Origin of the sequence: Rhodococcus sp. IEGM 1318 (assembly GCF_033142465.1) — a bacterium.
GTDB classification, from domain to species: domain Bacteria; phylum Actinomycetota; class Actinomycetes; order Mycobacteriales; family Mycobacteriaceae; genus Rhodococcus_F; species Rhodococcus_F qingshengii_B.
Genome location: NZ_JAWLSC010000001.1, coordinates 691,383 through 749,053, shown reverse-complemented (window position 1 = coordinate 749,053; position 57,671 = coordinate 691,383). Strand labels below are relative to the sequence as shown.

At 63.0% G+C, this 57,671-nt stretch carries 56 protein-coding genes and 1 pseudogene (2 of these 57 cut by a window edge); 13 read left to right on the top strand and 44 right to left on the bottom strand.

Annotation, left to right across the window (positions count from 1 at the left end; all coding sequences use genetic code 11):
- A protein-coding gene (gene rsgA, locus R4P65_RS03515) for a ribosome small subunit-dependent GTPase A (RefSeq protein ID WP_230812605.1) crosses the window boundary here: on the top strand, positions 1 to 779 show its 3' portion. It extends 259 nt beyond the left edge of the window; only the last 779 of its 1,038 coding nucleotides appear in the window; its start codon lies off the left edge, out of view; it ends in the stop codon at positions 777 to 779.
- Positions 780 to 884: 105 nt separating this feature from the next.
- Here rsgA and R4P65_RS03510 read toward each other — a convergent pair whose 3' ends face one another.
- From R4P65_RS03510 to R4P65_RS03485, 6 genes are all read right to left on the bottom strand, one after another.
- Positions 885 to 2,126 carry a fatty acid desaturase gene (locus R4P65_RS03510; RefSeq protein WP_317825453.1) on the bottom strand — a complete coding sequence of 414 codons (1,242 nt, stop codon included), beginning with the start codon at positions 2,124 to 2,126 and terminating at the stop codon, positions 885 to 887.
- A gap of 138 nt (positions 2,127 to 2,264) precedes the next feature.
- The gene (locus R4P65_RS03505) at positions 2,265 to 3,527 is read right to left on the bottom strand and encodes an acyl-CoA desaturase (RefSeq protein ID WP_317825452.1); all 1,263 of its coding nucleotides are present in this window, start codon (positions 3,525 to 3,527) and stop codon (positions 2,265 to 2,267) included.
- A gap of 24 nt (positions 3,528 to 3,551) precedes the next feature.
- Positions 3,552 to 4,670 carry a ferredoxin reductase gene (locus tag R4P65_RS03500; protein ID WP_230812599.1) on the bottom strand — a complete coding sequence of 373 codons (1,119 nt, stop codon included), beginning with the start codon at positions 4,668 to 4,670 and terminating at the stop codon, positions 3,552 to 3,554.
- 92 nt (positions 4,671 to 4,762) lie between these two features.
- Positions 4,763 to 5,263, bottom strand: a complete 501-nt coding sequence (locus R4P65_RS03495; RefSeq protein ID WP_317825451.1) for a DUF6912 family protein — start codon at positions 5,261 to 5,263, stop codon at positions 4,763 to 4,765.
- Between the two features lie 23 nt (positions 5,264 to 5,286).
- Positions 5,287 to 6,696, bottom strand: a complete 1,410-nt coding sequence (locus R4P65_RS03490) for a WS/DGAT/MGAT family O-acyltransferase (protein ID WP_230812598.1) — start codon at positions 6,694 to 6,696, stop codon at positions 5,287 to 5,289.
- Positions 6,690 to 7,115 (bottom strand): HAD-IA family hydrolase, encoded by a 426-nt coding sequence (locus R4P65_RS03485; RefSeq protein ID WP_317825450.1) that lies wholly within the window; start codon positions 7,113 to 7,115, stop codon positions 6,690 to 6,692. The genes R4P65_RS03490 and R4P65_RS03485 overlap by 7 nt, the downstream gene beginning before the upstream one ends.
- Positions 7,116 to 7,246: 131 nt before the next feature.
- Between R4P65_RS03485 and R4P65_RS03480 the strand changes: the two genes are divergently transcribed.
- On the top strand, positions 7,247 to 7,768 hold the full coding sequence (locus R4P65_RS03480) for an Rv3235 family protein (protein ID WP_317825449.1): 522 nt from the start codon (positions 7,247 to 7,249) through the stop codon (positions 7,766 to 7,768).
- A 50-nt stretch (positions 7,769 to 7,818) separates the two neighbouring features.
- Here R4P65_RS03480 and secA read toward each other — a convergent pair whose 3' ends face one another.
- The 18 genes from secA to R4P65_RS03390 all read right to left on the bottom strand — a co-directional run bounded on the left by secA (position 7,819) and on the right by R4P65_RS03390 (position 28,310).
- Positions 7,819 to 10,662: a preprotein translocase subunit SecA gene (gene secA, locus R4P65_RS03475; RefSeq protein ID WP_317825448.1), complete on the bottom strand. Its 2,844-nt coding sequence runs from the start codon at positions 10,660 to 10,662 to the stop codon at positions 7,819 to 7,821.
- Between the two features lie 131 nt (positions 10,663 to 10,793).
- Positions 10,794 to 11,474 carry a ribosome hibernation-promoting factor, HPF/YfiA family gene (hpf, locus tag R4P65_RS03470; protein WP_003940893.1) on the bottom strand — a complete coding sequence of 227 codons (681 nt, stop codon included), beginning with the start codon at positions 11,472 to 11,474 and terminating at the stop codon, positions 10,794 to 10,796.
- 175 nt (positions 11,475 to 11,649) lie between these two features.
- A complete protein-coding gene (locus tag R4P65_RS03465) occupies positions 11,650 to 12,363 on the bottom strand; it encodes a ComF family protein (RefSeq protein ID WP_317825447.1) in 714 nt (237 codons plus the stop codon).
- 30 nt (positions 12,364 to 12,393) lie between these two features.
- Complete coding sequence (lpqB, locus tag R4P65_RS03460) at positions 12,394 to 14,172, bottom strand: MtrAB system accessory lipoprotein LpqB (protein ID WP_317825446.1); 1,779 nt, start codon at positions 14,170 to 14,172, stop codon at positions 12,394 to 12,396.
- Positions 14,169 to 15,908: an MtrAB system histidine kinase MtrB gene (gene mtrB / locus R4P65_RS03455; protein WP_269590691.1), complete on the bottom strand. Its 1,740-nt coding sequence runs from the start codon at positions 15,906 to 15,908 to the stop codon at positions 14,169 to 14,171. Before mtrB ends, lpqB begins: the two co-directional genes overlap by 4 nt.
- On the bottom strand, positions 15,905 to 16,582 hold the full coding sequence (mtrA, locus tag R4P65_RS03450; protein ID WP_003941013.1) for an MtrAB system response regulator MtrA: 678 nt from the start codon (positions 16,580 to 16,582) through the stop codon (positions 15,905 to 15,907). The genes mtrB and mtrA overlap by 4 nt, the downstream gene beginning before the upstream one ends.
- 116 nt (positions 16,583 to 16,698) lie before the next feature.
- Positions 16,699 to 17,340 (bottom strand): dTMP kinase, encoded by a 642-nt coding sequence (locus tag R4P65_RS03445; RefSeq protein ID WP_230812581.1) that lies wholly within the window; start codon positions 17,338 to 17,340, stop codon positions 16,699 to 16,701.
- An 80-nt stretch (positions 17,341 to 17,420) separates the two neighbouring features.
- On the bottom strand, positions 17,421 to 18,899 hold the full coding sequence (gene ahcY / locus R4P65_RS03440) for an adenosylhomocysteinase (protein WP_021332564.1): 1,479 nt from the start codon (positions 18,897 to 18,899) through the stop codon (positions 17,421 to 17,423).
- A gap of 60 nt (positions 18,900 to 18,959) precedes the next feature.
- Positions 18,960 to 19,601 (bottom strand): TetR family transcriptional regulator, encoded by a 642-nt coding sequence (locus R4P65_RS03435; protein WP_317825445.1) that lies wholly within the window; start codon positions 19,599 to 19,601, stop codon positions 18,960 to 18,962.
- A gap of 48 nt (positions 19,602 to 19,649) precedes the next feature.
- Complete coding sequence (locus R4P65_RS03430; RefSeq protein ID WP_317825444.1) at positions 19,650 to 19,832, bottom strand: rubredoxin; 183 nt, start codon at positions 19,830 to 19,832, stop codon at positions 19,650 to 19,652.
- A complete protein-coding gene (locus tag R4P65_RS03425; RefSeq protein WP_317825443.1) occupies positions 19,829 to 20,014 on the bottom strand; it encodes a rubredoxin in 186 nt (61 codons plus the stop codon). Before R4P65_RS03425 ends, R4P65_RS03430 begins: the two co-directional genes overlap by 4 nt.
- A complete protein-coding gene (locus R4P65_RS03420; RefSeq protein WP_317825442.1) occupies positions 20,014 to 21,240 on the bottom strand; it encodes an alkane 1-monooxygenase in 1,227 nt (408 codons plus the stop codon). Before R4P65_RS03420 ends, R4P65_RS03425 begins: the two co-directional genes overlap by 1 nt.
- 111 nt (positions 21,241 to 21,351) lie before the next feature.
- Complete coding sequence (locus tag R4P65_RS03415) at positions 21,352 to 22,848, bottom strand: amino acid permease (protein WP_317825441.1); 1,497 nt, start codon at positions 22,846 to 22,848, stop codon at positions 21,352 to 21,354.
- A gap of 86 nt (positions 22,849 to 22,934) precedes the next feature.
- A complete protein-coding gene (locus tag R4P65_RS03410; RefSeq protein ID WP_317825440.1) occupies positions 22,935 to 23,891 on the bottom strand; it encodes a cation diffusion facilitator family transporter in 957 nt (318 codons plus the stop codon).
- A 19-nt stretch (positions 23,892 to 23,910) separates the two neighbouring features.
- Entirely contained in the window at positions 23,911 to 25,164 is a 1,254-nt protein-coding gene (gene manA, locus R4P65_RS03405) for a mannose-6-phosphate isomerase, class I (RefSeq protein ID WP_317825439.1), read from the bottom strand.
- Positions 25,165 to 26,259 (bottom strand): tobH protein, encoded by a 1,095-nt coding sequence (locus tag R4P65_RS03400; protein ID WP_317825438.1) that lies wholly within the window; start codon positions 26,257 to 26,259, stop codon positions 25,165 to 25,167.
- Between the two features lie 163 nt (positions 26,260 to 26,422).
- The gene (locus R4P65_RS03395; protein ID WP_317825437.1) at positions 26,423 to 27,796 is read right to left on the bottom strand and encodes a phosphomannomutase/phosphoglucomutase; all 1,374 of its coding nucleotides are present in this window, start codon (positions 27,794 to 27,796) and stop codon (positions 26,423 to 26,425) included.
- A gap of 127 nt (positions 27,797 to 27,923) precedes the next feature.
- Positions 27,924 to 28,310, bottom strand: coding sequence for a DUF3499 domain-containing protein (locus tag R4P65_RS03390; RefSeq protein WP_007731177.1), 387 nt, complete (start codon positions 28,308 to 28,310; stop codon positions 27,924 to 27,926).
- Positions 28,311 to 28,390: 80 nt separating this feature from the next.
- Between R4P65_RS03390 and R4P65_RS03385 the strand changes: the two genes are divergently transcribed.
- Positions 28,391 to 28,879 carry a metallopeptidase family protein gene (locus tag R4P65_RS03385; protein WP_003940797.1) on the top strand — a complete coding sequence of 163 codons (489 nt, stop codon included), beginning with the start codon at positions 28,391 to 28,393 and terminating at the stop codon, positions 28,877 to 28,879.
- Between the two features lie 155 nt (positions 28,880 to 29,034).
- Here the strand turns inward: R4P65_RS03385 and R4P65_RS03380 are convergent, their stop codons facing one another.
- Positions 29,035 to 29,313, bottom strand: a complete 279-nt coding sequence (locus R4P65_RS03380; protein ID WP_020907098.1) for a WhiB family transcriptional regulator — start codon at positions 29,311 to 29,313, stop codon at positions 29,035 to 29,037.
- Between the two features lie 380 nt (positions 29,314 to 29,693).
- On the opposite strand from R4P65_RS03380, the gene cofD reads away from it, so the two are divergent.
- From cofD to R4P65_RS03365, 3 genes are read left to right on the top strand one after another with little or no spacing between them, the layout of a single operon-like run.
- On the top strand, positions 29,694 to 30,686 hold the full coding sequence (cofD, locus tag R4P65_RS03375; RefSeq protein WP_230812559.1) for a 2-phospho-L-lactate transferase: 993 nt from the start codon (positions 29,694 to 29,696) through the stop codon (positions 30,684 to 30,686).
- The gene (locus tag R4P65_RS03370) at positions 30,683 to 32,068 is read left to right on the top strand and encodes a coenzyme F420-0:L-glutamate ligase (protein WP_317825436.1); all 1,386 of its coding nucleotides are present in this window, start codon (positions 30,683 to 30,685) and stop codon (positions 32,066 to 32,068) included. The genes cofD and R4P65_RS03370 overlap by 4 nt, the downstream gene beginning before the upstream one ends.
- Positions 32,069 to 32,071: 3 nt before the next feature.
- The gene (locus tag R4P65_RS03365) at positions 32,072 to 32,632 is read left to right on the top strand and encodes an NUDIX hydrolase (RefSeq protein ID WP_317825435.1); all 561 of its coding nucleotides are present in this window, start codon (positions 32,072 to 32,074) and stop codon (positions 32,630 to 32,632) included.
- 12 nt (positions 32,633 to 32,644) lie between these two features.
- On the opposite strand, the gene R4P65_RS03360 is transcribed toward R4P65_RS03365, so the two are convergent.
- From R4P65_RS03360 to rfbD, 4 genes are read right to left on the bottom strand one after another with little or no spacing between them, the layout of a single operon-like run.
- Complete coding sequence (locus R4P65_RS03360) at positions 32,645 to 33,418, bottom strand: SGNH/GDSL hydrolase family protein (protein WP_317825434.1); 774 nt, start codon at positions 33,416 to 33,418, stop codon at positions 32,645 to 32,647.
- 32 nt (positions 33,419 to 33,450) lie between these two features.
- Entirely contained in the window at positions 33,451 to 34,533 is a 1,083-nt protein-coding gene (locus R4P65_RS03355) for a sugar phosphate nucleotidyltransferase (protein ID WP_019747766.1), read from the bottom strand.
- Positions 34,530 to 35,444: a glycosyltransferase family 2 protein gene (locus tag R4P65_RS03350; RefSeq protein ID WP_317825433.1), complete on the bottom strand. Its 915-nt coding sequence runs from the start codon at positions 35,442 to 35,444 to the stop codon at positions 34,530 to 34,532. The genes R4P65_RS03355 and R4P65_RS03350 overlap by 4 nt, the downstream gene beginning before the upstream one ends.
- A gap of 43 nt (positions 35,445 to 35,487) precedes the next feature.
- The gene (gene rfbD / locus R4P65_RS03345; RefSeq protein ID WP_317825432.1) at positions 35,488 to 36,327 is read right to left on the bottom strand and encodes a dTDP-4-dehydrorhamnose reductase; all 840 of its coding nucleotides are present in this window, start codon (positions 36,325 to 36,327) and stop codon (positions 35,488 to 35,490) included.
- A 114-nt stretch (positions 36,328 to 36,441) separates the two neighbouring features.
- On the opposite strand from rfbD, the gene R4P65_RS03340 reads away from it, so the two are divergent.
- Positions 36,442 to 37,926: an LCP family protein gene (locus R4P65_RS03340; protein ID WP_317825548.1), complete on the top strand. Its 1,485-nt coding sequence runs from the start codon at positions 36,442 to 36,444 to the stop codon at positions 37,924 to 37,926.
- A 38-nt stretch (positions 37,927 to 37,964) separates the two neighbouring features.
- A complete protein-coding gene (locus R4P65_RS03335) occupies positions 37,965 to 38,678 on the top strand; it encodes a TIGR03089 family protein (protein ID WP_230812551.1) in 714 nt (237 codons plus the stop codon).
- Between the two features lie 3 nt (positions 38,679 to 38,681).
- On the opposite strand, the gene R4P65_RS03330 is transcribed toward R4P65_RS03335, so the two are convergent.
- The 7 genes from R4P65_RS03330 to R4P65_RS03300 form a co-directional block, all read right to left on the bottom strand.
- Complete coding sequence (locus tag R4P65_RS03330) at positions 38,682 to 41,132, bottom strand: ABC transporter permease (RefSeq protein ID WP_317825431.1); 2,451 nt, start codon at positions 41,130 to 41,132, stop codon at positions 38,682 to 38,684.
- Positions 41,129 to 41,926 (bottom strand): ABC transporter ATP-binding protein, encoded by a 798-nt coding sequence (locus tag R4P65_RS03325; RefSeq protein WP_230812548.1) that lies wholly within the window; start codon positions 41,924 to 41,926, stop codon positions 41,129 to 41,131. The genes R4P65_RS03330 and R4P65_RS03325 overlap by 4 nt, the downstream gene beginning before the upstream one ends.
- Before the next feature lie 135 nt (positions 41,927 to 42,061).
- Positions 42,062 to 42,754, bottom strand: coding sequence for a response regulator (locus R4P65_RS03320; protein WP_230812545.1), 693 nt, complete (start codon positions 42,752 to 42,754; stop codon positions 42,062 to 42,064).
- A 36-nt stretch (positions 42,755 to 42,790) separates the two neighbouring features.
- Positions 42,791 to 43,978: a sensor histidine kinase gene (locus R4P65_RS03315; protein ID WP_317825430.1), complete on the bottom strand. Its 1,188-nt coding sequence runs from the start codon at positions 43,976 to 43,978 to the stop codon at positions 42,791 to 42,793.
- Between the two features lie 42 nt (positions 43,979 to 44,020).
- Entirely contained in the window at positions 44,021 to 44,398 is a 378-nt protein-coding gene (locus tag R4P65_RS03310) for a hypothetical protein (protein WP_230812540.1), read from the bottom strand.
- Positions 44,399 to 44,405: 7 nt separating this feature from the next.
- Positions 44,406 to 44,918: a 5-(carboxyamino)imidazole ribonucleotide mutase gene (gene purE, locus R4P65_RS03305; protein ID WP_317825429.1), complete on the bottom strand. Its 513-nt coding sequence runs from the start codon at positions 44,916 to 44,918 to the stop codon at positions 44,406 to 44,408.
- Positions 44,902 to 46,170 (bottom strand): 5-(carboxyamino)imidazole ribonucleotide synthase, encoded by a 1,269-nt coding sequence (locus R4P65_RS03300; RefSeq protein WP_317825428.1) that lies wholly within the window; start codon positions 46,168 to 46,170, stop codon positions 44,902 to 44,904. The genes purE and R4P65_RS03300 overlap by 17 nt, the downstream gene beginning before the upstream one ends.
- A gap of 122 nt (positions 46,171 to 46,292) precedes the next feature.
- Between R4P65_RS03300 and R4P65_RS03295 the strand changes: the two genes are divergently transcribed.
- Positions 46,293 to 46,910: a GtrA family protein gene (locus tag R4P65_RS03295; protein WP_317825427.1), complete on the top strand. Its 618-nt coding sequence runs from the start codon at positions 46,293 to 46,295 to the stop codon at positions 46,908 to 46,910.
- A 26-nt stretch (positions 46,911 to 46,936) separates the two neighbouring features.
- On the opposite strand, the gene R4P65_RS03290 is transcribed toward R4P65_RS03295, so the two are convergent.
- From R4P65_RS03290 to R4P65_RS03270, 5 genes are all read right to left on the bottom strand, one after another.
- Entirely contained in the window at positions 46,937 to 48,259 is a 1,323-nt protein-coding gene (locus R4P65_RS03290; protein WP_317825426.1) for a HAMP domain-containing sensor histidine kinase, read from the bottom strand.
- Between the two features lie 26 nt (positions 48,260 to 48,285).
- Positions 48,286 to 48,966: a response regulator transcription factor gene (locus R4P65_RS03285; protein ID WP_003940916.1), complete on the bottom strand. Its 681-nt coding sequence runs from the start codon at positions 48,964 to 48,966 to the stop codon at positions 48,286 to 48,288.
- 37 nt (positions 48,967 to 49,003) lie between these two features.
- Entirely contained in the window at positions 49,004 to 49,570 is a 567-nt protein-coding gene (locus R4P65_RS03280; RefSeq protein ID WP_317825425.1) for a PH domain-containing protein, read from the bottom strand.
- A gap of 58 nt (positions 49,571 to 49,628) precedes the next feature.
- A complete protein-coding gene (locus R4P65_RS03275; RefSeq protein WP_230812521.1) occupies positions 49,629 to 50,204 on the bottom strand; it encodes an HdeD family acid-resistance protein in 576 nt (191 codons plus the stop codon).
- 117 nt (positions 50,205 to 50,321) lie between these two features.
- Positions 50,322 to 51,176 carry a biotin--[acetyl-CoA-carboxylase] ligase gene (locus R4P65_RS03270; protein WP_317825424.1) on the bottom strand — a complete coding sequence of 285 codons (855 nt, stop codon included), beginning with the start codon at positions 51,174 to 51,176 and terminating at the stop codon, positions 50,322 to 50,324.
- Between the two features lie 115 nt (positions 51,177 to 51,291).
- Here R4P65_RS03270 and R4P65_RS03265 point away from each other — a divergent pair, with 115 nt between their 5' ends.
- Genes R4P65_RS03265 through R4P65_RS03255 form a run of 3 tightly spaced genes read left to right on the top strand, consistent with a single transcriptional unit; the run spans position 51,292 to position 53,930 of the window.
- Positions 51,292 to 52,932 (top strand): acyl-CoA carboxylase subunit beta, encoded by a 1,641-nt coding sequence (locus R4P65_RS03265; RefSeq protein ID WP_003940853.1) that lies wholly within the window; start codon positions 51,292 to 51,294, stop codon positions 52,930 to 52,932.
- Complete coding sequence (locus R4P65_RS03260) at positions 52,929 to 53,270, top strand: acyl-CoA carboxylase subunit epsilon (protein ID WP_230812517.1); 342 nt, start codon at positions 52,929 to 52,931, stop codon at positions 53,268 to 53,270. The genes R4P65_RS03265 and R4P65_RS03260 overlap by 4 nt, the downstream gene beginning before the upstream one ends.
- An 18-nt stretch (positions 53,271 to 53,288) precedes the next feature.
- Entirely contained in the window at positions 53,289 to 53,930 is a 642-nt protein-coding gene (locus R4P65_RS03255; RefSeq protein ID WP_317825423.1) for a nucleoside triphosphate pyrophosphatase, read from the top strand.
- 93 nt (positions 53,931 to 54,023) lie between these two features.
- Here R4P65_RS03255 and R4P65_RS03250 read toward each other — a convergent pair.
- Positions 54,024 to 54,749: pseudogene (locus R4P65_RS03250) on the bottom strand (DUF222 domain-containing protein); the annotation flags it as partial.
- Positions 54,750 to 54,785: 36 nt separating this feature from the next.
- Between R4P65_RS03250 and R4P65_RS03245 the strand changes: the two are divergent.
- A complete protein-coding gene (locus R4P65_RS03245) occupies positions 54,786 to 56,219 on the top strand; it encodes a recombinase family protein (protein WP_317825422.1) in 1,434 nt (477 codons plus the stop codon).
- A 25-nt stretch (positions 56,220 to 56,244) separates the two neighbouring features.
- Here R4P65_RS03245 and R4P65_RS03240 read toward each other — a convergent pair whose 3' ends face one another.
- Entirely contained in the window at positions 56,245 to 56,838 is a 594-nt protein-coding gene (locus tag R4P65_RS03240) for a hypothetical protein (RefSeq protein ID WP_317825421.1), read from the bottom strand.
- 23 nt (positions 56,839 to 56,861) lie between these two features.
- Positions 56,862 to 57,671 carry the 3' portion of a hypothetical protein gene (locus R4P65_RS03235; protein WP_317825420.1) on the bottom strand. The gene runs 684 nt beyond the window's last position, so only the last 810 of its 1,494 coding nucleotides appear in the window; its start codon lies off the right edge, out of view — the gene reads right to left on this strand; its stop codon occupies positions 56,862 to 56,864.

Below are 57,671 nucleotides of genomic sequence, written 5' to 3'. Positions count from 1 at the left end.
TCGTCGGCGATCAGGTGGACATTGTCGGCGACCTGTCGGGCAAAACCGACACCCTCGCTCGCATTATCCGGGTCTCCGAGCGTTCGACGGTTCTGCGCCGAACAGCCGACGACACCGATCCCTTCGAACGCATCGTCGTCGCGAACGCCGAGCAGTTGCTCATCGTCGTGGCACTCGCGGACCCCCCACCGCGCACGGGCTTTGTCGAGCGCGCACTCGTCGCCGCCTACGTCGGCGGCCTGACGCCGATTGTCTGCCTGACCAAGAGCGACCTCGAACCACCCGAGGAATTCGCGAGCACTTTCGCCGACCTCGACATCCAAGTGGTGGTCGCCGGCCGCGACGATCCCTTGGACGAACTGACGCAGATCCTCGAGCACAAGTTGACCGCCCTGATCGGGCACTCCGGCGTCGGAAAGTCGACGTTGGTCAATCGCCTTGTCCCCGATGCCAATCGGGCGGTCGGCATCGTGTCCGGCGTGGGCAAGGGGCGGCACACATCGACACAATCGGTGGCACTCCCCCTCGCCGGTGGCGGCTGGGTGATCGACACCCCGGGCATCCGTTCGTTCGGTCTGGCGCACATCTCGCCCGAGAACGTGGTGGCGGCATTCTCGGACCTGGCTGCGGCCATCGAGGATTGCCCGCGCGGATGCACGCACCTGGGGCCGCCCGCAGATCCCGAATGCAAGCTCGACCTGCTGGAGGGCAAATCCGCTCGACGCGTCGTCGCTGTGCGGCAACTGTTGGAAGCGATCAAGTCCAACGATCAGTACTGAACCAGAACACCGAGCAAGAACCCTGAGCAGGACCCCTGAGCAACAACAGAGAAGCGGCCCGACACCATCGAATGGTGTCGGGCCGCTTGTCAGTGCAAGTGGGGATCAGCGCAGTCCGAGGAGGCTGCGCAGCTTTCCACTCTTACGCTTTCGTGCGATGGCGCTCTTGAGACCGCTACGACGCCCGGTCACGGGATCGACAGTCGACGTCGGATCGCCGTCGAACATCCGCTCCGACGCCGTCTCGGGCGCATTGTCGACAGTGTCCTTGAGGTACTTGTTGGGCAGCGACAGCTTGGCGATGGTGCGCCACGACTTGGCGTACTGCACGGCGAGCGGGCCCGTCGTGTACGGCAGGTCGTACTTGTCCGCGAGCTGACGCACCGTGACCGCGATGTCCTTGTATCGGTTGCTCGGCAGATCGGGGAACAGGTGATGCTCGATCTGGTAGCTCAGGTTGCCCGTCATGAAGTCCATGAGCGCGCTGCCCTCGATGTTGGCGCTGCCGAGCATCTGGCGCAGGTACCACTGAGCCTGCGTTTCCTTGTCGATGTCTTCCTTGGTGAACTTCTCGGCGCCGTCCGGGAAGTGGCCGCAGAAGATGACCGCGTTGGTCCACACGTTCCGCAGAGTGTTGGCGGTGAAGTTGGCCGACAACGTGCTCTTCCACGCCGGGCCGGTGATGGCCGGGTAGATGACGTAGTCGCGCAAGACCTGCTTGCCGATCTTCTCGCCGACCTCACGGAGCTTGCGCTGCGTCTCTTCCTTGTCGGCGCGGCCCTTGGCAACCTTGCCCAGCTCGAGGTGCTGAGCAGCGATGCCGTACTCGAAGAACAGGGCAAGCAAGGTGTTGTAGACCAGGTTGCCGGCATTGAAGGGCTTCCACCGCTGATCGCGGGTGACGCGGAGGAGCCCGTATCCGACGTCGTCGTCCATTCCGAGGACGTTTGTGTACTTGTGATGCAGGTAGTTGTGGGTCTGCTTCCAGTGCGCAGACGGGCCGGTGACGTCCCACTCCCACGAGGTGGAGTGGATCTCCGGGTCGTTCATCCAGTCCCACTGCCCGTGCATCACGTTGTGCCCGAGTTCCATGTTCTCGATGATCTTCGAGAGCGTCAGCAGTCCAACTCCGGCGAGCCACGCCGGACGGCGACGGCTGGCGAAAAGCACTGCGCGGCCACTGATTTCGAGTGAACGCTGCAGGCGAATGACGTTGCGCACGTAGCGCGCGTCCTTCTCGCCGCGCGACTCCTCGATGTCGCGACGAATCGCGTCGAGTTCGCGGCCGAGCGCCTCGATGTCAACGTCCGTGAGATGTGCGTATTCCTTGACATCTGCAATCGCCATGGAAAGCCTCCTAGCAGTGAGTTAGGCGCAAAGTAGTAAGTGCAGAACGATCATGATTTCGAATCGTTCAGATCAACTGCACCTACTGTAGCGTAACTTACGGCACCGTAGGTTAGGTTTTTCCCGATGTAACCTATATCACTTCCGGCGCTTCGGCATGCGGGAACGAGCCTGCGACTTGAGTGCAGTCAACAATCCCAGACGCTTACCGGTGACCGGATCGGTACGCAGGTCCTCGACCATCGCCATGGCTGCGTCCCGGAACCCTGAATCACGGAACCGTAGTTCCGAGGACGTTTCCGGAGCATTGTCCGACGTCGCAGTCAGCCACTTGTCCGGCAACGCCAGCTTGTGGATCGTGCGTAGTGCCAAAAGATACTGCTTGAAGAGCGAACCGGTGGTGTACGGAAGATCGAACTTCTCGCACAGCGCACGCATCTTCACGGCAATTTCGGGGTAGCGGTTGCTCGGCAGATCAGGGAACACGTGGTGCTCGATCTGGTAGCTCAGGTTGCCACTCATCAGACCCATGAGCTTGCCCGAATTGAAGTTCGCACTTCCGAGCATCTGGCGTAGGTACCACTCGTGACGAGTCTCCTGCTCGAATTCGGCAACTGTGAACTTCTCTGCGCCGTCCGGGAAGTGGCCACAGAAGATGACGACGTACGCCCACAGATTGCGCACGAGATTCGCGGTGGCATTGGCCGTCATGGTCGACTTCCACGCCGGCCCCGTCAGCGCCGGGAACAAGATGAAGTCCTTGCCGACCTGACGAAAGATCTTGCGCGCGAAGTCTTTGTTCGCCTGCGAGTTCAGTTGCCCCTTTTCCGCGCCCTCCAACTCGGATGCCGCCGTGAGGTCGTGCAGCGCGATACCCCACTCGAATGTGGCCGCCAAGATCACGTTGGCGATCGGCTGGAAGAGGTTGATCGGCTTCCACGGCTCGTCACGCGTCATACGCAGAATCCCGAAGCCGAGATCCTCGTCCATCCCTACGACGTTGGTGTAAGTGTGGTGTTGGTAGTTGTGTGCGCGCTTCCAGTGCTCGGAAGGACCGGTCTGATCCCACTCCCACGAGACCGAGTGAATCTCGGGATCGTTCATCCAGTCCCATTGCCCGTGCATCACGTTATGCCCGAGTTCCATGTTCTCGATGATCTTCGACAGGCTCAGCAGGGTTGTACCAACCAGCCACGCCGGTCGATACCGGCTGCCGAACAGCGCGATACGCCCGCCGAGCTCCAACGCGCGTTGCACGCGAATGACGCGACGAATGTAGCGGGCGTCCCGGACTCCGCGAGAGTCTTCGATGTCGAGTCGAATCTGATCGAGTTCACGTCCGAGAGCTTCGACATCGGCCTCGGTGAGGTGCGAAAACTCTTTGATATCGGTGATGGCCACCGTGGTCCTCCGTGTGCCTAGAAGCTATGCGTCCAGCGTACAGTCGCCCGCGGCGGCGGAGATGCACGTCTGGATGCGCTCGCCCTCCGCGTGCTGTTTCCCCGAGCGTAGATCGATCGCGTGGCCGGCAACGAGAGGTACGACACACGTCTGGCAGATGCCCATGCGGCAACCGAACGGCATCAAGGCACCGGACTGCTCGCCGGCCTCCAGAAGCGTCGTCGCGCCGTCGACAGTGATCGTCTTACCCGACTTCTCGAAGGTGACCGTGCCGCCGTCCGCGGAAGCGTCGATGCGCGATACCGCGAATCGCTCCATGTGGAGTCGATCCTCGATACCTTCCGCCTTCCAGACGTCTTCGAGTTCGTCGAGCAACGGAAGCGGTCCGCACGCCCAGGTGTGGCGCTCGCGCCAATCGGGGCAGACCGTGTCGAGAGAGCTGAGTTTGAACTTTCCGTCACGCCGTGTGAGTTGGACGTGGCTGACGAAGTCCTCGTGCTCGACGTGCAGCGCCGTGAGTTCGTCGGCGAACATGACGTCGGATTCCGTCGGAGCCGAGTGGATGTGCATGACGTCGGGCAATTGACCGCGCCGGTTCATCGTCCGCAACATGCCCATGACCGGGGTGATGCCACTGCCCGCAGTGATGAACAGGATCTTCTCCGGCGGCGGATCCGGCAAGGCGAAGTTGCCGGACGGTGTGGCCAGTCGAACGATGGTTCCCGAAGGAACCGCGCCACTGACGAGGTGACTCGAGAGGAAGCCCTCGGGCATCGCCTTGACCGCGATGGAGATGCGCTTGTTCTCCCAGTTGGGCGGAGAAGTCAGGGAGTACGAGCGCCAATGCCACCGACCGTCGATGTGGAGGCCGATACCGATGTACTGCCCCGGCTGGTAGTTGAAGTCGAATCCCCAACCCGGCTTGATGACGATGGTCGCCGAATCCGTGGTCTCGGGCCGTACTTCGACGATCTGACCACGCAGCTCACGGGCCGACCACAACGGATTTGCGAGGTGCAGATAATCGTCGGGAAGCAATGGTGTGGTCAGTCGAGCCGCCGCACCGCGAAGCAGATTGAGCTTCGACCGCGCTGCCGGAACCACCGACGCTGCCGGTGCCTCGATCCAGTCCTTCAGACCCATCAGACCTCCACCTCTCACCTTCCGAACCCACTGCCTACGGTACCGTAGGTTATCAGGTTACGGTACCGTAGGTTACTTCACGGTAAGCACATTCACAGCAGGTCGAGCAAGAACGGCAACTCCTGCGCGGCGTACCACGCCAACTCGTGGTCCTCCGCGTCGCCGAGCGTGAACTCGGCATCGGCGTCGCCGAGATCCGCCGCGTCGACTATGCCAGCAGCGCGCTCGATGTCCGATTCTGCCTGTTCGAGGTCGACATGCACAGATGCAACCTGCGCCATCGTGACGGGACCCGCCAATCGAACCACCGAATCGTCGAGATCGGGCCGCAGTTTCACGTCGGCATCGTCGACGTCGGCAGCGACGACGGCGCGCCGGAAGGTGACGTCACCCTCGGCTCCGGCGATCAACCGCAGCGACGCACGCGCAGCCTCACCCATGGCGACCTCGGCCAACTCGTCGTCGTCCCCCGCCGCATATGACTCCCGCAGAGTCGGGGTGACCGCAAAAGCCGTCCGGCTCATCGGGTCGAACTCCTGATCTGCGACCAACTTCTGCAAAATCTCGACCGTCGCCGGCACGTACACCCTCATGAGACCACCTTCATGCTCGTTCGTCACCGACTCGCATCCGTCAATTCCTCGAGTGACTCGAAGATCAGCGAACGAACGACGTCGACGTCCGACATCGCGTCACGGTCGGCATTCAAACCGTAGTAGACATTTCCGTCGTACGACGTCAGGGCGATGCTGAGTGTCTGATTCTTGAGCAGTGGCGACACCGGATACATCTCCAGCATCCGAGCCCCGCCGAGGTAGAGCGGAAACTGCGGCCCCGGCGCGTTGGTGATCATCAGATTGAACATTCGCTGCGAGAGACTGCTGGCCGCGCGCGAACTCATCGCATGCAGCGTCGCCGGCGCAAACCCGGACATCCGCACCATCGTCTGTGCGGTCACCCGCCGACCCTGGCGTGCAAACGCCTCCGTCGCATGCGCCACGTGCGAGAGCCGAACCACCGCGTTGGGTTCACCGACAGGCAGGTCGATCAGGAACGAGGAAACATGTCCCGGCGCCTGCGGATCGTCGACGTCGGGACTCTCGGGGCCGTCCGTGTAGACCGACATGGGAACCATCGCTCGCACGATGGTCGCCTCAGTCACCGGTTCGCCGCGTGAGAGGAGCCAGTTGCGCATCGCACCAGCGATGACGGTCAGAATCACGTCGTTGATCTCGCACCCGTACCTCGCCCGAATGCGTCGATAGTCTTCGAGAGACGTCTTGGCCACCGCAAGGCGTCGATTGCGCGAGATGGTGGCGTTGAGCGGGCTCGACGGGGCCACCTGCGTCGCCGTTCGGACCACTTCGGCAAGTTTTCCGAGTGCACTCACCGCCTCGGTGAGAGACGTGGTCACGTCGTTGAACGTTGCGCGGGCCTGCGCGATCCCCTCCCCCGGGCTCGTCACGAGATCTGCCAGAGCACTGACCAACAAGCTGGTGTCGCTCGGCGGCCTGGCCGGCATCCACAGTTCCTCGGGGCCGGGCGCTCGATTCTTCTCCGGATCGAAGATCACCTGGCTGATCTCGGGAGCCGCTTCGCCGTCCACCAACGACGAATGAGACTTCGTGAAGATGGCAAATCTGTTTCTGGTCAGCCCCTCGACCAGGTACATCTCCCATAGCGGCCTCGTGCTGTCGAGCGGCCTCGACGTCAGCCGGGCGATCAGGTCCATCAGCTGTTCATCGGAACCGGGCTTGGGCAGAGCCGATCGGCGTACGTGGTACGTGATGTCGAAATCCGAGTCGTCCACCCACACCGGACGGGCCAGGCCGAACGCCACCTCACGAACCCTCTGGCGGTACCGCGGAACCGATCCGAGCCGATCTTCGACCAGACGAAGCAATTCCTCGTGATCGATCCCGTTTCGCAGTTGCCGGAAAATCCCCAACGAGCCGACATGCATCGGCGTCGTCCCGGCTTCGAGGAAGTAGAAAGCCGCGTCCTGAGTGGTCAGTCTGTTCACCATGGCTTCGTGTCCCCTCCTGCGCCCAGATCGAACAGAATCGACAACTCCTCGATCGTTGATTCCGAGCCGACGTGGTGGACGCCGACCATCCCGACGGCCACCGCCGCGCGCACGTTGACCTCGAGGTCGTCCACGAAAACGAAGTCCCCCGGGTCGACGCCCAACCGACTCGCCGCCAACCGATAGATCTCGGCATCCGGCTTTGCCATCGCTACGTCACCGGACAGGATCACATCGTCGACCAAGACCCCGTCGCCGAGATCCCGCAACCACTGAGCACTGGCGCCGCCGGGATCGTTACTGACAATTCCCGTCACGATTCCGCGCGCCCTCACAGCGCGCACCAGCGCGCTCAAGCCCTCGAGATCCGATCCCGGACCGAACAGCACGCCACCGACATCCAACAGAAGTCCCCGCACGCCATCACCCTAAGTCGCGATGGTGATCACGGCGACATCTCGAGCATTTCGTGTCATGCTTCTCACCATCGCTCGGGGGAGCGAAAGTCCGAATCGGCCAACTCGGACGCACGATCATCCGGGGGGATGTCATGGAGCAGGACTGCAAAATTCTTCTCGAGCCGGCACCACAATTCGAGCCTCACGCGCACACCGTCGTGCTGTCGCGGCCGCAGTGTCGACCAGACCGAGCGCAGTGCCGAACCGACCGGATGCTGCGTCGCCCGCGCAAGACGCCACACAACGGAACGTCGGCGCATGCCACTCCTGATCCGAGTTCTCCCGATCCGAATGCGGCGGGTGCCGACATCTTCTGGAACCGATCACTTCGACTTGTTCTCGAAACCGTCGACCGACGACGAAATCCACGACAGCTGAAAGGCGTGCTGACGCCGGCCGTCCTGGAAGTTGTTGCGCGACTGTACACTTCAGACTCTGCGGCCCGAAAAATGGGCGGCGCGGCCGTTCACCGCACCCACGTTCAAGCGGTTTCAGAGAGTGCCGCCGAAGTCTGTGCGACGTACACACGAGGCACGCAGACATTTGCCGTCGCAGGTCGGATCGACCACGCAGACGGAACAGGCTGGACGGTCACCGCACTACACATGGTGTGACCGTCCAGCCTGTCGAGCACTATCTCTGAAACCTCAGTCTGTACTGAACCTCAGCGCTTGCGCTTGGACTTCGGAGCCCGGTTGCTCTTCGACTGCGTCCGCGCTGCTTCACGACGTTCGCGACGTGAGGCGGCACCGTCACCGGAGTCGGCGGCCGAGTCGCGGGTTGCCTTTGCCTTGCCGTCCTCGTCAGGGCCGGTGTACGTCAACCGTGACGGACCTTCGTCGTCAAGCCCCTTGGCGCGCAACGCCGTCGGGGCAGCAGCCCCGGTTGTCCTGGCCGCGGCTTCCTGCGTCGGGAGCGGCTTGGGCGCCGTGGCGGACGCCGCAGCAGCCGAGCCCGCCGTGACGGAAATTCCGCTCGCGGGCTGTGCCGGAGCCGCCTCGACCTGCAGGTTGAAGAGGAATCCGACAGACTCTTCCTTCAGACCGTCGAGCATGCCGATGAACATGTCGTAGCCTTCGCGCTGGTACTCGACCAGTGGGTCACGCTGGGCCATCGCACGCAGGCCGATTCCCTCCTTGAGGTAATCCATCTCGTAGAGATGCTCACGCCACTTGCGGTCCAGGACCGAGAGGAAGACACGACGCTCGAGTTCACGCATACCGTTTTCGCCGGCGATCGAGTCGATCTCGGCTTCGCGCTTCTTGTACGCCGCGTGGGCGTCTTCGAGCAACGCGGTGCGCAGGTCGTCACGGCTCAGGTCGCTGTTGATACCTGCACCGTCCTCCCCCGCCAACGCCTTGTGATCGATACCGACCGGGTACAGCGTCTTGAGCGCCGTCCACAACTGCTCGAGATCCCAGTCCTCGACGTAGCCCTCCGCGGTCGCGCCGTCCACGTAGGCGGTGACCACGTCGGTGATCATCTGCTCAACCTGGCCCTCCATGTCCTCACCCTCGAGGATCTGGCGGCGCTCCTTGTAAATGACCGTTCGCTGCTGGTTCATGACCTCGTCGTACTTGAGGACATTCTTGCGAATTTCGAAGTTCTGCTGCTCGACCTGCGTCTGAGCGCTCTTGATGGCCTTCGAGACCATCTTGGCTTCGATCGGAACGTCGTCAGGCAGGTTGAGGCGCGTCATGATCGACTCGAGTGCCGAACCGTTGAAGCGGCGCATCAGCTCGTCACCGAGCGAAAGGTAGAACCGCGATTCGCCGGGATCACCCTGACGTCCGGAACGACCACGTAGCTGGTTGTCGATACGACGCGATTCGTGACGCTCGGTGCCCAGGACGTACAGGCCACCTGCATCGCGGACCTTCTCCGCGTCTTCCTTCACTTCAGCCTTGACCTCGTCGAGGACGGCGTCCCAGGCTGCCTCGTACTCGTCCGGCGTCGTCACCGGGTCGAGGCCCTTCTTGCGCAGCGCGATGTCCGCGATGATGTCCGGGTTACCACCGAGCACGACGTCGGTACCGCGGCCGGCCATGTTGGTCGCGACGGTGACCGCACCGGAGCGACCGGCCTCGGCGATGATGGTCGCTTCCTTCTCGTGAAACTTCGCGTTGAGGACGTTGTGGGCAACGCCACGCTTGGTGAACTGCTTGGACAGGTACTCCGAGCGCTCGACGCTGGTGGTACCGATCAGAACGGGCTGGCCGTTCTCGTGACGCTCGACGACATCGTCGACCACGGCATCGAACTTGGCTTCCTCGGTCTTGTAGATGAGGTCGCCGTTGTCGACTCGGACCATCGGACGGTTGGTCGGGATCGGGATCACGCCGAGGGTGTAGGTCTGGTGAAGCTCGGCAGCTTCCGTCTCGGCGGTACCCGTCATTCCCGACAACTTGTCGTACAGACGGAAGTAGTTCTGCAGGGTGATGGTGGCGAGGGTCTGATTCTCGGCCTTGATCTCCACCTTCTCCTTGGCCTCGATCGCCTGGTGCATGCCCTCGTTGTAGCGGCGTCCGACCAGCACGCGACCGGTGAACTCGTCGACGATGATGACCTCGCCGTCGCGGACGATGTAGTCCTTGTCCTTGGTGTAGAGCTCTTTGGCCTTGATCGCGTTGTTGAGGTAACTCACCAGCGGCGAATTCGCGGCTTCGTACAGGTTGTCGATACCGAGCTGGTCCTCGACCAGTTCGACGCCCGCCTCGTGCACACCGATGGTGCGCTTGCGGATGTCGACCTCGTAGTGAACGTCCTTCTTCAGCAGCGGCGCGATGCGCGCGAATTCGCTGTACCACTTGCTGGAACCGTCGGCCGGGCCCGAGATGATGAGCGGGGTTCGGGCTTCGTCGATGAGGATCGAGTCGACCTCGTCCACGATGGCGAACGCATGGCCACGCTGGACCAGGTCGTCCAACGAATGCGTCATGTTGTCGCGCAGGTAATCGAAACCGAACTCGTTGTTGGTGCCGTAGGTGATGTCCGCTGCGTAGGCGACGCGACGCTCGGCCGGCGTCATGCCCGAGAGGATCACGCTGGTCTCGAGGCCGAGGGCGCGGTGAACGCGGCCCATCCACTCCGAGTCACGCTTGGCGAGGTAGTCGTTGACTGTGACCACGTGGACGCCGTCGCCGGCGATCGCGTTGAGGTATGCCGGAAGAACGCAGGTCAGGGTCTTGCCCTCACCGGTCTTCATTTCGGCGACGTTGCCGAAGTGCAGGGCCGCGCCACCCATGATCTGCACGTGGAAGTGCTTCTGGTCGATCACGCGCCACGACGCCTCGCGGGCCACGGAGAATGCCTCGGGCAGCAACTCGTCGAGAGTTTCCCCGGCGGCGTAGCGCTCACGGAACTCGGCGGTCTTGGCTTTGAGTTGCTCGTCTGTCAGGCCTTCGACATCGGGCGACAGAGATTCGACATGCTCGGCGATGTGCTTGAGCCGCTTGACCATGCGACCTTCACCAACACGGAGCAGCTTCGATAGCGACAGCGACGGCACAGTCTTCTTCGTCCTCAATCTTCGGCGACAGGGGGTCACACACTGAAAATCCGGCCGGGGTCCGAAAACTCCGGCCGGATTCCATGGTAGGCGCTACCGGCGGTGAGCGAGCAAACCCACCACCGATTGGGTCATGTCAGGCGGATCAATCCATAGTCGAAAGCGTGACGACGGTAGACGACGGACGGCTTGTCCGACTCCTTGTCATGGAAGAGAAAGAAGTCGTGTCCGACCAGTTCCATCTCGTAGAGAGCGTCGTCGATGGTCATCGGCTCGGCCGGGTGATCCTTCGTGCGGACCACGCGTCCGGGGCCGTCGTACTCGTCCGGCTCTTGACCGTTCAGCGAAATGTCCGGTGTGACTCCGAGTGAGTCTGCGTCGACGAGAGAGGCGGTTGCCTCCGCGACGGATACCGGTCGCTTGTCACCGTAATGGACCTTCTTGCGGTCCTTGGTTCGACGGAGGCGACTCTCGAGCTTGTCGATCACCGATTCGAAGGCGGCGTAGAAGCTGTCTGCGGACGCTTCGGCTCGGGCCACCGGGCCTTTACCTCGAGCGGTGATCTCGACGCGCTGGCAACTCTTGGCCTGTCGTCGGTTGCGTTCATGTTGGAGTTCCACGTCGAAGTGGAATATGGAGGGGTCGAAGTGTTCGAGTCGCGCCAGCTTTTCCGAAACGTAGATTCGGAAGTGATCGGGGATCTCGACATTTCGTCCCTTGACTACGACGTCGGATCTCGGAGCTGCGGCATTCTCGGAACGCTCGATGGTGGCGTCCTCGATGAAAAACGAGGCTTGCGAAGGGGTCGTCACTCGTACCTCCCAATTACGGCCCCGCCCCACGGTGGGCGGCGGCAAATTCTGCAAGTACCGAGAGGGGATCCGCCCGGCACCAGTATCGAAGTACCACCTCCTACCAGTATTTTCGGGTGTGCCGCCGACGCTAGTACGTAACGCGCGCGAGTGCCACTGTTCCAACGAAATTCATCTAAGCCCCTGCAAGGACAAGCACGAGAGTTGTCCGAATCCCACTGAGCGAGAGAGCCCGAACCGACTCTGCCGCAGTCGCTCCCGTCGTCAGGACGTCGTCGAGCAGGACGACGTCGCTGTCCCCCATGTGGGAAGAGATCGCAGTGGTGTCGAGAGACACATGACCGTTCACATTGGTCACCCGGTCGGCCGCGGACAGTCCGACCGAGTCACGTACGCCCCGCGCCATCCGGAGAATCGGACAGACTTGTATCGGACGACCCACGACAGAACCGGCTTCCCGCTCTTCGGCTCTCTGCTTCTCGCACACACTCTCGGCTATCCGGCGAACCGGATCACCCCCTCGAGATCGCGCCGCCCGGGCGCGCGTGGGAGCCGGAACCAGGACGATCGGTGCACGATTCCCGCCACCGAGCTCGCCCCACCGTTCCAGCATGGCCAATGCACCGGCCACAGCGATCCCCAGAGGCATCGTGAGGTCCCGGCGACCGCGTTCCTTCATCTCGATCACACTGCGACGCCTGGGGCCGTCGTAGCGGCCGAGCGCCCACACCGGCACGCCCGGATCGACGCGCGGACTCAGTTGAACTGGATGGTCGCTCAGCAGTTCCGCGCACTCACGACACCACAGAGTCCCTGTGCGGGCGCACCCACCACACTCGCGTGGCAACAACAGATCGAGCAGGCCGGCACCGAATTTCTTGTCCCCCATGGCCGAATCATGAATGAGAGCACCGACAAGTCAGCCAGGTAGAACCGGAATTGCTTTCTGTCCGGTCAGCACAGTCACTTCACGCCAACGACGATCACCGGCGGGGTCGTTGTTGTTCAGTTGGAACACCGCACGCGCGTCGGCGACGTACTCGGTGGTCGGCGACGCATCCACGGAGGTGACGGGGGCGGTCAGGTTTCCACTCGGCAGCGCGTCCATTCGGGAACCGTCGATCGCGACCTGGACGACCGGTATGTCGGCTCCGCTACGCGCGATCACGATGGTGTCGCTGTTGCTCCAGTCGAGTGAGAGTGCGGTACTGCCCAAGCCCGAGGCCACCGCGCGCGGACTCGTCAGGGCGTAGACCCCGCTGGCTGTGCGTACGACCACGGCCAGGTAGACCTTGCCGTCGATGATCATCGCGGCTCGCACGCCGTCGCGAGAGAGACGCAGTTCCGAGATCGTGGAACCGACCGACGTCAGGGCCCCGACGTCGACATTGGTGACCGACACTCGACCCGTTCCGGGTTCACGGACGACCCGAACGACGGTATTGCCGTTCACCGCCGCCCAGACCGCGTTGTTGTCCAGCTCCCACGAAGGTCGGGTGATGGCGCTGCCTTCGAGTACCGGAACGGCACCTTCGCCGTATGTGCCGAGCGAGAGTGCAAACCGTGTGCCTGGATCGGGACGAGCGGTGTCCGAGACGGCGGCAACCAGCTTGCCGTCGCGGGAGAGAGCTGCCCCCGTGAGGTTGCCCGCATTGCCCGCGAAGCCGGGCACCGGAACCGCCTCCTGCTCGGTGACGCTCACCAGTGAGCCGTTGCGCAAGGCGTGCAGGCCGACGGTCGCACTCGTGGTGGCCAGCGGATTGGTGGACGCAACGTCAGCGGTGGTCCAGCCGTCAGCATGAGCGGCGTCCAGCGGCTCGCCGTCGATCTGCAGAGCGTAGGGTCCCGCGACGTCTGCATTGGCGAGCGTCCAAATGACCTGCGCTGCAAACAAACCGCGAGTCGCGGCATCCATCGGGTTGTCCAGGCGGAAGTTGATGCGCACACCACCGAGACCGACACCGACCTGTCCCGGCTTGCCGTCGGCCTTCGTGATCGGACCGATGACCGACACACCATTGCCGAGTTCGTTTCGTACAGCCGGCGCGAGCGCTGCCTTCGGTCCGTCGATCATCAGACCGATCAACTGAGCCGCCACCTGATCCTGCCCACCGGAGATCCAGCGGAGATCGGGGACAACCGTCTGACTCGTCGGGTCGAGGAAGAACAACGATTTCCGCTGATAGGCGCCGAGGAACTGAGGGCGCTCCATGATCACACCGGGAGGCAGGTCACTGATCCGCCATTCGCCGTCGGTCAACGTCAGCGTCATCTTCGCTTCGAAGCTGCCCTCTTCGGGGACGTACAGGCCGCCCGGGTCGAGGCGACCGACCTTGTTCACACGAATCGTGTACACCGCTTCGGAACTGGTTCGCGAGGCCGACAGGGTGTCGATCTTGTCGACGATGACTGCACTGGCAGCATCGTCCCAACGCGCCGACGCGTCCTTGGTGAGGTACTGACGTGCTGCGGCGTGCCGGTTGGACGGGTCGGTACTCGCCTTGACGAAGTCGCGTACCAGTAGGTCCGGCTCTCGACCCGAGGCCGGTGATTCGACCGACGTTCCGGGCACGGCTGTTGCCAGAGTTCCGATTGCCTGCGGCGACGAGGACTCCGGCAAACTGGCGCACGCACCGGTCAGCAACAGCACACTGAGCGTGGTTGCAAGAAGTCCCAGACGACGGCGGGTTCCGATCATGATCGATCCCCACCGTTGGACTCGTTCCGTGAGTCAGGTTCGCGCGGGGTCGGCAGTGATGACGTGACCTCGCCGACGGTATCGGCGACGATGTCGGCTTCGCTCGGCGTGCGCACGAATTTGGTGGTCGTGGGCTTGAGTGGCAGCGGACTCGACACGACTTTCTTGCCGCGGGTACGCGAGAGCGTCAGCCGGAAGCAGGCGCCAACTCCCGGTTCGCCCCAGGCCTCGAGCTTGCCGTCGTGCAGATTCGCATCCTCGACGCTGATCGCGAGGCCGAGTCCCGTGCCACCACTGCGGCGTACGCGGGACGGGTCCGAGCGCCAGAACCGGTTGAAGACCAACTTCTCCTCACCTGGCCGCAACCCCACGCCGCTGTCGCGGACGATGAAGGCGAGTGCATTCTCGTCGGCGCGAAGGCGAAGCAGAATCGGCTTCCCCTCACCGTGGTCGATGGCGTTGGCCAGGAGATTTCGCAGGATGCGTTCGACGCGGCGCGGGTCAACATCTGCCATGACCGGCTCGTCGGGCATGTCGACGATCAGTTCGGTGCCGGATTCGCGGGCGAGATGGCGAACCGTGGAGACCGCCGCTCGCGCACACATCCGCACGTCGAGTTGTTCGGACGCCAACTCCGCGACACCGGCATCGTGTCGGGAGATCTCGAGGAGGTCCGCCAGGAGCCCTTCGAACCTGTCCAGTTCGGCGACAAGCAGTTCCGAAGACCGGCGCAACATCGGGTCGAGGTTCTCGCTGCCGTCGTAAATCAGGTCAGCGGCCATTCGGACCGTGGTCAGCGGTGTGCGGAGTTCATGGCTGACATCGGACGTGAAGCGTTTCTGGAGACTGCCGAACTCCTCGAGTTGTGTGATCTGTTTGGACAGACTCTCGGCCATCTCGTTGAAGGACATGGCCAGACGCGCCATGTCGTCCTCGCCGCGGACCGGCATTCGCTCCTTGAGTCGGCCGTCCGCGAAACGCACCGCGATTCGTGAGGCCGATCGAATGGGAAGCACGACCTGCCTGGCGACCAACAGCGAAATCGCCGCGAGGAGCACAAGCAGGACTGCTCCACCGATCAGCAGGGTGCTTCGAACAAGCGACAGACTCCGGTCTTCGCTGGCGAGCGGGAAGATCAGGTACAGCTCGAGACCCGAGATCGACGACGCGGTAGGGCTGCCGATGATCAGCGCGGGACCGGAATAACCGTTCGGATTGGACACCGTCGCGAATTGGTAGCTGATCTGGCCTCGCTTGACGAACTCACGAAGGTTGTCCGGGATCTGCTCGACCGGCCCCGAACTGGTGGGCTGGCGCGGCCCGTCGCCCGGCACGATCAGCACCGGGTCGAAGGTGCCGGCCGACCCGGAGGCTTGGCCCGAGGTCTGGTTTCGACGACTCGTCAGTCCGGACGCAGCACTTTCCAATTGGACGTTGAGTGCCGTCGAATCGTCGACGCCCGCGAGTTGGTCTTCGACGATGCCGCGGGCACGGTCCATTTCCTCGGTCGCTGCGGTGATTTTCGTTTCCAGCAGCCGATCGGTGATCTGGCTGGTGAGCACGACACCGAGAATGACGATGACGATCAGAGACAACGTCAAAGTCGAGACGACCACTCGCAACTGGAGCGAGCGTCGCCACGTGTGCGCGAGGGTGTTGCTCATCGAGTGACACCACCGCAGAAATGGCGTCAGCCGTCGGTTGAGACGACGACGCCACCTGGAAACTCCGCTCACGGCGGTCCGGCCTTGTAGCCGACCCCCCTGACCGTCAGAACCACTTCGGGATTCTCGGGATCAGTTTCGACCTTGGCGCGCAAACGCTGAACGTGCACGTTCACCAGACGGGTGTCGGCGGCGTGGCGGTATCCCCACACCTGCTCGAGAAGGACTTCACGGGTGAACACCTGGCGCGGCTTGCGCGCCAATGCGACCAGCAGGTCGAATTCGAGTGGTGTGAGCGAGATCTGCTCGCTGCCGCGGCTGACCTTGTGAGCCGGAACGTCGATCACGATGTCGGCGATGCTCAGCAGCTCCGCCGGCTCCTCTTCGGTGCGGCGCAGACGAGCGCGCACCCGCGCCACCAACTCCTTCGGCTTGAACGGCTTCATGATGTAGTCGTCCGCACCGGATTCGAGGCCGAGCACGACGTCGACGGTGTCGGTCTTGGCCGTCAACATCACGATGGGCACACCGGAATCCGCACGCAGAACCCGGCATACGTCGATCCCGTTCATTCCGGGAAGCATGAGATCGAGCAGGACGAGATCGGGGCGAGTCTCACGCACTGCCGCGAGCGCCAGGGTTCCGTCGCCTACCACGTAGGGATCGAAACCCTCACCACGCAGCACGATCGTGAGCATCTCGGCGAGTGCCGTGTCGTCGTCGACAACCAGAATCCTTGGTTTCATATCCCTATCGTTGCATCTCGGAGCGATGAATCAGACCGTTACGAGGCCGTGCGGCGTGCCGCGTCTTTCCCTCTACTGTGCCGGAAAGTTCGAATCCCGGCTGCAAGGGTGACCGATCACGCGAAATCCGCGAGCCTGCGCGCCAGGTCGGCCGGGTCCGTCTCCGGCCCCAAGATCCACCAGGGTGAGACCCAGTCCGTCGCTGCCAACTGGGTGTACAGCTGACCGGTTCGGGCCTGCAGGCCGCCGTCACGCTCGTACGCGTCGAGCTGACGCGACGCGTCCTCGGCCTCACGGGAGCGGGCGCGCTGCTCGGCGAGGGCTACCGGTACGTCGAGGTACAACTGCAGATCGGGAGAGGGCAGAGCGAGTCGGCCCAACTCCAATTCACGGACCCAGGCGACCATCTCGCCGTCCACGCCCTGATGCACTCGCGCCGCGTTGTAGGCAGCGTTGGACGCCACGTAGCGATCGAGCAGAACAATGTCGTTGGTGGACAACAGTTCCGAGATCTGACCCGCAGCACCGGCGCGGTCCAAGGCGAACAGAACTGCCATCGCGTTCACGGACTCGGCCAAGTCTCCGTGTGAACCTTTTAGCGCCTCGGCCGCCAGATCCGCGTGGATCGACTTTCCGTACCGCGGAAAATCCAGAGTCGCGATCGACGTGCCGCCGCGGCGGAGTTCGCCCTCCACTTTGCCGATCAACGTACGCTTTCCAGCTCCGTCAAGGCCTTCCAATGCCACCAGTGTTCCCACGGCGGACAAGCCTATCCCCCGGCCTGCTTGCACAGACCGGGGGACGGCGGACACTACATCCTCAGCGATGAATCACCGGGTCAGTAGCGGTAGTGCTCCGGCTTGTACGGGCCTTCGACGTCGACGCCGATGTACTCTGCCTGATCCTTGGTGAGCTTGGTCAGCGTGCCACCGAGTGCCTCGACGTGGATCTTGGCGACCTTCTCGTCGAGGTGCTTGGGGAGGCGGTAGACCTCGTTGTCGTACTCGTCCGGCTTTGTCCACAGTTCGATCTGCGCGATGACCTGGTTGGAGAAGCTGTTGCTCATCACGAATGACGGGTGGCCCGTCGCGTTGCCGAGATTGAGCAGGCGGCCTTCGGACAGCACGATGATCGAGTGGCCGTCGGCAAACGTGAACTCGTCGACCTGCGGCTTGATGTTGATCCGCGTGACGTCGCCGGACTTCTCGAGGCCGGCCATGTCGATCTCGTTGTCGAAGTGACCGATGTTGCCCAGGATGGCCTGGTGCTTCATGGCCTTCATGTGCTCGAACGTGATGATGTCCTTGTTACCGGTGGACGTGATCACGATGTCGGCCCAGCCGATGGCCTGCTCGACCGTCTTGACCTCGAAGCCGTCCATGAGCGCCTGAAGGGCGTTGATGGGGTCGACCTCGGTGACCGCGACGCGAGCGCCCTGGCCGCGAAGTGCCTCGGCACAACCCTTGCCGACGTCTCCGTAACCGCAGACCAGCGCAGCCTTGCCACCGATCAGAACGTCGGTGCCGCGGTTGATGCCGTCGAGCAGCGAGTGGCGCGTGCCGTACTTGTTGTCGAACTTGCTCTTGGTGACCGAGTCGTTGACGTTGATCGCGGGGAACGTGAGTTCACCGGCAGCGGCAACCTGGTACAGACGCAGAACGCCCGTGGTGGTCTCTTCGGTGACGCCCTGGACGGACTCGGCGATCGCGGTCCACTTGCCCTTGTCAGCGGCGAGCGACTGACGCAGAAGCGCGAGGAAGACCTTGTACTCGTCTGAATCCTGGTCGTCGTCCGTCGGCGGCACGACGCCGGCCTTCTCGAACTGTGCGCCCTTGAGCACGAGCATGGTGGCGTCGCCACCGTCGTCGAGAATCATGTTGGCAGGCTCACCCGGCCAGGTCAGCATCTGCTCGGCTGCCCACCAGTACTCCTCGAGGGTTTCGCCCTTCCAGGCGAAAACCGGAACGCCCTTGGGCTCTTCCGGAGTGCCGTGCGGACCGACGACGATAGCGGCGGCAGCGTGGTCCTGCGTGGAGAAGATGTTGCACGAAGCCCAGCGCACCTCGGCACCGAGCGCGGTCAGCGTCTCGATCAGAACTGCGGTCTGAATGGTCATGTGCAGCGAGCCGGAAACGCGAGCGCCCTTGAGCGGCAACACCTCTGCGTATTCGCGACGAAGCGCCATGAGGCCGGGCATCTCGTGCTCTGCCAGACGGATTTCCTTGCGACCGAACTCCGCGAGCGAAAGATCTGCAACTTTGAAGTCGATGCCATTACGGCTCTCGGCCACGGGCGTTGTTGAAACTGAGGTCGTCATCTGCCTCTCCTGGTTGACGTGCATACTCTGCACAAGCCTATCGGTGCACAAGGCTATCGGTTAGACGCCCTCTCTCGCCCGACCATCTCCCGCCCGGCCCGCGCGCGCCACATCGATGAACGGTCCGAGCAAAGTACCCAGATCCTCCGCGACCGAAGCTCCGGACTCCGGCGGCATCGAAATGTAGCTCAGCCCGAGGCGCGCAATCGCCCTCGCCAGAATCCCGGCATCAGCAGGTGACGCTTGGATCCACCCTCGCTGGAAGCTCTCCGCGAGCCGCGACGACGCCCGCTCGATGATGACCGCACTGTCGGTGGTGATCAGACGAAGCAGGTCCGGCTTGGCCTCACCGGTGAGCAGCGAGATCACCAGCGGGTCGGTGGCACTGGAGGCGAAAAACGCCCCAAAGCCTGCCATCAGTGCTTCGACTGCACGCCCCTCGTGCGCCACCATGGCCTCGTCCACCGCGTCGACGAAGCCGTCGGCGAGCCGGAGCGCGTACGCCTCGGCGAGCCCTTGCCTCGAACCGAACTCGTTGTAGAGCGTCTGACGGCTCACACCTGCATGCTTGGCCAGAACGGTCAGGGTCACCTCGGACCAGTCGCGTTCGGTCAACAATTCACGCATCGAATCGAGCACCGAGGTACGCAGCAGCAGTCGCGACGCTTCTTTCTGCGGTAGGCGGGTGGGCGTCGAAGTCATGGTGACGACATTACCGCCGCACCTAGGTCCGTTCGACGCCGACGCATCTCACTGCCGCTCGACCTCCACCATGAAGAAGTCACTCTTCGCCGCCCCACAGTCGGGGCAACTCCAGTCTTCGGGAATGTCGTCCCAGCGAGTCCCCGGTTCGATACCGTCCTCCGGCCAGCCGACCGCCTCGTCGTACTCGAATCCGCACTGCGCGCACTGATACAGCTTGTAGTCGTTCACGATTCACTCCCCGCCGTTGCCGGCATCGGATCGAAGTCCAGCTTTTCCCGCACGCCGCAGTCCGGGCAGCACCAGTCGTCCGGAACGGCATCCCACAGTGTTCCCGCCGGAAACCCTTCTCGTGGTGCACCCTTCGACTCGTCGTAGACATACCCACACACCGGGCATCGGTAGCTGCTCATCACGCCGCTCCATATCGAGCGAGGATGCGATCACGCTTGGACGGCTGAACGTTGACTCGGGTGATGTCACCGTCGTAATGGGCAAGCACTTTGGGGTCCATGATTTTTCGCCACAACGGCGGAACGTAGGCGAGCATGATCATGCTCGCGTACCCGCTTGGCAAGTTCGGTGCACCGTCCATGCTTCGTAGCGTCTGATATCGCCGCGTCGGGTTCGCGTGATGGTCACTGTGGCGCTGGAGGTGATACAGGAAAATGTTGGTGCAGATGTGATCGCTGTTCCAACTGTGCTCCGGTGCAGCGCGCTCGTACCGCCCGCTGTCCAAACGGCGACGCTTCAGTCCGTAATGCTCGAGGTAGTTGACCGTTTCGAGCAAGCAGAACCCGAACACGGCCTGCAGCACCAGGAACGGCAGCACCGAGAGCCCGAAGACGGCGACGAGGACACCGAAGAGCGCAACGGACATCAACCACGAATGCAGGACATCGTTGCGAATTGTCCACGGCTTCTTACCCAGTCGATCCAGTCTGGCTTTCTCCAGGGACCACGACGAGCGCAAGGATCCCCACACGCTGCGCGGCAGGAAGGTCCAGAAGCTCTCACCGAAACGAGACGACGCCGGATCCTCCGGCGTAGCGACACGTACATGGTGTCCGCGATTGTGCTCGATGTAGAAGTGGCCGTAAAACGACTGCGCCAGAGTGATCTTCGACAACCAGCGCTCGAGATCATCCTTCTTGTGACCGAGTTCGTGCGCCGTGTTGATCCCGATTCCCGCGACGCAGCCGATACTGATCGCCAAACCGATCTTGGAGATCAGCCCAAGTCCCCCGTCGATCCCGAGCCATGACAGGTCCGTCGCCGACCAGAGATAGCAGGCCAGGACGAGGCTGGCCAACTGGAACGGTATGTAGATGTACGTGCAGTACCGGTAGTACCTGTCGCTCTCGAGACGCTCCATCACCTCGTCCGGTGGATTCTCGCCGTCCGGGCCGAAAAAGATGTCGAGGATCGGGAGCAGGACGTAGACGAGCAGCGGCCCGATCCACCACCAGACCGGTGCGACCGCATTCCATCCGAGATTGTCGAACAACGCGACCAATCCGACGGCGATGAAAACCGCCGTCGGCGGCACCAGGCCGAGCAGCCAGAGATACCTCTTCTTGTCACGCCACTGCTCCGGCGGGAGCGTCTGCCCGGACTGCGAGTTCACGTGCGTCGACACGGTCTGCCTCCTCGATTCGGACCGACTCGACAACTGTGAGTCAGTTCACTATCTAGTAGACAGTACTACTTGATTTGTACACTCGATAGACAAATCGCAAACTTTGTACAATCACTCTATTTCGCCGCGCTCACGCTTTCCGATCAACGAATGCTGTCTGCTGTAGGCGAAGTAGATGACAACACCGAGAGCCATCCAGACCACGAACCTCATCCAGGTCTCCACCGACAGGTTGAACATCAACCAGAGACACGCGAGTACCGCCAGGATCGGGACCAGCGGGACAAGCGGAACCCGGAACCCGCGGGGTAGGTCCGGCCGCGTCCGACGAAGCACGAGAACCCCCAACGACACGAGAACAAACGCGAACAGCGTGCCGATGTTGACCATTTCTTCGAGGGTGCCGATCGGAAACACTCCGGCGAGCACCGCGACCACAACGCCGACCAACACGGTGATCCGCACCGGCGTTCCGTGCTTGCCTGTCGGCGCCAAGCGTCGCGGCATCAGACCGTCGCGTGCCATCGCGAAGAGCACCCTGGTCTGACCGAGCATCAGCACCATCACCACTGTCGTCAGGCCTGCCAACGCGCCGAACGAGATGACGTTTTTCGCCCACGTGATGTCGTGGAAGGCGAATGCCGTTGCCAGGTTGGAGGTATCGCCCTCGAGTTCGGTGTACTTCACCATCCCGGTCAACACGAGTGTCACCGCCACGTACAGAACCGTCACGATCAGGAGAGAGCCCAGGATGCCGCGAGGCAACGCCTTCTGCGGTTCCTTCGCCTCCTCCGCCGTCGTGGCGACGACGTCGAAGCCGATGAACGCGAAGAACACCAGACTGGCTGCCGCGAGCAATCCGTACCACCCGAACGTGCTGCCACCGGCCCCCGTCACGTACGAGAACAGGGACTGGTGAATGCCCTCCCCCGTCGATCCCGCTTCAGACGGCGGAATGTACGGCGAGTAGTTGTCGGTGTCGATGTAGAAGAGCCCGACGATGATCACCAGCAACACCACCGCGACCTTGATCGCCGTAATCACCAGCGAAACCCTCGACGAGAGTTTGGTACCGGTCGCGAGCAGCACCGTGATGACCACGATCACCAGCACCGCTCCCCAGTCGAAGGAGATCGGCCCCAACTCGACGATCGGACTGCGTGAGCCCATCACTTCGCCGAGGTACAGCGACCAGCCTTTTGCGACCACCGAAGACGCCAAGGCGAATTCGAGGATGAGATCCCAGCCGATGATCCAGGCGACGAATTCGCCGAATGTCGCGTACGAGAATGTGTAGGCGCTACCGGCAACCGGCACCGTCGATGCGAACTCGGCATAACAGAGCGCTGCAAGTCCGCAGGCGATGGCGGCAATGACAAACGCCAGGGAGACCGACGGCCCGGCGACATTTCCCGCAGTCCGAGCCGTGAGTGTGAAGATGCCCGCGCCGATGACCACCGCGACACCAAACACGGTGAGATCCCACGAGTTCAGTTCTTTCCGGAGTTTGGTTTCCGGTTCGTCCGTGTCCTTGATGGACTGCTCGATCGATTTCGTTCGAAACAGCTTCGACCGTCCAGATCCGTCCTGCTCGTCCTTGACAGCCATTGCCGCCTCCTTGCTGGGGACCAGCAGGTCCCACTATGGGCAAGTAGAGAGATGGCATCAGCCTAAGCCCGCAGGCACGGCTTTGTTCAGGGTTTGTCGGGAGCCTGTAGATCTGTCTCAAGGCGATCTGCCCTGAGACGATCCAGGTCCGGCTCGAGGTAGATCACCCGCGCCGCAGGTACGGCAGCGCGCACGCGGGACTCGGCCTCGTCGATCGCCGTCGCCACATCCGAGATCGTCGATCCGATCGGCACCGCAACCTTGGCAGCAACAAGAATCTCCTCGGGACCGAGGTACTGCGTCTTGCAATGAATGACGCGTTCGATACGAGTTCCGTCGACCAGGGCGTTCAGGATCAGTTCGGTCTCCACCGCCGTTGCGCCCTCACCGATCAGCAGCGACTGCATTTCGATGATCAGAATGATCGCGATGATGCCGAGCAGGACACCGATGCACAGAGTTCCGATGCCGTCGAAGACCGGATTTCCGGTCACCATCGTGAGGCCGACGCCGCCGAGCGCAAGGACCAGACCGATCAATGCGCCGGTGTCCTCGACCAGGACAACCGGAAGTTCCGGGCTACGAGAGGTTCGGATGAAGTTCCACCACGACGCGTTTCCCTTGAGCGGTCGTGATTCCTTCGCTGCGGTCAGGAAGCTGTAGCCCTCCAGACAAATCGCGATGACAAGAATCCCAATTGCCACGAAGGCCGAATTGAGTTCTTCCGGATGCTGAATCTTGTGAATACCTTCGTAGATCGCGAACAACGAGCCGAGGGTGAAGAGCACCAGTGCAACGACAAAAGAATAGAAGTATCGGTTGCGCCCGTAGCCGAACGGGTGCAGTTGATCTGCCTCACGTTCTGCCTTCTTCTGCCCCAGGAGCAGCAACCCTTGATTGGACGTGTCGGCCACCGAGTGCACTGACTCGGCGAGCATCGACGACGATCCAGTGATCAAGAATCCGGCGAACTTCGCTACGGCAATTCCGGCATTGGCTGCGAGAGCCGCCAGGATTGCCTTCTTGCCACCATGAGCCGACACACTGTCTCCTAGTTGACGACTACAGGCTGTTGCCGACTACTGCACTGAATACCTGCGCAGTCGGAGTCCGTGCGCTCAGGTGTATCGCGGGCTCGTCGGCCGCGATCCACGCCGCTCGGCCCCGGTCGAGGTCGAGAGTGTCGGCGCCGCACGTCGCGGTGACCGCGCCGTCGGTGCAGATCAGAATCCGCGGGCCGGAAGAGTCGACCATGATGTCGGTGGAATTCGAGTCGAACTCCAGACGCGTCAGACGAAATTCGGGTGCGGGCGTGACGTACTCGTACCGACCTGATCCTGACCGACCTGATCCCTTTTGACTCGATCGTGATGCCGGAGCCGGATCGAGCACGTCGATATCCGCCCCGACGAAATCCAGAACCCTCAACAGTTCGGGCACGTCGACGTGTTTGGGCGTCAGTCCGCCGCGCAGCACGTTGTCGGAGTTGGCCATGATCTCCACCGCAAGTCCATGGAGATATGCATGGAGATTGCCGGCAGCGAGGAACAGTCCCTGTCCGGGCTCGAGTGTGACGCGGTTGAGCAGCAGTGCGGCCAGTACGCCCGCGTCGCCGGGGTATGCCTCGCTCAATTCCAACGCGGTGCGGATCTCGGTCACGAATTCGGCTTCGTGATGCGCGACGTAAGTGATGCACCCGGCAAGTACGGCAGGGAGCAACGTCCCGAGCACCGTGGACGGCAGCGTGATCCACGTGGTGAACAACGCCCGGAGCCCGTCGGAATCGGGTTGGCCTTCGAGCAGACCGATGTACGGTTCCAACTCGTCGACAGCCAGCGCGCGCAGCAGTTTGACAGTGCGCGTCGGCTCACGGAATCCGGCAAGAGCTTCGAATCTGCTCAGCGCGACAACGAGTTCGGGCTTGTGACTGCCGTCCTTGTAGTTGCGAATCGGCGATTCCATGGGAACGCCGAGAGCGTTCTCACGACGAAAGCCCTCGTCGGCTTGAACAGCACTGGGATGAGCCTGCAGCGACAGCGGTTCTTCCGCCGCAAGCAACTTGAGCAGGAACGGGAGTCGCTCACCGAAAGCCTCGAGGTTCTCACGCCCGAGTTCACGCTCGGGTTCGCGGTGCAGGACCTCGAGCAACGACTCGCTTCCGGATTCGGTGATCACGCGCGCCGGGTCACCCGGATGCGCGCCCAACCACAACTCCGCTTCGGGATGATTCGACGGGGTCGCGAGGCCCCGCAGTTCGGCAATTGCCGTTCGCGAACCCCACGCGTAAGAACGAAGTGCACCTTCGAGTTCACGCACTTACTTCGCACCACCCGTCAACTGCACGTACGCCGCAGCCATGTCCACTCGAGACGCCAACACGAACACCTGCTCCATCTCCGATATCACCACGTTGGTCTGGTCTTCGTCTACCGCCACCACCAGATCCGCGTCGGCCAGTGCGTCCATCCGTCGTTTCGCCTCCCCGCGCGTGGATTCGGTCGCGAAAACGAACGCCCGCGCCGGCGCAGTCGGCAGTGCGCCGTCCAGTTGCGGATCGTGAAAAAACGGGTCGTGGAAAACCGAATCACGCGAAGCTGCGTCCGGCGCGAACAGAGCTCGTGCCGAACGGATCACCTCCGACATCTCTGCGGCGGCGGCGTTCAGGCCCGAGCTCATCAGCGAAATACTGGAGAACTCTGCGAGTGCTGTTGTCACGGAACCACTTCCACACAGAACGACCCGTCGGCCGCTCATTCTGGTGGCCAACGACTTGGCCGGGTTGTGGAATACCTCGTTGGCCGGCCCGTCCCGCAGCGCTTCCGCGTCAACCGCGTCGGCGATTCGACCGAGCACCGCCGAACGGTCATCGATCGATCCCTTGCCCTCGATTTCGGCGGCAACCGCGAGGAAAACGGCGAGGAACCGTGTCATCGTGTGCCTCGGCGAGGCGTAGAGCCGCGGCGGCAACGGCATGGTGCGCCCGGCCGCCACGGCTCGCATGGGCCCCTCGTCCGGAACGGCGACAACAACTTCGGCGCCACGGCGAACGGCACTGTCGACCGATTCGACCAGGCGTGGATCACCCGCATCGTCACCGGCGACGACGATCACGTCCAACGGTCCGGCCCACGACGGCGTCCGGTCGAGCACGATGAGCGGACACCCGATCGAATCTCCGACGAGGGCGAGCGCGATCCTGGCTCCGTGTCGAGCGCCACCGGTGCCGGCGATCAGCACGACGCTGCGCGGGCGCAGACCGGCCAGCCGAGAGATCACCCCCTCGCCGACCGCCGACGCGGTGGCTCGAATCTGTGCGCCCCCCATGGCTACAGACCGCAGTAGCCCCTCCGAATCGGCAGCCGACAAACCCTCGCTGTCGTCGAGGTCGAGAAGCGGCATCGGCGCTGTCATCTCACCGCACCCCCTTCTCCGTTAGCAGTTCCCGCACCATCCAGCATTCCAGCTCTACGCGGTTCGTGGTGGCAAAGCCTTCGTTCCCGACGCCGTCGTTCCCGAAATAGTCCCCCAACTATCCCAGGGCTTCGGCTCACCGACAAACCGATCAGACTCGGATTCAAGCCCGGACGATCGCCAGAATTTCGTTCACCAGTGCGTCGACATCGGCGGACGTGGGTGCTTCGACGTTGAGTCGCAGCAAGGGTTCGGTGTTGGACGCACGCAGGTTGAACCAGGCATTTCCCTCGAGGCTGACCGTGACTCCGTCGAGGCGATCCACCGACTCGGTGCGGTCCGCAAATGCTGCCAGTACGGCGGCCGTGCGATCGGCTGCGTCCGCCACCGTGGAGTTGATCTCGCCCGAGGCCGCGTAGCGCGTGTACTCCGCCATCAACTCCGACAGCGGGCGGTCCTGCTCGCCCAGCGCAGCGAGTACGTGCAACGCCGCGAGCATGCCGGAGTCGGCGCCCCAGAAGTCGCGGAAATAGTAGTGAGCGGAGTGCTCGCCGCCGAAGACGGCACCGGTCTCGGCCATCTCCTGCTTGATGAACGAGTGGCCGACTCGGGTACGAATCGCGACGCCGCCGAGTTCTTCGACCAGTTCGGGCACTGCCCGTGACGTGATCAGGTTGTGGATGATCGACGCGCCCGGTTCCTTCGCGAGTTCACGCTTGGCGACAAGTGCCGTCACCGCGGACGGCGAGACTGGGTCGCCCTTCTCGTCGACGACGAAGCAACGGTCCGCGTCACCGTCGAACGCCAAGCCGATGTCTGCTCCGGTTTCACGCACGTATGCCTGCAGGTCGACGAGGTTGGCCGGATCGAGCGGATTGGCTTCGTGGTTGGGGAACGTGCCGTCGAGCTCGAAGTACAGCGGGAGAACCTCGAGAGGCATCGGCCCGAATACGGCCGGCGAGGTGTGTCCGCCCATGCCGTTGCCGGCGTCGACTGCGACCTTCAGCGGACGCAACGCAGCCAGGTCGACCAATCCGCGTAGGTAGCTCGCGTATTCCTCGAGGACGTCCTTGGTGCTGGCGGTGCCTGCCGGTCCGTCGTATGCGGGAACACCCGAGACGACCTCGGCGGAGATGGTTGCGAGACCGGTGTCCTGACCGACCGGCTTGGCGCCGGCCCGGCACATCTTGATGCCGTTGTACTTGGCCGGATTGTGACTCGCTGTGAACATCGCGCCCGGGCAGTTCAGCAAACCCGATGCAAAGTAGAGCTCGTCCGTCGACGCCAGTCCGATGTAGACGACGTCGAGCCCTTGAGCGAGCACGCCGTCCCCGAAAGCCGAAGACAGCGTGGGCGACGATGCACGCATGTCGCAGCCGATCACAACCGTCGTGGCGGCGCCGGCCTCGTCGCGGACCAGACGGGCGAACGATGCACCGACGTCGCGGACAAAATCTTCGTCGATCTGCTCACCGACCACGCCGCGCACGTCGTACGCCTTGATGATTGCAGCAACCGACTCGGCTGTTCGCCCCACTGAAAACTCTCCTTGTGCATGCACCCTCACAGACGGGAACGTCCGGGCGCGTGGCGTCCGGAGATTCGCAGTACTCGGGTGTGGAAGTACTCGGTCGAGCCTAGCGTCTGCGGCGACGAATCTCGCGTCAGTTGGACGGGTCGGGCAGAACGCGGAGGTGTCCACGACGCCCTGTACGGGCAGTACTCGGAGCTGCGGGACGTATGTCCTCATCTGCGTCGACGTTGGACTTGCTGCGATCTCCGAGACCGGCTTCACGTACAGCTTCGGCCAAAGCGGTCAAATCGTCTTCGTCGGGAGTGCTCGATGCGAATCCACCTTCGTGGCGAACCAGTTCCCAACCCTTCGGGGCAGTGATTCGCGAGCCGTGCGTGTCACACAAATCCCACGAATGGGGCTCGGCGACGGTTGCCAGCGGCCCGACAACCGCAGTGGAGTCCGAGTAGACATACGTAAGCGTCGCGACGGCGGGGTTCTTGCACCCGGGGCGGCAGCAGCGACGCAGAGATCTCACAGGTACGGAGCCTAGCCCTCCCCACGTCCGGAACCTACTCGGACACACCGAGCAGTTTCTTCTGTCGTAATCTGGGCGCCATGCCACAAGCCCGCCGCCGACGCTCGGTCACCACTCGTTCCATCGAGCGACACGGCCGTGGCCTGCGCGGACCGCTACTTCCCCCGGAGGTGCCCGCAAGGCGCACCCGGGCCGAGAAGTTCGATCTCCTGGTGCTCGACGCCTTCTCGCCCGTCGACCTCGCGTGGCACGACCGGTTGACGAAACTCGACATCGCAGTCGACGAAGTCCCGAAGATCCACGCGCACGATCCGGAGTCAGTCACGTGGCCGCCGGAGGTCATCGCAGACGGCCCGGTTCCACTGTCACGACTGATTCCGGCCGGAATCGACCGTCACGGAAATACGACTCGCGCAAGAATTGTGCTGTTTCGCCGCCCATTGGAGCAGCGCGCGAAGGATCCGGAAGAACTCACGGATCTGGTGCACGACGTGTTGGTCCATCAAGTCGGCACGTATCTGGGCGTCGACCCACAGGTCATCGACCCCACACTGCCCGACGAGGACTGACGCACCGTCAGACGAAAAAACTGATGTCACACGAAGAAGTAAATCCACACGAAGAACAAAACAGTCGTTGCTTGACCTGCAATTCCCCGTTGCAGGTCAGACTTTCGAAGACCGCCCGCCAGCCCCGACGCTGACAGAACCGATTCAGCAGCAGATCAGATGATCCCCCGCTTGAGTCGCCGACGCTCGCGCTCGGACAACCCTCCCCAGATTCCGAACCGTTCATCGTTCGCGAGCGCGTACTCGAGGCACTCGTCACGAACTTCACAACCGAGACAGATCCGTTTTGCTTCCCTCGTCGATCCACCCTTTTCAGGAAAGAACGCTTCGGGATCGGTCTGCGCGCAGAGAGCACGCTCCTGCCACTGATCCTCGATGGTGTCGAACAATTCTTCGAAGCCGGTGACGAGACTCAGCACTGGCCGAGTACTCATACCGTCGAACTCACTGCTGCAGGCACCTTCTGCTGCGCCTGCTCGGGAATCGGTCTGCGGTTCGTCGCTTACTGTCATTGCGAGAGAACTGATCTCGACATTTTCATTGGGCATCGTTCCGCCTCCTCACCTGTAATAGCGCAGAATTTTCACTCCATCTTCAACCCCACCCCGTCGACCGTTCGAAACTGTGTTCGAAACCGGCCCCGCTGCAAGTGAACTCACAAGTAGCGGTTGGAATGACACATTTGAGATTACACACGTCCAGCGTGTCGCGGTCAAGCTAAACGAGATGAATCCATTAGTATTCCGGCCCCCAATTGACGGGACCTTCTGCCCGCCAGACACGACGACGCGCCGACCGCCTAGGCTCTGTTGTCGTGAACGTGACTGTATTGGTTGGCGGCGTCGGCGGGGCCCGTTTCCTTCAAGGTGTGCAAAATGCGCTCGGAATCGTCGGTGGTGAATCCCTCGAGAAATACGAAGGCCCACATCGCATCACGGCCGTCGTCAACGTCGGAGACGACGTCTGGATGCACGGTCTGCGCATCTGCCCCGATCTGGACACTTGTATGTACACACTCGGCGGCGGTATCGACACCGAACGCGGGTGGGGGCACGCCGGCGAAACCTGGAATGCGAAAGAAGAACTCGCGGCATACGGAGCGAAGCCGGACTGGTTCGGCCTCGGAGATCGCGATATCGCAACACATTTGATTCGCAGCCAGATGCTCCGCACGGGATATCCGTTGTCCGCGATCACCGAAGCGTTGTGCAATCGCTGGAATCCAGGTGTCGCACTGCTTCCCGTGAGCGACGACCGCAGCGAAACACACGTTGTGATCACCGATCCGGAAGACGGTGAGCAGAAGGCGATTCATTTCCAGGAGTGGTGGGTACGCCATCGAGCACAGGTGGAAACTCACAGCTTCGCTCACGTCGGAGCCGAGCAGGCCAAGCCCGCGCCAGGGGTGGTCGAGGCGATCGACGGTGCCGACATCGTGCTGATCGCACCGTCCAATCCCGTCGTGAGCGTCGGCGCGATCCTCGCAGTGCCCGGAATTCGCGGAGCCCTGCGAACCACTGCAGCGAAGGTTGTCGGGCTCTCCCCCGTCATCGGCGGAAAACCGTTGCGCGGCATGGCTGACGAGTGCCTTGACGTCATCGGGGTCGACACGACCTCCGAGGCGATCGGTCGCCACTACGGAGCTCGTTCGATCAACGGCATTCTCGACGGCTGGCTCATCGACGAAGGTGACACGGCCGACATCGACGGAGTGGACGTGCGAAGCATCCCACTTTTGATGACGTCCCCCGAAGAGACCGCAAAAATGGTTCGAACGGCTTTCGAGATCGCCGGAGTCGAACTGTGACCGAACCCCGAACCGCAGCAAGCCGCGACAGAAATCACTCCCCCGGCGATCACTCCCCCGGCGCCGCAATCGAAGTCATTCCCGTGCTCGGCCTTCCCGAGTTCCGGCCCGGAGACGACTTGGCCGCCGCTGTCGTCGACGCGACGCCGTGGATCGAGAACGGCGACGTCGTTGTCGTCACGAGCAAGGTGTTCTCCAAAGTCGAGGGTCGCATCGTTTCCTCGCCGACCGATCCGGAAGAGCGCGACGCAGCACGGCGTCTCCTGGTCGATCAGGAGGCCGTCCGGGTAGTGGCGCGCAAGGGCCGCACTCTGATCACCGAGAACAAACTCGGGATCGTGCAGGCAGCATCGGGCATCGACGGCTCTAACGTCGACGGTGCCGAGCTGGCTCTGCTCCCCCTGGATCCTGACGCAAGCGCTGCGGGCCTGCGCGCCCGAATCTTCGAGTGCACGGGCAAGTCCGTCGCCGTCGTCGTCACCGACACGATGGGTCGTGCGTGGCGCAACGGGCAGACCGACGCCGCAATCGGTTCGTCCGGCATTCCGGTCCTGCACGGCTACCTCGGAGCACAGGACAGCCAGGGCAACGATCTGATCGTCACCGAGATCGCGATCGCTGACGAGATCGCCGCTGCCGGCGATCTGGTCAAGGGCAAACTGGGCGGCGTTCCCGTCGCCGTCGTTCGTGGACTCCGGTTCGAGGACGACGGTTCGAGCGGCCAGGATCTGATCCGCCGCGGCCCCGACGATCTGTTCTGGCTGGGCACCGAGGAGGCCACGGTGATGGGCCGCGGCCAGGCACTGCTGCTGCGTCGGTCGGTTCGGCAGTTTGCAAGTGACCCCGTCGACGCGGAGATCATTCGCAACTCGATCGCCGAGGCACTGACCGCTCCCGCACCACACCACACGAGACCGGTTCGATTCGTGTGGCTACGTACCGAGTCCGTCCGCACGGCTCTCCTCGAGAAGATGCGGGAGCGGTGGGCCGCCGATCTGCGTGCCGACGGTCGTAGCGACGAATCCGTCGAAGCGCGGGTTGCCCGCGGAAACATCCTGTTCGACGCCCCCGAGGTCGTCATTCCCTTCTGTGTGCCCGATGGCGCACACAGTTACCCGGATGCCCGACGTACCGCCGCGGAGTCCACGATGTTCACGGTTGCCGCCGGCGCGGCAGTGCAGGGCCTGCTGGTCTCGCTGGCCACACGGGGCGTGGGAAGCTGCTGGATCGGCTCGACGATCTTCGCCGCCGACCTCGTACGTACACAGCTCGATCTCCCGGCGGACTGGCAGCCACTCGGCGCGATCGCAATCGGGCACCCACTCGAGTCCCTGACTCCGCGCACCGTCTCCGCCCCCGGGGACGCGTTGGTGGAGTTGTAAGTCATGTCAGCCGAATCGCTGCACGCCTCGGCCAAGGGCGTTCTGGAGGACTGGGCGACACCCTCCGAAGCGGACGAGTCACTGCGGCACACGATGCTCGCGTTCCTCGATTCGGCTCCGGACGGATGTCTTCGTCGCCATGCACCGGGACACATCACCGCGTCGTCTCTGGTTCTCGACGAGAGTGGCTGCCACGTCCTGTTGACTCTGCATCCCAAGGTAGGCAGGTGGATTCAGCTCGGCGGTCATTGTGAGCCCGACGACGAGACGGTGGTCGATGCGGCCTTGAGGGAAGCCCGCGAAGAGTCGGGGATCCACGACCTTCGGATAGACGCGGACCTACTCTCCGCCCACACACATCCGATCACGTGCTCGCTCGGAGTTCCGACTCGCCATCTCGATCTACGGTTTCTTGTTGTGGCACCGGACAATTCGCATATCGTCCGGAGCGCGGAGTCCACCGACCTCCGATGGTGGCCGGTGGACGCGCTGCCGCCGACTGCCGAACGCGAGACCATCGACCACCTGGTCGTGCTCGCACATCAGCGCAAGAATCAGGACTGAAGCCGGGCTACCTCAGAAATGCAGTGTGGGCGCCAACCCTGGCTGCTTGGCGCTGACGCCGTCGCCCGAAGACGTTCCCTTCACTCGCCGAGCTACCCACGGCACCAAGAACTCTCGCGCCCATTGACGATCCTCGCGACGAGTTTCGGCTTTGGTGAGAACCGGCGCCGGCCCCAGATCGGGCGGGGTCAATCCGTGTTCGACGCCCAGGACGTCGAGCACCCGCGTCGCCATGTTCTCGTGCCCGGCGGGCGACATGTGCAGTCGGTCCCAGTCCCACATCCGTAGGTCCTGATATTCGGAGAATCGCCAAAAGTCGACGAGTGTCGCACCGCGACGGTCCGCGACCTCGCGAACAAGCTCGTTGTAGATCGCCAGGCGTCCGCGGAGCTTGCCGAAGAAGGCGGACCATCCGGTGTCGTACGCGGTGAACATGAGAACCCGAGCGCCGGATTCGGTGAGTCGGCCGATTGCCGAATCGTAGCGGGCGACCACTGCGTCGATGTCGAGCTTCGGACGCATCATGTCGTTTCCGCCGGCGTAGATGGTCACCAGATCGGGCTTCAACGCCAGGGCGGGTTCCACCTGCTCGTCGAGGATCGGTCCGAGTAGGCGACCACGAATCGCCAGGTTGGCGTAGCGGAACTCGGGATTGTTCACCGCCAACTGTTCGGCCACTCGGTCTGCCCACCCGCGCAGACCGTTGGGGAATCGTTCGTCGGCGTCGCCGACGCCCTCGGTAAACGAGTCACCGAGGGCAACGTAACGGCTCGGAAGAGAAGTCATACCCGCCAGTATTCCAGTAGGCCAGCTAACGATCACACATCTGTGCTGAAGCGCACGCCACCGTCCGGCAGCGTCACCCCCGGCCACACGCGTGCGCCGCGCAACAATTCACACCGCGCACCGATGTCCGCGCCGTCACCGATGACGGCGTCGCGGACCAGCGCGCGAGGTCCGATGCGGACGCCGAATCCGAGGATCGATCGCTCGACCACCGCACCGGCTTCCACAACGGCGCCGTCGAAGAGAATCGCACCGTCGAGGCGCGCACCTGCGCCGACTTCAGCGCCTCGACCGACAACCGTGCCGCCGATCAGGACGGCGCCGGGTGCGATTCCAGCTCCGGGGTGTACCAGCGACTCGCCGCGCGGACCTTCGAGAGCCGGCGAGGGCGCGATGCCTCGCACCAGGTCGGCGGAACCGCGGACGAAGTCCTCGGGGGTTCCCATGTCACGCCAGTACGACGAGTCGACGTGGCCGAACACCCGCTTGCCCTCGGCAAGGAGATTCGGGAACACCTCGCGCTCGACCGACACAGGTCGTCCCTCGGGGATCTGCTCGATGATCTCGCGCTTGAAGACGTAGCAACCGGCGTTGATCTGATCCGTCGGCGGATCCTGAGTCTTCTCCAGGAAGGCCGAGACTCGTCCGTCCTCGTCGGTCGGAACACAACCGAATGCACGCGGGTCTCCCACGCGAACCAGATGCAGGGTCACGTCGGCGTCCGTCTTCTCGTGGGTCTCGAGAATGGCGTTCAGGTCTGTACCACCGAGCACGTCACCGTTGAACACCATGACGTTGTCGCCGCGCAACTTCGGGAGCACGTTGCGGATTCCGCCGCCCGTGCCCAGCGGTTCGGTCTCGAAGACGTAGTCGATCTCGAGGCCCATCTTGGAGCCGTCGCCGAAGTAGTCCTCGAATACCTCGGCCTTGAAAGACGTTCCGAGCACCACGTGCTTGATACCGGCCGCCTCGATACGGGCGAGCAGGTGTGTCAGGAACGGCAGGCCTGCTGTCGGAAGCATCGGCTTGGGCGCAGACAACGTCAACGGACGCAGCCGAGTGCCCTTGCCGCCTACCAGGATTACGGCGTCGGTCGGATTCGGATCGGACATCATTTTCCCCCGTGGTTCGAAACTGATGGGTTGTCGGTCGAGTTGTCGGTGCGAGCGCGCTCGCGGACAGCAGAAGCTACGGCGATCTTGGACCGCACGGCCAGCCCACCACGCAAGGCAAGTCGCAGCGGAGCCTGCCACCAGTGCGGATGGCGATCGGCCTGGAACTGGTAAGCGCTGCGATGATGGGCCGGCAACATCAGTTCCGGATGACGGCCTGCCGCATGGCCTTTGGCGTGGGTGACAGTGGCCGAGGGTACGAAGATGTTGAGCCACCCAGCTTTTCCGAGGCGGTCACCGAAATCGACGTCCTCCATGTACATGAAGTATCGCGAGTCGAAACCGGAGATGGCGTCGAAAGCGTCGCGTCGTACCAGCAGGCACGAGCCGGAAAGCCAGCCCACTGCGCGCTCGGTGACGGCCTCGTTCTCTTGACGGTACCGAGCAGTCCACGGGTTTTTCGGCCACACGGTGCCGAGCAATGCGTGCCCGACGCCCGAGGTGATGTCGGGTACCGTTCGCGCCGACGGATACACGCTGCCGTCCGGTTCGAGGACCTTCGGCCCCAGTGCACCGGCCCTTGGCCACCGATTTGCCGCAGCGACCAATTCGTCGAGTGAACCGGGTGCCCATTGGACGTCCGGATTGGAAATCACGACAAATTCGATAGACGAATCGATCTCCGCCACAGCCCGATTTATCGCTCCGCCGTAGCCGATGTTTCCACCGGTTCGAAGCAGACGGACATGCTCGTACTTGGCATCAGCGGCCTCGGGGGCGCCATCGGTCGACCCGTTGTCGGCCATGATGACCTGGGGTTTTTCTGTCGTCGCCTCGGCGAGCGTGCTCAAGAAATTCTCGAGATGCTCGCCTGGCGAGTAGGTCACCGTTACCACGGCCAGCTTGGGACTCACGCCGGTCAGCCTAGCCGTCCGCGGGCACTGCCCCGAACAATGCTCACGCCAGAGCGGCGTGCAGAGCCTCTCGCCACGGACGCAGCGGCGTCATTCCCGCGGTAACCCATGCGCGCTCGGACAAGACCGAATATGCCGGGCGGGGAGCAGGGCGCACGAAGTCCGCGCTGCTGCACGGCCGCACCCGAGCCGGGTCTGCGCCGATCTCCTCGAACACCGCGCGCGCCAACTCGTACCAACTTGCTTGCCCACCATTGGTCACGTGGAATGTCGACGAACCTGTGAAGTCCCGCAGCGCGAGTTCGACGATGCCGCCGGCCAGGTCGAGGCTGTAAGTAGGTGACCCGACCTGATCGTCCACGACGTTCACGAATTCACGTTCGGCTTCGAGCCTTCGCATCGTGGCGACAAAATCCGAGCCGACACCGGAATACACCCACGCAGTACGGACAACCGCCACGTCCGCCCCGGACTCTCGGACAGCTGTCTCGCCGGCCAGTTTCGTTCGTCCGTATACCGTCGCCGGACCGGTCGCTGCGTCGACCTCGTACGGTGTGCTCGCGTCGCCGGGAAACACGTAGTCGGTCGAGACGTGGATCAACCGCGAACCCACCCGCGCACAGGCTCGAGCGAGATTCCGCGGTCCGATCTCGTTGACCGCCCTCGCGGCCTCCTGGTCGGTCTCAGCGGCATCGACGGCCGTGTACGCGGCGCAGTTGATCAGCACCGAACCGGGCGAGACGAACTCGTCGACGACATGGCTGTCGGTGATGTCCAGCTCGTCGGATCCGACGGCCGTGACGGGAAGACCCGCCGAGGTAGCGAGGGTTTCGACACGGGTCCCGAGTTGCCCTCGGGCGCCGGTGAGCAGGATATTCGTCACACGGTTCAGTCTGGCACGCCGCGTCGAGGTACCCGCGGCCGAGCATCGGACCAGTAACCTGAAGGAGTGTCCCACCAGCAACCGCAGCGCCGCGCGCGTCCACGACCTGCGCCGATTCGGACCAAGACGAGCCCGGCTCGGATAGCGGTCGCGGTACTCTCCGTGCTCGTACTGCTGGTCACCGGGTTCGCATGGCGAGGTGTGGACTCGTTGAGGAGCAGCCTTGCCACTGCCAGCGGCCTCGGCCTCGGTGGCGGCAAGGACGGAGCCATCGACATCCTGATGGTGGGAACCGACAGTCGCACCGACGCACACGGCAACCCGCTCTCACAAAGCGAACTCGACTCGTTGCGCGCTGGTGAGGAAGTTGCGTCCAACACCGACACCATCATCTTGATCCGCGTCCCCAACGACGGAAGTTCCGCAACCGCAATCTCGATTCCCCGCGATGCGTATGTCAACGTCCCCGGTATCGGTATGTCGAAGATCAACGCCGCATTCGGTGCCACCAAGGAAACCGAACGACTGAAGTTGGTCAACAACGGGTCGTCCGACAGCGACGCTGACAAGAAGTCGACGGAAGCCGGCCGGACCGCGCTCATCGGAGCCGTGGCCAATCTGACCGGTATCACCGTCGATCACTACGCCGAAGTCGGTCTGCTCGGATTCGTCCTGCTGACCAACGCAGTGGGCGGAGTCGACGTCTGCCTCAACGCCCCGGTCGACGAACCGATGTCCGGAGCCAACTTCGCAGCCGGGAAACAGACACTCGACGGCGCCGACGCGCTGAGCTTCGTCCGTCAACGACACGACCTCCCCCGCGGCGACCTCGACCGGATCGTGCGCCAGCAGGTGTTCATGGCGTCCCTGGTCAGCAAGGTGCTCAGCGCAAAAACCCTCAGTGACCCCGGCAAGCTCAGTCAGTTGACCTCAGCCGTTCAGCGTTCCGTCGTGATCGACGACGACTGGGACATCATCGAATTCGCCAAGCAATTGCAGAATCTGGCCGGCGGCAAGGTGCAGTTCGAGACGATTCCCGTCCTCGACATCAACGGCATGACCGACTACGGCGAGTCCATCGTCAAGGTCGATCCCAAGGCCGTCAAGAAGTACATCGCAGGATTGGTGGGCGCCGACAGCGAGGATTCGGAGGCGACCTCCGAGGCACCAACCACCGTGAATGCGTCCTCGATCACCGTCGACGTCGCGAACGCCAGCGACATCGCAGGGTTGGCCAGCGGGGTTTCCGAGGCGTTGAGTGCCCTCGGGTACAAGCAGGGTCAGGTCGGCAACAACACCGGCGCCGACGTCTCCGAATCGACGGTATTCGCAAAGTCTGCGGACGACGGCGCTGCCCTCGCTGTGGCCGAGGCACTCGGCGGTCTGACGGTCAAGGCGGATTCGTCATTGTCCTCGGGCAAGGTTCGGGTTGTCATTGCCGAGGACTACAACGGACCGCAGTCCGCGGACGCGGTATCTCCGTCCGAAGGCGCAGCAACCACGACTGAATCGGCGGGCACCACCGAGACCAGTCCCACCCCTGCCCCTCCCGGTCCCCCGATCGATGCAGCCTCCAACGGCCCCCGCTGTGTCAACTGAAAGACTGTGTGAACTGAACGGCTGCGTAAGCTGATTACGTGCCTTCGCCTGTAGACAACCTGACCGACGCCCTCCTCGGACCGATCTTGACTGCCGACCCAGCCGGCCCTCGCGTGACCTACTACGACGACGCCACCGGCGAGCGCATCGAATTGTCTGCGAGCACGCTGGCCAACTGGGCGGCAAAGACAGCGAACATGGTTCGGGACGAGTTCGCTCTCGAGCCCGGCGGCAAAGTTGCCGTGCTGCTTCCCGCGCACTGGCAGAGCGTCGCTGTGCTGTTGGGTGTGTGGTGGGCAGGCGGCGAGGTGGTCCTCTCCCCCGACGCTGACGCCGAACTCGCTTTTGTCACTGCCGACCGTCTGGAAGATGTTTCGGACGTACCCGAAGTCGCTGCACTCTCACTCGACGCGTTCGGCAAGGGCCTGAGCGATCTTCCGCTCGGTGTTGCCGACTACGCGACCTCCATTCGAGTACACGGCGACCAGTTCCGTAGCGCCGGAGCCGGTTCGGCACTGGAAGGCCGGTCCGTTGCGGACACGATCGACGCGGCACGAGAATCGGCGAAGAACTCCGGACTGGCATCGACAGATCGTGTCCTCTCGAGCCGCACGTGGGGGACGGCCGGCGACTTGATCGATGGACTTCTGGCAGTTCTCGCTGCAGGCGCCTCACTCGTGCAGGTGGCCCACCCGGACGCGGAAGCTACCGCGCGCCGAGTGGGCACCGAAAAGGTCACGAAGCAGTTCTGAGTGTCAACTCGCGAGAGCTGTCACCGGTGAGACCAATCCCGCCCGCCGAGCGGGGAGCAGTGAGGCGATCACCCCGCAGATTCCGCCGATCAACACGATGGCCACCAACTGCACCCACGGGACTGCGCTGAGGGCGACGTCCTCGATCCCGAACACCGAAGCGGTACCGGCTACACCGAACACCATCCCGAACAGCACTCCGATCACCGATGCAACGCCTGCCACCAGCAGTGCTTCCCAGATCAACATGGCTCGAATTCCCTTCTTGGTCAGTCCGAGTGCGCGAAGCAGTCCGGATTCGCGGCGCCGTTCGAGAACGGACAGCGCCATGGTGTTTCCAACGCCGATCAAGGCGATCAACACCGCCACCGACAGCAACCCGGCAACTACCATGAGCATGGTGTCGAGGATCGAATCGAGGGCCGAACGCATTTCGGTCATCCCCTGAACATCGCTGCCCGGAGCTTCCTGGCGCGCGAGTTCGGTGATGCGGTCGGTGGTGGCCAAAGCCTGTTCGTCAGAATCCGTCCCCAACCTGACCCAGTACGAATCGGTGGTCGGTGCGGAGGCCGCTGCACCGAGATCTCCTCGATCCAGCAGTGCTGGTTGACCTTTCACCCCTTCGATCACGCTGACGTTCACGGCGCCGCGATCCCCGCGCACCGTTGCCGTATCGCCCGCCGAGAGGTTGTATCCGCTCAGATCGGCCGGAGAGAGCACCAGTTGACCGGCAGCAGGTACCGAGATCTCGGTACGCAGAACATCTTTCACCTGAGCGGCGTCGACACCGAATCCGGCCAACGAGCCACGCCCGTCGATCGTCAGCTCGGACTTTTCCAGACCGCTCACTGCGCCGACCCCGTTGACGGCGGCGATGTCGGTCCCCAAACCGGCAGGAAGGGGCGCCGAACCGGAACTGCTCACCATCACGTCGACGGGGAATTGGCTGTCCATCGCCGCGGGTGCAGCTTCCTTGACCGTCGCGATTCCCACGACGAGCGTGCTCGTCAAGGCGACTCCGATCAACAGCGCCGTGGCTGTTGCCGAGGTCCGGCGTGGATTCCGACCGGCGTTGCCTGCTGCCAGGCTGCCCACGGGACCGATCACCCTCGCCAGCACTCCACCGGCAGCATTGATCAGTGCAGGCACAATTCGACCGGACAGGGCTGCAATCCCCAGGAACGAGAACAGTCCACCGGCGGTTGCCGCCAGCACCTGCTGATTCGTCACTCCCAAGACGGTCATCGCGATGCCCGCGAGCAGGATCACTATGCCGAGAACCCGGCGCACCACCGATACCTGAACGCTCTCGGGCTTGGACTCCATCGGCTGCAGTGCTGCCAACGGGGACAGCCTCGTTGCCGCGCGACCGGGCGCAGATGCAGCGAGCATCGTCATCACGATGCCGACTGCAAGGCCGACCAGCACGGTCACCGGGGTGACGCTGAGTGACGAAAGTGGAACCGGTACATCCACAGCCGTGGCCACGCGACCGATCGCCCAGGCGAGTCCGATACCGAGCCCGACACCGATCACCGAGGCGATCACACCGACCGCCGCGGCTTCGCTGCGAATGCTCCGGCGAACCTGCTTGGCCGTGGCGCCGACGCATCGGAGCAACGCGAGTTCCTGAGTGCGCGCCGCGAGGAGCACGGCAAACGTATTGGCGATCACCAGCGCGGCAACAACAACGGCGATGGCGCCGAAGGCGAGCAGTACCGTGCTGAGGATCTTGGTGCCGCCCATGTACTCCGCTGCCGCGTTGTCGGTAGCTTCTTCTCCGGTCAGCACAGTGGAGTCCGCAGGCAAAGCGCTCTCAACCGAATCCACGAGCTGCTGCTGCGAGCGAGAGCCGTCACCGGCGACGCGGAATTCACGTGTGGCGCTCTCCCCGGCCCACGCACTCACTTGCTCGGCAGTGGTGAACACTTTCATCCCGCCCAGGCGCTGCGCCGAACCGGAGAGATCGACCAGTCCGACAACCTGTGCAGTGGGTGCAGCGGCGCCCACCGCCGAATCCCGTGCCGTGACAGTAATTCGAGCACCCACCGGTATACCGGAGTCCGCACTCACCAACACCTGACCGAGACCGACAGGAAGCGAACCCTCCGACAGCTTCTCCCAACGCAATTCGGGGTTGTCGGCGATCGAGAGCGCATCCCCGTAGGACGCACCGTTTGCCTCGGAATCGACACGAACATACGTCGACACGTCGTCGGCCACCGCCGAGACACCCGGCACTGCGCTCAGCAGGGCTTCCGTCACGCCTGGACCGGAGGCGACAACGTCCGTGGTTTCATATTGTGACGCAAGTGATTTGCTCACACTCGCGTCAACCGTCGAGCTCAATGTCAAAGTCGCGACGATGTATCCGACCGCGATCACCACGGCAAGTATCGACGCCACATAGCGCCCGGCATGCGCCCGCGCCTGGGCAAAAGCCAGACCCCTCATCGCAGTGCGCCCGAAGCTGCGGGAACATCGGCCAGGTCGTCGGCACCGAGTGCTCGCATGGCACCGATCACCGAGTCGACGGTGGGAGCGTCGATCTCGCCGGCGATGCGCCCGTCTGCGATCAACACGACGCGGTCCGCGTACGACGCCGCCACCGGATCGTGCGTCACCATGACGACGGTCTGACCGGTCTCCCGGACACTGGTCCGCAAGAGCCCCAGAACCTCTGTCCCGGAACGTGAATCCAGGTTGCCGGTGGGCTCGTCGGCAAAGATCACGTCGGGCTGCGGCAGTAGTGCGCGGGCGACGGCTACGCGTTGCTGCTGACCGCCCGACAGTTCGTGCGGAAGGTGATCGAGGCGCTGCGACAGGCCCAGCTTGCCGATCACCTCGTCCATCCACTCGGGGGAGGGTTCACTGCCCGCCAACTTCATCGGCAGCAGCATGTTCTCCCGAGCAGTGAGCACCGGCAGCAGGTTGAACGCCTGGAAGACGAACCCGATTCGCTCGCGTCGCAGTTCGGTGAGTTCCGTGTCGCCGAGTTTTGTGACCTCGGTGTCGCCCAGGAAAACCTGCCCACCCGAGACCGTGTCGAGTCCGGCGAGGCAGTGCATGAGCGTCGACTTTCCGGAGCCGGACGGACCCATGATCGCGGTGAACCGCTCGCGCCCGAAGTCCACGTCGACTCCGCCGAGCGCGTGCACCGTAGTCTCACCGGTGCCGTACACCTTGGTGACACCGCGGGCAGTGATCGCCGGCACTTCGGCTGGTTCCGTCGTGGTGTGCGCATGCATTCTTTTGCCCTCCGTAAAGCTTCTCGCTATGACGGAATCGACGTTATTGCAGCGCAAGTGGTCTCCGCGTCGGAGCGCGGGGCGATCTTGGAAAGCCCGGTGTCATCCCGGGGTAGGACTGAACAGAGCTGCTCGTCAGCCCTCGGTACCGAGGAGGTCTGCGCGCCGGACAAGCCCGATCTGGAAAGCGAAGACGACTGCCTGCACGCGATCACGTGAATGGGTCTTCGAAAGAACCCGTCCGACATGGGTTTTCACTGTCGTCTCGGAGACGTGGAATTTCGCGGCGATCTCCGAATTCGACAGCCCGTACGCCATGGCCTCGAGCACCTCGACCTCGCGCGGTGTCAACTCATCAGGCAACTGCGCTTCGGGCGCCGAGCCTTCCAGGAGCGGTCCGACGTGCTGTAGCAGTCGCCGAGTGGCCCTGGCCTCGATCACCGCGTCCCCGCGGTGCACAGTGCGGATGGCGTCGAGCAACTGCTCAGGTGGGACGTCCTTGAGCAGGAATCCGCTGGCGCCCGCCCTGATGGCGGACATCACGTACTCGTCGTTGTCGAAGGTGGTGAGCACCACGACCTTCGGCGCATTCGGGTCGGTCAGCAGCCGACGTGTCGCCTCGATGCCGTCCATCTTGGGCATCTGGACATCCATCAGGACAACGTCGACATGACGGGCGGCCAACTCGGTCAACGCCTGCTGACCGTCCGATGCCTCGACCACCACAGACAGATCCGGCTGCGAGTCGATGACCATTCGGAAACCGGCGCGGACCAGCTGTTGATCGTCGATCAGTGCAACTGCGATCGGAGCCACGTGTTCGTCCATGCCACCCACCTTAAGACCTACGCAGACGTTTCATGTTTACCCAGACGTTCGTTCGTATGGCAGGACGGCCCGGACGCTGTATCCGCCGCCTGATTTCGGTCCGGCGGTGACTTTGCCTCCGTGCAGTTTGGCGCGCTCGGCCATCCCGATCAATCCTTGTCCGCCTGGTGACGATTCGACCAGCACGGCGCTGCCACCTCGTCCGTCGTCGGTGATGCCGAGAACGAGTTCGGTGTCACTCCACGTCATCTCGACGCTCGCCTGCGCCCCCGGCCCGGCATGCTTGAGAACGTTCGTCAGCGATTCCTGAACGATGCGGTACGCCGTCAACCCCGCGCCGGCGGAGAGTTCACGCGGTTCCCCGCTGACGCTGACGGTGATATCGAGTCCGCTGCTGCGCAACTCGTGGAAGAGACTGTCGATGTCGCCGGCGCCCGGGATCACCGAGAAATCGCGTGGTGTGTCCTCACGCAGGACGGACAGAAGCGATCGCATGTCGGTCAACGCCTGGCGCCCGGTGGAGGCAATGGTTTCGAGTGCCTGAATTGCAGCCTGAGGATCCTTGGCCGCACTGTAGCGTCCGCCGTCGGCCTGGGCGATGACAACGGTCAACGAGTGGGCGACGATGTCGTGCATCTCGCGCGCAATCCTCGACCGTTCGCTGATCGTCGCAATTTCCGCTTCCTGCGCGCGCTCGAGTTCGAGCAGCCGAGCGCGCTCGGTCAGCCCTTCCAACTGTTTGGTGCGCACTCGGCGCAGATCACCGAACGCCCAGACGGCGAGCATGAAGATCATGACGGCCACGGACTGCATGACCTGCGAAGACACGGGGATTCCGTTGTAGCCGAAGTATCGAACGGTCCCGGCAATCGAGCCGAGCAACGCAAGCACCAGGCCCGTGAGAGAACTCCACCGTGCGCCGTAGGCAGCAAGTGCGTACAGGGAGATGGGAACCACGACGGCGGACGCGAGCAGGGTATGGCCGATGACGATCACGTGCAGAACCGCGAACGCCGCGATGACCATGCCGGAGAGTTCCGGCCGTGAGCGTCGCCACGCCAGCGGAACGGTCATGCCCAGCGAGATGAACACCGCAAGCGGACTCGCCTCGACCGCAACGACAACGCTGAACAGTGCGGCAACCGTCGCAATGCAAATGTCCACACCGCGAGCATGATCCGCGCTCCAACGGACGAAGCGCTCACTAGTCGGAAAACGAGCCATGCCGCCAACAGTAGCTTTTACTCAGCTTCGGCAACTTTCAACTCAGGTGCGGTAACCGCCGTCTTCGAGTCCGGCCTCGATTTCGAATCGGTTCTGCGGCCCCCTGTGACGCAGTTCCTCGCGGAGGTACAACAACCCGAATGCGATTCCGTACGTGGCCCATTGGTCTGCGTGAACGGCCTCGTGACGAAGGACGGATCGAGTCGTGTTTTGCCGGGTGAGATATACACCACCGAGAGTTGTTCCGCCTCTGGCGAACCCGCCGCGCAATCCGGAGGCGACAAAGATTCCGGACTCGTCGTCGAAGCTGATGTCCGCGCCGAGAATCCCGGCGTACAGCAGGGCGACGCGAGTGACGAACGCGGACTGCCTGCTACCCCGACTCGCTCGGATCAGCGGCAGCCCGCGCCGTGCACACATGAGAAGATCAACCCAGCAGCTTTTCGCGGAGCGCCTTGTCCTTGTCGAGGACCATCGACTCGAGGCTCTCCTGGAACGCCACCATCCGCTGCTGCAGTGCGGGATCCGAAGCACCGAGAATCCGAACAGCCAGCAGACCGGCGTTGCGAGCGCCACCGATCGACACTGTCGCCACCGGGACGCCGGCCGGCATCTGGACGATCGAAAGCAACGAATCCATACCGTCGAGGTACTTGAGCGGCACCGGAACACCGATGACGGGCAACGGCGTGGCCGAGGCAACCATGCCCGGAAGATGCGCGGCGCCTCCGGCACCGGCGATGATGACCTTGAGTCCGCGGCCGGCGGCTTCCTTGGCGTAGTCGAGCATCCGCTGAGGCGTGCGGTGCGCCGAGACGACACCGACCTCGAAGCGGATACCGAACTCCGCAAGAGCTTCGGCTGCAGCTTCCATGGTCGGCCAATCCGAATCGCTGCCCATGATCAGGCCGACCTGCGCGCTCTCACTCACCGTGTACATCCCATCCGTCGGTCCAAACTGCGTACGAAAGCCAATGTGCTGCACGCTCGGCGCGTTCCCGAACTGCGGCAACGTAATTCGGATCGTCGATGGATCCAGCGCCGCCCACGATGTTGACGTGCCCTATCTTGCGATCCTTGCGCTCACCCTTGCCGTACAGGTGGATCTTCGCGTCAGGCATCCGAGCGAACAGGTGATGGACACGCTCGTCCATCGTCATCTCGGGAGCTTCCGGTGCACCGAGAACGTTGGCCATCACGGTGACCGGCGCGATCGGCGACGTATCGCCGAGCGGGTAGTCGAGAACCGCGCGCAGGTGCTGTTCGAACTGAGAGGTGCGGGCGCCGTCCATCGTCCAGTGACCGGAGTTGTGCGGGCGCATGGCCAGCTCGTTGACCACGAGAGTGCCGTCGGTCGTCTCGAACAGTTCGACGGCCATCGAGCCGACGACACCGAGCTCCGACGCGATGCGCAACGCCAATTGTTCGGCTTCCTCGGCAACGGCAGTCGAAAGCTCGGGGGCAGGTGCGATCACGACGGCGCATTGTCCGTTGCGCTGAACCGTTTCGACGACCGGCCACGTAGCGCCCTGTCCGAACGGCGACCGCGCCACCATGGCGGACAGCTCCCGACGCATCGAGACCATTTCCTCGACGATCAGCGGAACACCCTTGTCCAGCTGCTCGGTGACGATGGCTTCTGCTTCGTCCTGATGATCGGTGATCCAGACGCCGCGGCCGTCGTAGCCTCCGCGTGTTGCCTTGATGACAAGCGGCCAACCGTGTTCGGAGCCGAATCGAACGACGTCTTCCGCCCACGTCACTTCGGCGTACGCGGGTACGGGTGCGCCCAGTTCGGCAAGTTTTCGACGCATGAGCAGTTTGTCCTGAGCGAAGATCAGAGCCTGCGGCGGCGGCTGAACGTTCACGCCTTCGGCAACAAGAACCTCGAGGTGCTCGGCCGGCACGTGCTCGTGGTCGAACGTCAATGCGTTGGAACCGACCGCTGCACGGCGGAGAGCATCGAGGTCGGTGTGGCTGCCCAGTACGACGTCGGGGCTGACCTGAGCTGCCGGTTCGTCCGCGGTCCCGGAGAGCACTCGGAGCGTCTGACCCAGGGCCACCGCCGCCTGGTGCGTCATCCTGGCCAATTGTCCGCCACCGATCATGGTGACGACGGGCATGGACTCTTTCGCCGGCCGCGGCGGAGTAGGGCGGGCGGGCGATTGCACGGGATCGTTGTTGCCGGTCACGGCTCTCTATGTTGTCATGTGTCGCGATCGCCCGTTCATTCAGCGTTCCCAATCTGTGATTCTGCTGATGATTCCGCGGCAAATTGGTGGTAGCACGGTTTCGTTTCGTAAACTCATCTGTTGTGCCATTTGTCGACGGGGTCATTGCCCGCATACCCCAACCGTTTCGTGACATCGCTCTGCGTCACAGCGAGCTGATCAAATTCGCGATCGTCGGCGGCACGACCTTCCTGATCGACTCCGGCATCTTCTACACACTCAAGCTGTCGATCCTCGAATCCAAGCCGATCACGGCCAAGATCATCGCCGGCGTCGTCGCGGTGATCGCGTCGTACATTCTCAACCGCGAGTGGTCGTTCAAGAACCGCGGCGGCCGTGAACCAGCGCACGAAGCTGCGCTGTTCTTCATCATCAGCGCCATCGGTGTCGTTATCAGCTTCATCCCGCTGTACATCTCCAGTTACGTCTTCAACCTGCGCGTACCCGAAGTGAGCTTGGCGACGGAGAACATTGCCGACTTCATCAGTGCGTACGTCATCGGAAACTTGCTGCAGATGGCGTTCCGATTCTGGGCCTTCCGCAAGTTCGTGTTTCCCGACGAGAATCCAGAACCGCTCGAACTGTCGGACACCACGGCGCTATCCGAAACCACGGCGCTGTCGGAAACCACGGCGCTATCGGAAACCACCGCGCCCGACCCGGTAATTCCGGACGCCGAAGAGGAACTCGGACACTCCTGAGTCTTCCGTCAGCGCGAGCCTTTCGGTCAGCGCGGTTCGCGGTGCGGAACGACGTCCGCGGGCGGAGCAGTGTTGGCCACGGGCAGGAAGACCGCGAACAAGGCAGGCTTACGCCGCTGCAGTTCCAATCGCCCCCCGTCGGCTTCGATCAGAGCGCGTGCGAGCGCCAACCCGACGCCGGTGGACCCGGCCCCCGAGAATCCTCTGTCGAAGATATGCGGTGCAAGATCGTTTTCCACGCCGTCGCCTTCGTCGGTGACCTCGACGCACACCATCGAGTCACGACGAGACGAACTGCGCCCGGCACCGTCGATCAATCGGACAGACACCGTGCATGTGCCTTCACCGTGTTCGAACGAGTTGTCGACCAGAACGGAAACAGCTTCACGCAGACGCGATCCGGTGGTCGCGGCCATCACTGTGCGATCGCCTCGCAGACGGAGCCTGCGCCCCTCTCCGTCGAACTGAGCTTGCCAGTCGCGGGTCACCTGTTCCAGCTCGCCGACTACCGACACCAAACTTGCCGACGACCCGCTGGTACGCGACGAGCGAATCAGGTCGTCGATTCCGTCGGTGAGCCTGTCGACTTGCGCCATGGCTTCCTCTGCCTCGTTGACGACGTCAGGATCTTCGTGAACGGACAACTCGTCCAGGCGCAGCCGCACCGCGGTCAGTCGACTGCGCAGTTGATGCGAGACGTCCGCAACCAGCGCGCGTTCTCGTTGCAGCCGCACGGAGATCTCCACGGTTGCCGCGTCGAGGACGTCGGAAACGCGGTCGAGTTCGGGGATGTCGTGCCGACGAGGATCTGGACGGAAGTCGCCTTCGGCGAGGCGCGCCGCCCGGTCGGCCACGTCCTGCAGCGGATCGGCAAGCCGCCGCGCAGTGACCACGGCGACCACGGTGCCTGCTGTGATGGACAGAAGCACGAGTACGCCGACCGCCATCACCGCCTGCTTCTGCTGGGTGCGCAGGTTCTCCGACGGCACCTCGAGGCGCAACGATCCGGAGGTGCCCATCGCGAGCGATTCGACGAGTGCGTTCTTGACCGTCGCCTCGCCGACGTCGACACGCGCAGCGCCGTCGACGGCGGTCGGATACACGACGACGAGCCGCCCGTCGTTGGGAGTGAGGACCTTGAGCGAATCGGTGTTCAACGCACCTTCGACGAGTCCGTTCGTCCCTTCTTGCGCAATGACCTCGGCGGCCATCCGGTCGAGTCGCACCCGGAGATCACTCCGCGTGACGTCCTCGACCCAGAGCCACGCCGTGTAGATCAGCGGAACCCCCAGCAGCAACGCCGTCATGATCACGACAGCGAGAATCGACTGCAATATGCGACGTCGCATGCCGGCAGTTCCTGATTCTCGAGAAGCTAGTCGGTGTTGATTCGGAATCCGACACCGCGGACGGTGGCGATTCTGCGTTCCACGGCCGGGCCTTCGTCACCGATCTTTCGGCGCAACCACGACATGTGCATGTCGAGCGTCTTCGATCCACGTAGCTCGACGTCGCCCCACACCTCGCGAAGGATCGTATCGCGCGAGACTACTTCCCCGGCATGCTCGAGGAGGACTCGGAGAAGTTCGTATTCCTTGTTGGCCAAGGCGATTTCGGAGCCGTTGACGAGTACGCGACGCGCCGCCGGCTCGAGCCTGATGCCACCGACCTCGACGATCGTGTCCTCGCGGCCACCGTGGCGACGCAAGAGTGCTCGCACACGTGCCATCAACTCGGCGAGGCGAAACGGCTTACTGACGTAGTCGTCGGCGCCCGCGTCCAGGCCGACCACAAAGTCGACTTCGTCGGTTCTGGCGGTCAGCATCAGAACGGCAAGCGAGGTGCGATGCGCACGAATCTGTCGACAGACCTCGAGGCCGTCCATGCCGGGAAGGCCGAGATCGAGAATCAACAGATCGAAATCACCTTCGAGCGCCTGCTGCAACGCAGCGGGTCCGGTCGGTTCGACCGTCACCGAATACCCTTCACGCCCCAATGCGCGGGAGAGGGGTGCAGCAATGGCCTCGTCGTCTTCGGCTAGCAATACGGCAGTCACACGAACAGACTACGGACAACACGCCTTTGCACGTTGATTACCAGCCATTTCGATCGTTCGGGTCGTCGTTTTCACCTGGCGGCCGCTGTGGCGGAGGCGGTGGTGGCTGCTGCGTGGAATCGAAAACCTGGTGATACAGCAGGGCGTGAACGTGCTCGACATCCGGAATGTCGTCGAACTCGAGCGGATCGTCACTGGCAGAAGCGATGACCAGAGTTCCGGTCTTGAGCATTCGATCGATCAAGCCGTGGCGGAACTGAACATTGCTGATCCGCCCCATGGGAATGTCGATACCGGTGTGCGTGAGCACTCCGTGGCGGATGAGCACACGTCGATCGGTGACGATGAAATGCGTGAACTTCCAGACAGTGAACGGCGCAATCGATCGCCAAGCCACGACGGCGAGCCAGACGATTCCGACGGCGATGGACGACACGGCCCGAGCCGTACCGTCCAATCTCGTCTGAGCGAGGCCCAACAAGAACCCGGCGACGGCCGTGGCAAGCACGAACGTCAGCGCCGGAAGCACCAACATCTTCCAGTGAGGATGGCGATGCAGTATCAGTTCCTCGTCTTGAGCGAGGGCGTCTTCGGGATATCCCATGACGGGAAGTCTGCCATCCCGCACCGACTTTCAGGCACAACGTCAATCAGGCCAACTCTCAGGGCTGGGCGATCTTTCGCAGCACCAACGGGGTCACGACGATGATGATGCCGTACAGCACCATCCACACACCGACCACGATGCGGAAGACGTCGAGTGAAAGTTCCGGCTGCAACAGGACGATTGCGCCGGCAACGATGCTGATGACTCCGAGCACGATCGACAGACCTCGATCGACCGTGTGGCCGGATGCCGCATCGACCAGGTCGAGCACCCCTCGGAATACCCACCACGCGCCGATCACCAATGCGATCAGGACCACGGTCTGCAAAGGGCTTCGGAGAACGAGGAATCCTAGGAGCACTGCCAACGCGCCGGAGATCGCGACCAACGTCCGGGTTCCACCCGTAGCCGTCACGTCCGCGAACGAACGGATTATCTGGACGAGTCCGAATCCGAACAGCTGAATCGCAATGACAACCGCCACCACGAACAGGGTGGCATCCGGCCACGCGAGTACCGCGATACCCAGGCCCAATGTGAGGACACCGAGCAGCACCGTGACGCCGGTGAGTACGCGGCGGGCGCTCTCGGCCGTCTCGGCTTCGGTCGGAACAACGATCGGTGTGGTCATGACGCCCCTAGGCAGCTAAGTAAATCCCGCAGTCGAGTGAAATGAAGGACGGACGGTTGGTTCGAAACAGGTCCGGGCCAAAAATTAGCACTTTGGTGCCAGAAAATCCGGCAAGGCTCACGATTCGGTTACCGGGGCGGTCCGAAGGTGTGTGATGTCACCAGCTGCGACCGCAAAGCTCTCTCCTTCTGCTCCCTCGATTTCGATGACGACGCGACCGGAAGTGTCGACGTCGGTCGCGATACCGAACACCTCCTTGTCGCCCGGCAAAACCGCGCGGACTCGTTTACCCAGCGTCCCGCAGCGCTGCCGGTACTCGGCAGCCAACACAGATGTATCCCATTTCGACGATTCCCAAGCACGGAATTGAGTCGCCAACTCGCGGGCGATTGCTCGAACGAGGGTGTCACGGTCGACGGTCGATGCTTCTTCGATCAGGAGCGATGTGGCGGTCGGGACGGGCAGCTCCTCGACACCCAAGCTCACGTTCAGTCCGATGCCCACCACCACCGCGGGATCGGGCGCCGTCCTTGCCACCTCGGCCAGAATTCCGGCCACCTTCTTGTCACCGATCAGAACGTCGTTCGGCCACTTGAGTTCTGCGGGCACCTCTGCCACGTTGCGCAGTGCGTCGACGACCGCGATTCCCGACAGCAGCGGCAGCCAGCCCATGTCTGCGAGATTCATTCCGGGCATCGACAACAGAACCGACATCGAGATCTGCGCTTGCGGAGGACTCACCCAAGTGCGCGAATGACGGCCGCGCGCACTCGCCTGATATTCGGCGATCAGAACATGACGGTCGGCATCCGGATCTGCCGCTCGCGCAAGGAGATCCGCGTTCGTCGAGCCGGTCTCCTCGACAACGTCGAGGCGGTTCCAGAAAACGCGCGAGTCGTCGTTGTCACTGCGCACGAGTGCGCGTCGTAGGGCATTGCCGTCGAGGGGCGGTCGGTTCAAGTCGGTCCACATAGTCCCAGCCTATGACGACAGCGAGAATGTACTGGTCAGTAGCTTGAGCCTGCAAGACAGCGACAATCGGACCTGCCTTCGAAGCCCCCCACGCACTCTCGTTAAGCTCACGTCCATGACCACTGTCCAAGAGCCGAACGCGCCGGAGGCGGCGGCCGCACCCGATATCCACACGACCGCGGGAAAGCTCGCGGACCTGCGGAATCGCCAAGCCCAGGCGCAGGCACCGAGCGGCGAAGCCGCCATCGACAAGGTGCACGCCAAAGGCAAGCTGACCGCCCGCGAGCGCATCACCGCCCTCCTCGACGAGGGCTCCTTCGTCGAACTCGACGCACTGGCACGGCACCGAAGTGTGAACTTCGGTCTCGCTGACAACCGCCCGGTCGGCGACGGCGTCGTCACCGGTTACGGCACCATCGACGGCCGCGACGTCTGTGTCTTCTCACAGGACGCCACCGTCTTCGGCGGATCGCTCGGCGAAATCTACGGTGAGAAGATCGTCAAGGTCATGGACCTCGCGATCCGCACCGGTCGCCCCCTCGTCGGCATCAACGAAGGTGCAGGCGCGCGCATCCAGGAAGGCGTCGTCTCGCTCGGCCTCTACGGCGAGATCTTCCACCGCAACGTCCAGGCCTCGGGTGTCATCCCCCAGATCTCACTGATCATGGGACCCGCCGCCGGCGGCCACGTCTACTCCCCCGCGCTGACCGACTTCGTCGTCATGGTCGACGAGACCTCCCAGATGTTCGTCACCGGCCCCGACGTCATCAAGACGGTCACCGGTGAAGACGTCACGATGGAAGACCTCGGCGGTGCTCGCACCCACATGGTCAAGTCCGGTGTCGCCCACTACGTCGCTTCCGGCGAGCAGGACGCACTCGACTACGTCAAGGACCTACTCAGCTACCTGCCGTCCAACAACCAGGCAGCCGCTCCCCGCGGCGAGATCACCGACCCGATCGTCGGTTCGATCGAAGACAGCCTGACCGCCGAGGACATCGAACTCGACACCCTCATCCCGGATTCGGCCAACCAGCCGTACGACATGCACGAGGTCATCCGTCGCATCCTCGACGACGACGAGTTCCTCGAGGTCCAGGCCGAGCGCGCGATGAACATCATCGTCGGTTTCGGGCGCGTCGACGGACGCTCGGTCGGCATCGTCGCCAACCAGCCCACCCAGTTCGCGGGCTGCCTCGACATCGACGCTTCCGAGAAGGCCGCTCGCTTCGTGCGCACCTGCGACGCGTTCAACGTCCCGATCATCACCCTCGTCGACGTTCCCGGCTTCCTCCCTGGAACCGAGCAGGAATACAACGGCATCATCCGCCGCGGCGCGAAGCTCCTCTACGCGTACGGCGAAGCAACGGTCGGCAAGATCACGGTCATCACCCGCAAGGCTTACGGCGGAGCGTACGACGTCATGGGCTCCAAGCACATGGGCGCCGACGTCAACCTGGCATGGCCCACCGCTCAGATCGCCGTCATGGGTGCATCCGGGGCAGTCGGATTCGTCTACCGCAAGCAGCTTCTCGAAGCCGCCAAGAACGGCGAAGACGTCGATGCACTGCGCCTCAAGCTGCAAAACGAGTACGAGGACACACTCGTCAACCCGTACGTCGCCGCTGAGCGCGGATACGTCGACGCAGTCATTCCCCCGTCGCACACCCGCGGACAAATCGTCTCCGCATTGCGACTGCTCGAGCGCAAGGCCGTTTCCCTTCCGCCCAAGAAGCATGGGAACATTCCCCTATGACCGCAACCACCGAGGACATTCTCAGCGAAGATGTCGCACTGGCGGAGACTGCACCGACCAACGGTGCAGTCGTAGAGGGAAGCGCGACGGACGTCTCGCTCACCGAGCTGACCGAGACGTCGACATCCGACGCGTCGGTCATCAAGATCGTCAAGGGTTCACCCACGGACGTCGAGATTGCGGCACTGGTCAGTGTGCTCGCTGCAGCTGCCGGCAGCGGTCAGGCTCCCGAGTCCAACGTTCCGGCGGAGACCTGGGGCGACCCGACTCAGTTCCACCGCACGCGTGCGCCGTTCTCGCCGTACGCGTACCTGAACCCCGCGATCCGTCGCAGCTGACAATCAGTATCTGCTGACGTGACTCAACTGGTTCTAGCTTCAGCGTCCCCGGCTCGCCTCGCCATTCTGCGGGCCGCCGGGGTTTCGCCGCTTGTCCGTGTCTCCGGTGTCGACGAGGACAAGATTGCCGACAACCTCGGCCCCGACGCCGCTCCCGAAAAAGTCGTGACGGTGTTGGCCGAAGCCAAGGCCGCCGAAATCGTCCCCGGCCTCGCCGCCGACAATCTAACCGACGTCGTGGTTGTAGGGTGCGATTCGATGCTCCTGATCGACGGGCAGCTTCAAGGTAAGCCGGGCAGCGTCGATATCGCCCGAAAGCGATGGGCGGCAATGGCCGGTCGCAGCGCCACCCTCTTGACCGGGCACTGTGTCCTGCGCGTGGCCGACGGCCGCATCGTTCGCATGGCCTCGGATCACAGCGCAACGGTCGTTCATTTTGCGCAACCTTCCACCGAGGATCTCGAGGCATATCTGGCAACGGGCGAGCCGCTCCAAGTTGCCGGAGCATTCACCCTCGACAGTCTCGGGGGCTGGTTCGTGGAGAGGATCGAGGGTGATCCCTCGAGTGTCATCGGCATCGGATTACCTTTGGTGCGAACACTTCTCGAGCGCGTTGGGGTTTCCGTCTCGGATCTCTGGCGCACTCAGAGCATCTTCTGACGCGTTTTCTCCAAGCACGACGACCAGCCCCGCATCGGGTCCATGCCGATGCAAAGCTGGTCGTTTCTGTTGTCTCCGAAGAGGTTTGCGCCTTCAGGTTTTGAAGGTGGTGTTCGCCGGACGCGGGTGCTGCCCGGGGTCGATCGAGGGTGGCGGGATGAACCACGGTTTGTTGTCGACGCCGATTCGGATCACCCATTTTCCGACGAACCCGGTCTTGCGGTGCATCAGCCGGTGGTGCGAGCGGCACAGCAGGACAAGGTTGTTCATCACCGTAGGCCCGCCGTTAGCCCAGTGCCTGATGTGGTGCGCGTCCGTCCACGCCGAAACACACGAACAGCCCGGGAACGCGCAGCCTTTGTCTCGGGCGATCAACGCGACTCGTTGTTCGGCGGTGACCAACCGTTTTCCGGGTTTCGCATCGAGCGGTGCGCCATGATCGTCCAGCAACACGGTCGAGAGGAAACAATCACACCCCAACAACCTCGTCTGCGAGACCGACAGTGGTCCAAGCCATGGCATGTGCCCGACGTCGAGATCCGGCAGGTTCAGATCGGGTGAGTCTTCGTCGTCCACGTCAGAAGGCGCGGCGGCGCAGTCCCGGTGCTCAGCCAGGTCGCGAGCGTTGATGTGCACGTTCACGTGCGGACGCTGCCCACCATCCGTACCGGTTTTGGCGCAGTCGAGATAGCGGCGGATCAGTTCGGTGAACCCGTCCGCTGTCCGCTTCGCCGCGGACCGGGCATCGGGCGTTCCGTCCGGCGCCGGGGTGGGCATCGTCAGATTCGACAGGGCGGAGAGCAGCATTTCGCCGGTCATTTACGTTAACAGGGGTCAGGTCTAGAGTCCCAGGGCATGGACAAGAAACAGGCCCCTACCAGGGCAATCATCTACACCCGCGTCTCGAAGGACTCAGCCGGTACCGGGCGATCCGTTGCCGAGCAGGAAACCGAGTGCCGCGCCGTCTGCGAGCGCGAGGGCTGGCCGGTCGGTGAGGTTCTCCAGGACAACGACATAGGCGCGTCTCGCTGGTCCGGCAAGGATCGGCCCGCATACCGCCGACTAGCCGAAGTGCTGCGCCCTGGCGACGTGCTGGTCACCTGGGAGGCTTCGAGGGCACAGCGAGACCTCACGGCCTATGCGGAGCTGCGCGACCTGTGCGCGGCGTTGGGCGTCCTGTGGAACTACAAAGGTCGCACCCATGATCTCAACGTCGGCGCGGACCGGTTCACCACAGGGCTTGATGCGCTGCTGGCTGAACGGGAGGCCGATGAGATCCGCGACCGTGTGCTGCGAGCGCTCGAAGCCAATGCTGCCGAGGGCAAACCTCACGGGAAGATCGCCTACGGATACCGAGCGGTCCGAGATCCACAGAGTGGGCTGATTACCGCCCGTGAGATTGACCCCGAAGCGGCTGGCTGGATTCGTGAGATGGCTGAGCGCGTGCTGCAGGGCGAGTCACTGCGGGCCATCTTGAAGGACGTGAACCCCCGCGCTGGCATGAAGTGGTATTCGGCAACGATCTCTAAGATGCTGCGGTCCCCCACTCTGGCAGGACTACGGACGTACAAGGGCGAGACGCTACCGGGAAACTGGGAACCCATCCTCACGATGGACGAGCACAAGAGGTTGGTGACTGTTCTCGGTGATCCAGGTCGGCGTACGTCGTACCGAGGGACAGAGCCGCGCTACCTGGTGTCGGGCATCGCTGTCTGCGGCGTCTGCGGAGGGCCGTGCTACGTAGGGATGAATCACAAGAAACCTACGTACGTGTGCAGAAACGGTGGACATGTGTCGCGGATGGTCTCCGACGTTGATCCGGTGGTGATCGACAAGATGATACGAATCATCAACCAGCAGAGAGTCAATGTGTTCCTATTCCGTGAGGATGACGGAGAAGGCCGGTCCACAGGTAACGAGTCGGCAGAGTGGATTGCCAAGGCTCAGCTGCTACAGGGCAGGCTCGATGAGTTCTCGGAATCTGCAGCAACGGGCGAGATCTCGAAGTCCGAGTATCTCAAGATATCAGGGTCCATCAACAAGCAGATCGCTGAAGCCAATGCCAAAGCTGCCGAGACTGCAGTGAATAGTGACCCCATGCTGGAGCTGCTTTACCGTGAGCCTGAAGAGGTTTGGGAGAGCGCGAACATAGACCAACGTCGTAGGTTCATCCGGGCGACTGTCGACGTACGCATATTGAAGACCGGAGCAGGCAAGAGATTTGAAGAGAGTTCGGTGCAGGTGACCGATATTCGATCCAACGCAAAAAGCACCCCCACTCAGCCGTAAGACCAAGCAGGGGTGCATCGTTCGATCAGGGTTGACGGAGCCAGGTTGCCGAGAAGCGCCCGCGCATACCACCATAGGAGTTCTGACCGGCGAGCTGGGTGCCGCCAGAGTTCTGGTAGACACCGACCGTGAGCCAGTCACCGGCTACTAGCTTGATCTGGCATGAAATGCGGTTGGTGATGTCGAGACCGTTAGCCACACGTCCGCCGTCGACATCCACGATATTGCCGGTCGCGGTGCCGTTCTTGTAGAGGTACATCGAGCGGTTGCCGGTGCCGGATGTCAGCCAGGGCCAAGAGACCTCGATCTGATGGACGCCAGCGACCCGACAGTTCCAGCGACCCGATGCAAAGGCTGCCGATGCACCAGTGGGCCAAAGATCGTAGTCGGCAGAGGCCCAGGTAATCGGCGTGATGGTCGCCGTCGCGATGCTGACACCACCCGATGCAACCAGAAGGCTGGCCGAAGGCGGTTCCTGTTGGGCCACAATGGGTATGCCTGCAGCCCAGAGAGCGGCGTCGACACCGTCCATTGCTGCTTGCATCTGAGCGGCACCGAGGTATATCGGATCGCCGGAAGTCGGATACGGAAGAGAGTAGTGAGATGTTACGCCAGCCATTGTCTTTGGCCCCTTCGTGAGTGTTACGGGTATGAGGTCGGATATGCCTGCAGTGACCCGGAGTTGAGGAAACGAACGTCGGCCCAAGTCATCGGGGTATCGACGTAGTAATCGTTGGCACCGTGAGGGGAACCAGGAGCGTCGTAATCGCCCCACTTGACCTTGGTGTCCATCGAGGACCAGGCGATCGAACCGCCCACAGTGGCATCCAGTCCGGTCGTCTGCAGGGTGAGGTAGAACTTCCAACGTGGACTGGTGCCGCCCTCGCTCGTGAAGATCATGGTGCCGCCAATGAGACCGAAGCTCGGAGGAATGGTCTCGTTCATGACGGTCCAGGGTGAGCCGTACAGGAAGAACTGAGTCATGCGTTCGGAAGCCTCGACCAGAAGCCTTGCGCCCCTAATGGAATCGAAGCCATACCCTGTGGCCTTGGTGTCGTACATGATCTGTGAGTGTTGAGGATCTGCACCTTCCTGGGTTGCCCGGTCCAAGATGTACGGTGCAGTCTGGCCGGTAATGTACGCGGTCTGGCAGATCATCGAGTCGTTAGTGATGAGCCGTCGACCGTAGGCATCGGGATCGCCGTTGGACAGGCCGTAAGTAGCGTCCGCGTAGGAGATCGTGGAGTCCGGGTAGGTCACTTCCACGCGGTTGATGTCGGCGTTGGGGTTGATCGTCAAGATGTCCGTGTCACCGGTTACGACGCCGCCAGACAAAGGCATTCCCTTGTAGGCCACAGCAACGTCGGGTGAGTTCTCTGCTGCCTGTGTGTATCCCTGAGCCGCAGGAACCAGGATGTGATCTTCTCTGCCACCGGTCGGACCCTTCTGGAA

Bases quoted from the DNA above. Each gene is read 5' to 3' on its own strand.
- R4P65_RS03510 (WP_317825453.1), bottom strand. From the start codon at position 2,126: ATGGCGATTGCAGATGTCAAGGAATACGCACATCTCACGGACGTTGAC.
- R4P65_RS03500 (WP_230812599.1), bottom strand. From the start codon at position 4,670: ATGGGTCTGAAGGACTGGATCGAGGCACCGGCAGCGTCGGTGGTTCCG.
- R4P65_RS03495 (WP_317825451.1), bottom strand. From the start codon at position 5,263: ATGAGGGTGTACGTGCCGGCGACGGTCGAGATTTTGCAGAAGTTGGTC.
- R4P65_RS03490 (WP_230812598.1), bottom strand. From the start codon at position 6,696: ATGGTGAACAGACTGACCACTCAGGACGCGGCTTTCTACTTCCTCGAA.
- R4P65_RS03480 (WP_317825449.1), top strand. From the start codon at position 7,247: ATGGAGCAGGACTGCAAAATTCTTCTCGAGCCGGCACCACAATTCGAG.
- R4P65_RS03465 (WP_317825447.1), bottom strand. From the start codon at position 12,363: ATGGGGGACAAGAAATTCGGTGCCGGCCTGCTCGATCTGTTGTTGCCA.
- lpqB (WP_317825446.1), bottom strand. From the start codon at position 14,172: ATGATCGGAACCCGCCGTCGTCTGGGACTTCTTGCAACCACGCTCAGT.
- mtrA (WP_003941013.1), bottom strand. From the start codon at position 16,582: ATGAAACCAAGGATTCTGGTTGTCGACGACGACACGGCACTCGCCGAG.
- ahcY (WP_021332564.1), bottom strand. From the start codon at position 18,899: ATGACGACCTCAGTTTCAACAACGCCCGTGGCCGAGAGCCGTAATGGC.
- R4P65_RS03435 (WP_317825445.1), bottom strand. From the start codon at position 19,601: ATGACTTCGACGCCCACCCGCCTACCGCAGAAAGAAGCGTCGCGACTG.
- R4P65_RS03425 (WP_317825443.1), bottom strand. From the start codon at position 20,014: ATGAGCAGCTACCGATGCCCGGTGTGTGGGTATGTCTACGACGAGTCG.
- R4P65_RS03415 (WP_317825441.1), bottom strand. From the start codon at position 22,848: ATGGCTGTCAAGGACGAGCAGGACGGATCTGGACGGTCGAAGCTGTTT.
- R4P65_RS03400 (WP_317825438.1), bottom strand. From the start codon at position 26,259: ATGACAGCGCCGATGCCGCTTCTCGACCTCGACGACAGCGAGGGTTTG.
- R4P65_RS03385 (WP_003940797.1), top strand. From the start codon at position 28,391: ATGCCACAAGCCCGCCGCCGACGCTCGGTCACCACTCGTTCCATCGAG.
- R4P65_RS03380 (WP_020907098.1), bottom strand. From the start codon at position 29,313: ATGAGTACTCGGCCAGTGCTGAGTCTCGTCACCGGCTTCGAAGAATTG.
- R4P65_RS03365 (WP_317825435.1), top strand. From the start codon at position 32,072: ATGTCAGCCGAATCGCTGCACGCCTCGGCCAAGGGCGTTCTGGAGGAC.
- R4P65_RS03360 (WP_317825434.1), bottom strand. From the start codon at position 33,418: ATGACTTCTCTTCCGAGCCGTTACGTTGCCCTCGGTGACTCGTTTACC.
- R4P65_RS03355 (WP_019747766.1), bottom strand. From the start codon at position 34,533: ATGATGTCCGATCCGAATCCGACCGACGCCGTAATCCTGGTAGGCGGC.
- R4P65_RS03330 (WP_317825431.1), bottom strand. From the start codon at position 41,132: ATGAGGGGTCTGGCTTTTGCCCAGGCGCGGGCGCATGCCGGGCGCTAT.
- R4P65_RS03325 (WP_230812548.1), bottom strand. From the start codon at position 41,926: ATGCATGCGCACACCACGACGGAACCAGCCGAAGTGCCGGCGATCACT.
- R4P65_RS03320 (WP_230812545.1), bottom strand. From the start codon at position 42,754: ATGGACGAACACGTGGCTCCGATCGCAGTTGCACTGATCGACGATCAA.
- R4P65_RS03315 (WP_317825430.1), bottom strand. From the start codon at position 43,978: ATGGCTCGTTTTCCGACTAGTGAGCGCTTCGTCCGTTGGAGCGCGGAT.
- R4P65_RS03310 (WP_230812540.1), bottom strand. From the start codon at position 44,398: ATGTGTGCACGGCGCGGGCTGCCGCTGATCCGAGCGAGTCGGGGTAGC.
- purE (WP_317825429.1), bottom strand. From the start codon at position 44,918: ATGTACACGGTGAGTGAGAGCGCGCAGGTCGGCCTGATCATGGGCAGC.
- R4P65_RS03290 (WP_317825426.1), bottom strand. From the start codon at position 48,259: ATGCGACGTCGCATATTGCAGTCGATTCTCGCTGTCGTGATCATGACG.
- R4P65_RS03280 (WP_317825425.1), bottom strand. From the start codon at position 49,570: ATGGGATATCCCGAAGACGCCCTCGCTCAAGACGAGGAACTGATACTG.
- R4P65_RS03275 (WP_230812521.1), bottom strand. From the start codon at position 50,204: ATGACCACACCGATCGTTGTTCCGACCGAAGCCGAGACGGCCGAGAGC.
- R4P65_RS03270 (WP_317825424.1), bottom strand. From the start codon at position 51,176: ATGTGGACCGACTTGAACCGACCGCCCCTCGACGGCAATGCCCTACGA.
- R4P65_RS03265 (WP_003940853.1), top strand. From the start codon at position 51,292: ATGACCACTGTCCAAGAGCCGAACGCGCCGGAGGCGGCGGCCGCACCC.
- R4P65_RS03260 (WP_230812517.1), top strand. From the start codon at position 52,929: ATGACCGCAACCACCGAGGACATTCTCAGCGAAGATGTCGCACTGGCG.
- R4P65_RS03245 (WP_317825422.1), top strand. From the start codon at position 54,786: ATGGACAAGAAACAGGCCCCTACCAGGGCAATCATCTACACCCGCGTC.
- R4P65_RS03240 (WP_317825421.1), bottom strand. From the start codon at position 56,838: ATGGCTGGCGTAACATCTCACTACTCTCTTCCGTATCCGACTTCCGGC.